We start from the raw sequence: 55,041 nt of genomic DNA, 5'->3' as shown, positions 1-55,041 counted from the left end.
TCGTGAAGTAATTGCCATGCGGTCCCCGCGTCTTCGATGCTGGAGTTCCTTGACCGGCACGATGGTGGCCCCGGAGGAAGGACATTCTCATGCGGTGGCGCGTGGAAGAAGACGACCCCCGGTACGAGACCCTCAGTCAGGGATTCAATCAACGGTGGGTCAGCAGGCCGCGGTACATCCAGCTGGTCCACGACGACGCGTCGGCGCTGGCGGCCGTGCGCGAGGCCGTCGCGGGCGGTCTGCGGCCCACCGTCCGCAGCGGTGGGCACTGCTACGAGGACTTCGTGGCCAATACCGGCGGAGTCGTTCTCGACATGAGCCTGATGAACGACGTCCGCAAAGGCACCGACAAACAGGGCCGGCCCGCTTACGTCGTCGAGGCCGGAGCCACCAACTGGGATGTGATCACCACCCTTTTCCGCAGCTTCGGCAAGGCGGTCCCGGGCGGTTCCTGCTATTCGGTCGGGTCGGGCGGGCATGTCGCGGGCGGCGGCTTCGGATTCCTCTCCCGGCGCCACGGGCTGGTGGTGGACCACCTGGTGCAGGTGGACGTCGTCACGGTGCGGGGCGGGCCCGACGAACCGCCGGTCATCGAGGTGACCCGTGCCCATCGCGAGGACGACGGCCCCGAGGGCGATCTCTTCTGGGCCCACACGGGCGGTGGGGGCGGGAATTTCGGCGTCGTCCTGCGCTATTACTTCGCGGACGACATTCCCGAACCCCCGGAGCGCGTCTGGCTCAGCAGCATCGCCTGGCCGTGGAAGGGCGGACTCCTGGACCACCCGGAGGACTTCGCCGCGCTGGTGGAGAACTTCGGCACGTTCTTCGCCGCCCACAGCTCGAAATACGAGGACGTCTACCAAGGGCTCTTCAGCATTCTCAAACTCACACACAAGGACAACGGGAACGTCGTCCTGCTGAGCCAGTGGGACCAGGAGGACTCGGGCCCGCTCGACGACTTCATCGACGCCATCGAGGCGGGCATGACGACGCCTTCGACGACGCAGTTGTTCAGCGTCGGCGGCATCGCCGTGCACCTACCGGAGAAGCGCCGCCAAATGCCCTGGTTCCAGGCCACCCAGACGCTGAACGGCTCCGGCGACAACCAGCGCGGCAAATACAAGTCCGCCTACCACCGGCACCCTTTCTCGCCGCAACAGATCGACACCCTCTACCACTGGCTCACCAAGGACGTCCCCGGCGCGGACATGTCCAAGACGCTCGTACAGGCGGACTCGTACGGCTGCCGGATCAACGTCCCCGGGCCGGGCGACACGGCCGTCCCCCAGCGGGACTCCGTCTTCAAGCTCCAGTTCCAGTCGTACTGGACCGACCGCGGCGAGGACGACCTGCACACCGACTACATGCGGCGCTGGTACGCCGACCTGTACCGGGAGACCGGCGGCGTCCCCGAGATCACCGACGAGCGCCACGACCGCGCCACGGACGGCGCGTACGTCAACTACCCCGACACCGACCTCGGCATCGCCACCGACCAGAGCCCGGCCTACCCCCGGCTCTACTACAAGGGCAACTACGGCCGCCTGCAGGACACCAAGCGCTACTGGGACCCGCGGGACGTCTTCCACCACAAGCAGTCCATCCGGCTCCCCTAGACCTCGGACCCGTTCGCCGCGCTCACCCGACCAGCGCCCCGCGAGCCACGACCGCTGGCAGGGCCTACGCGGGGCTGGTACTGCGTGTGTTTGAGACGTGTGCGGGCCAGCGCGGCGAGTTCGTCGATGCCGCATGGGGTGAGGTCGCCCAGGCTGTGCTTGAGGTGTGCTCACACATAGCGACGATCGCCGGTTCTCCAAACCGGCGAATGTGCGCCCGGACGGTCAGAGGCACAAGGCACCGGAGACGTTCGACACCAAGTCCGACGCCCAGGACTGGCTCAACCTCACCCGCGCCGACATCGAACGCCACCACTGGCGCGGCCCGGACGCCAGTGCGATCAACTCCGAGACGTACGCACGCCGTTGGATGGACGAGCGCGGGCAAGGAGGAGGCCGACGAACGCCCCACCGCCACCATCGAGCAGAGGTCTTCGACCGCGACGACACCATGGGCACACGCTGGCGCCTGATGGCCCTGCTCGGCGCCTTCGCCCCCCTCCGCCCGGAGGAGCTGGCCGAACTGCGCCGTCACAGTGTCGATCTCGACGAATGCTCCCTGCGGATCACGCTCGCCTCCCTTGAGCTGACCAACGACAGGCGCGCCACGGGCGACCCCAAGACCCGGGCGGGCAAACGCACCGTCCACCGACACATGGACTCGTGCTCATCGTCCTTCCATCCGCTCCAGATACCGACGCCGAGACGGCGAACACGGCCACGGTGACGAGAGCGACCACGGCGAAGCGACGGTGCCTGTGCGGACTCCAGGTCTCTGACCCGGGCAGATGCCCTCGTCCACCTTTACGGGCACGCCATGGGCACGCATCGCGGAGTAGGCGAGAAACGCGTCTGCTCGCCAGCCGCCCGCTCTGCCGCGGCTCAGACCCTGCCCAGCGGCCGTCACCCGCACGGCCCGGTTGCTTCAGCGGCCATGGCCAACCCCACCCTGCTCCGAGTCAAGGTGGCGGAGGCAGGAGACGACGACCACGAAGGGCCACAGGGACTGAAAGGACGTCACACAGCGTTCAGCGACACCGGGAGCGCCGTGACGATGCATCTCGATCACGAACCAGGCTGCTCCGGCGCCCATCACAGCGGTCGCCGCAAGGGAGGGCGCGGGCCGCAGTGCCCACGGTGCCGCTCCGCTGCGATCGGCGGCCAGAACGGGCCACACCGCCAAGAGCGCGAAACCGACCGCGGCGGCTGAACCGTGGGGCATGGAGCCCCCACTGCTCGGCGCCGGGAGCAGAGCCACCACCAACGCCGACACTCCACCGCAGCCCAGCGCCACACGCCCGGCGAGCGCGGCCACGCGCAGTCCCCAGGCGGTCAGCAAGTGGCAGATACCCAGGGCGAGCAGCGCTCCGGTCATCACCCAGAATCCGGCTGCCCCGTAGGCCGCCAGGATGCTGATCGTCTGAGTAGCAGAGTCGTAGGCAGGGCCCTCAAGGAGCGCCGCGATCGTCCAGCCTCCGATCAACAGGACAGGCGCGCACACCGACGAGAGCAAGGCCCACCTGGGCACAAGTCGCACCGGTTCACCGTAAGACGCTCCGGTACTCGCGCGGCGGCGCCGCGCCTACCGGGCGTGACCGCAGCGCGAGCCGGGCTCGGACGGCGGGGAACGTCAACAGCGGGTTCGTGCTGGTGCTCCAGGCCCTGGATGCTGTGCCCATGCCAAGATGGGTCCTACGGAGGCGCTGATGCCGAGCCCGCTCCGGAGGGGGAGTCCAGGTGGAGTGTCGGATCACGGTCGTGACACCGGACCGCGATGGGGGCGGACCGTCGGGATTGTTCCGCTGGCTCGCGCAGGACCCGGACGTGCGCTCGTCCGCACAACTGGCCCTGGTGCCCGCGTCGGAGCGGGCCGGGGACATGGGCGGCGCCTTCGAGATCATCAACGCGGTGGTCGCCAACAGCCTCGCGTTGAGCGGCGTCGCGATCGCGGCGGCCTCGTGGCGGGAGACGCGCGCACCGCGGCCGACCGTGCGGATCGAGTGCGCCGGAGTGGTCGTGGAGGTCGGCGACGACTCCCCGGAGACCATCGCGAGGATCACCCGCGTCCTGTCCGAAGCCGCCGGTGCGGGCGCTCAGGCCGAGCCGGGGCAGGGCGGGGGCACCGCGCCGGACGGCGCTGGTGCCGCTACTCCCGCCGACGCCGGGCAGCGCGCGGACGCCCGGTCGGACCAGCCGTGACCGTTGCCGGCCTGTCCGACCCGGCCGCCTCCCGTGCCGTCCTCATCGGCGCCCACGGATACCGGCACCTCCGTGGGTCAGGCCTCGTGGACGCGGAGTGAGCCGCAGACCACGAAACCGTCGTCCGAGCCGTCCGAGACGAGCAGCGTGGTGAATTTGGACCGATGTCTGGCCGGGATGGCCACGAACTCGTCGATGCCGGTGCTGACCGTGTCGGGGGCGGCGGAGACCCGGAGCTCGGAGTACTGGGACTTCAGCTTCATACCCAGGACGTTCAGAAACTCGATCTCCACCGTCCCGTCCACTCCGCCTCCCGGGCTTGCCCGCAGCACGAGGCGGCGATGGGACGCTTGGTAGGACCAGACCAGGAAGGGCCGCTCGAAGTGGAGAGGGAGCCCCCCCTCCTGGCCCACGACTCGCGGTTGCACAGCGTTCACCCTCCGAAAGGACTGGGGACGACGTCCCCATATTCGTCGTACCAGGTGACCCGGGCCTGGACGGAGGCCGGGGCGTTCTTGATCTGTGACAGTTCCCATGCGGTGTAGTCGCCGGCGCCCGGGGAGGCCACACCGTCCATGGAACGGGCGAGTCCTACCGGGTCGTCGATGCCTTCGAGGTTGAAGTGGATCTGCACGGTGCTTTTCGGATCGACGGCTTCCTTAACGACTGATGTCCAGTTTCCGTCGCCCCAGTCGTCGTACATCTTGGCCCCGGTCCGGTCGGCGAAGTCCGCGAGCGCCCAGTCGTTGTCGGCGGTCCTCGTGTACCCGAGCGCGATGGACGGGGGGCACTCGTTGTGCACCAGGACGGGCGCCGAGCCCGCCAGCACGTAGTACGTGTGCAGCCCGTCGACCGTGAGGTTGTACATAGCGGCCGAACCGGCCCGGTCGGTGACACCGACGACACGGGCGTGCCCGTCGGTCGCGGTGTTGAGCCGGTGTCCGGGACGGAGTTCCGCGGCCGCCGTCCAGGTCTGGAGTGTGTCGTTCCAGAAGGGGTGGTCGGCGGTGGTGCGCAGGACGGAAGTGCGACCCTCGGCGGTGCGCACGATCACGTCGACGAGGTCGTCGTCCTGGTGGGCGAAGCGGGCGGTGACGGTTTTGCCGCCCTTGCGCTTGCCCGTGCCGGGGTCGGCGGCCACGACCTCGTCGCCGGGCTTCACCTCGCTGATGGGCTTGGTCTTGCCGTTCTTGAGCAGGACCAAGGTGTCGGGGGAGAAACTGCACGCCGCCTTGAGGAGGGCGGCGGCAGCCGCTTCCACCTCCGTCGCGGCCGCGCGGGAGGCGCCGCGCGCCATGAGCGCCCGGCCGGTGGACCCGAAGGCGAGTGTGGCGATGGTGATGACGCCGGAGACGATCGCCTCGCCGCAGTCGCCTCGTCCGGTGAGGCAGTGGTAGGTCGCCTTGACACCCCACGGGTCGTTCGCGCTGCTTTGCGGGTCCCTCAGCAGTCCGGCGCGAGTGGCCGTGTCACAGAAGCCCTCGACGCCGTCCCTGATGTAGCACTTCGACTCCGCCCAGCGCGAGAGCATCTCGGCGTAACCGGCCGAGTCGGGGTAGCCCCCGCCGTAGCCCATCGCGAACAGCTCGTCCTTGGTCGGGATGATGATTCCGTCGACCACGGGTTTGGCGGTGCTGGCGGTGTTCGTGGTCGTGCTGGAGCCGTTACTGGTGGCCGTGCCGCCGTTTCCACTGGCGGAGGTGTGCGGATTGCCGCTCTCGTCGCAGCACTTCTCCGTGTTCGGGGCCCAGACGCTGTCGGGGTTGTCGATGCTGCAGCCGTCGCAGAACAGGCCGGTGGGGTCGCTGAAGGTGAGCGGGTTGTTGCCGGCGTAGCTGTAGCCGTTCAGGTTCTGCTGGTCGTTCGGGGCGAGGATCGGATCGAGGCTGATGAACTGGCCCGTCGACGGGTCGTACTCACGAGCGCCGATATGGGTCAGGCCGGTGGTGGCGTCCCTCGTCTTGCCGAGGAAGCCCTTGTCGTCGGGCCAGGGCCCGTACAGGGGATCGCCGCGGTCGGCACCGAACGGCGTCGTGTACCGCTTGGTGAAGGTCTGGCCGGAGTCCCGGTTGACCGCCAGCGAGGCGGTGCTGTGCTGGTCGCCGGCGAGGTAGCTGATCTTCTCGGTGCCGGTCTGGTTGGACCGCAGAGCGGCGTTGGTGCCCCCGGCGCCGTAATAACGCTGGGCCCACACCGTGCCGCCCGCACGCAGGTGCAGTTCGGTGGCGCCGATGTAGAGGACGCGTTCGCCGTCCTGCGTGTCGCGGATCAGCAGGGTGCCGTCGGCGGAGTACAGGTAGTCGGTCGTCACCCCGTTCTCGGTGAGCTTGCTGAGCCTGCCCTCGGCCGACCAGTCCAGCGTCTGGGTGCCCGACTTGCCGGGGCGGTGCCAGGAGTTGCCGGCCGAGTCGTACTCGTAGGTGCGCTCCGGGGCGGTGCAGTCGCCCTTGGTCGTGGTGCCGGTGAGGGTGTGCTTCTGGGTGGTGCTGGTGTAGCAGTACGTCGTCTCGGTGTCGCCGGTGGACTTGTGGACCGTCTCGCTGGTCCGCTGCCCGGCGTCGTTGTACGCGTACGTCGTCCAGTAGGGCGCCGGTCCCGACAGGCTCGACGCGCTCTTGGTGTCGGAGCACTTCTGCGAGGACGGCGTCCAGGCCTCGACCAGACGGCGGTGACCGTCGTAGGCGAAGCACTGGGCCTCGGCGGAACCGGCGCCGCCGAGCAGGGTCGGGTCGCTGATCGAGGTCAGATTGCCGGCCTGGTCGTAGGTGTAGTTGAGGTCCTGGAGCATGTAGCCGTGCGTCTGGTCCGTGACGAAGCTGCGGGTCAGACGGCCGGTGCCGGCCTCGTAGTCGTTGGCGACGTAGACGTTCTTGCTGTCGGTGCCGCCCGCGCCCAGCGTCAGCAGGTTCGGCTGGGCGAGAGCCGAGTAGTCGACGTCCAGCAGGTAGCCCGTCGAACCACCGATGGAGGTCAGGTTCCCGAGGGTGTCGTACCCGTAGTCCAGGCTCTCGGCCGGGAGTCCTCCGGCAGCCGGCTCCTTCGACTGCTTCAGACTGCCGTCGAGGTTGTAGTACGCCTCGTACTTCAGCGTCGAGGGCACGCCGGCCTTGACGAGCGGGTCGCTCTCCGGGAGCCGCAGTTCGGTGGCGGTGGCCCGCTCCAGGCTGTCATAGGCGGTGATGGCCTGGGTGTACGCGGCTCCGCTCTTGCCGTCCACGTAGCGTGTGGAGGACGTGGGCACACCCTTGAGGAGGGTGTCGTAGACGTAGCCGGTGAGCTGGTTGGCGTCCGTCTTGCTGTTCTTCCAGGTGCCGGTGGCGCGGCCGAGCACGTCGTACTCGGTCAGGACGGACTGGCCCCGGGAGTCCGTGGACTTGACGACCCGGTCGAGGGAGTCGAACTCGGTGAGCGTCGTCCCCTTGTCGGGGTCGCTGGTGCTGCCCTGGCGGCCGAACAGGTCATACACGTACGACCAGGTCGCGTTGGACGGCCCGGTGACCGTCTTCTCCTGGCCGTCCAGCTCGTAGGTGAACTTCGTGGAGGTGTACGAGGCACCGGCGCCGGAACCGTAGGCGGAGTCGGCAGGACTGGTGCTCGCGTACTCGCGGGTCTCGACGGTCTTGCCGCGGACGTCGGTGATGGTCCGCTGGGCCGAGCCGCCCTCGACGGCCGTGACGGCGGTCGAGTCACCTGTGTAGCTGGTGGTCGTGGACCACTTCTTGACGCCGTAGACATACAGGCTGGAGGTCGTCGCGCGACCCGCCCCGTCGAACACCGTCTCGGTCTGGCTGGGCGCCTCGCCGTACTCGGCGCGCGTGTAGGTGGTGTTGGGGGTGCTGGTGCTGTCGAAGATGTCGGCGTACGTCTCGTAGGCCAGGCCCCGCGTGTCGTAGCGGGTGTCCGTGAGCAGACGGCCGCCCTCGGGGGTCGGGGACTGGGTCTGCAGGGCGCGCAGCGACGAGTCGTACAGCGTGTAGCTGGTGGTGTAGGTCTCGCCGTCCTTCTTCAGCGTGGCGGAGGAGACCCAGGACGGCTTGGTGTCGTCCAGGTGGTAGGCGAACTTCTGGTTGGGGGACTGGCTGGCGCTGTCGCGGTTCGGCAGCCAGACCTGGGTGAGGCGGCCGAGGGCGTCGTAGGCCAGCTCGGTCTTCTTGAGGTTGGCGTCGTAGATGCGCAGAGGCTGACCACGCCTGGGATCGATGAAGCTCGTCGTCTTGTACGTCTTGGGGTCGGTGGTGATCGTCTTGGTCAGCGGGCCCGCGTCGGCCGGGGTGTAGGTGAGGGTGGTGGGCGGGTTCGTCGTCGCGTCGCCGACGCTCAGCGGGCGGCCGAGCGTGTCGTACGTCGTCGCGGAGATCCGCTGCCAGGCGGACGGCGGCCGGTCGCCGTCACCGTCGGCGGTGGCGGCGTATCCGGCGGCGCGGCCGGTCCAGGTGGCGAGGCCCTTGGTGGGCGTCTGGGACGCCGACCAGGTCGTGGCGCCCGTGTTGTCGAAGACGGTGCTCACATCGGCCAGCACGTCCCCGCGCGCGGGCTTGGCCGGGTTCATGGACGCCGGGAGGGTGAGCGAGGCGTCCTCGGTCGCGCAGGTGCGGGCGACCGTGCGGGTGCGGGAGACGAGGCTGGTGATGCCGAGATCGGCGTTGCGGGCGTACCAGGTACGGGTGCAGGTCTCGTCCGATCCCTTGCCGACCTGGCCGAAGTCGTCGACCGTGACGGGCATGCCGTAGCTGTCGAAGGTCGTGCTCGTCTGGCGCTCGCGCCAGGTCTGGGACGCCGTCAGGTATGTGTAACCGCGCACCTTCTCGGTGCGGACGAAGCGGGCGACGTGGTCGCCGGCGCCGGGCGGGCTCTGTCGGGCCGTCTCCTTGGACCAGGGGTCGTTCACGGTCGCCGAGATCGCCGTGGAGCCGTCGTAGGTGACCTGTTCGCGCAACTGGCCCGCGTACTCGTCCTTGTCGGTGATCGACGCCGCGCCGAGGGCGGGTGAGGAGAGCGGGGCGACCGTGACGGACTTGGTGGTGTCGTCCTTGTTCTTGTCCCCGTGCATGCCCTGCAGGAAGAGGGAGACGGTCTTGGAGCGGGTGGTGCTCGTCGCGCCGGTCCACGCCGTGACCTGCGCGTAGCCACGCCACTCGGACCAGGTCCGCTCGTCCTTCGGGGTGAAGGGCGAGTCGGCGTGGTGCCAGGCGGCGCCGCTGTAGGAGTAGGAGTGCTCGACGGCCTCGTTGTCGCCGGCCGGGTCGGAGACGGTGACGGCCAGCACCCGGTACTTCTGGAACCAGTCGACGGAGGCTTCCGTGGCGCCGTTGATGTTCCAGAACTGCGGGTAGCAGGAACGGGTGTTGGTGTCGGGGGCCGCGTCGATGACCTGGCCGCGCACGCACTCCTCACCCGACAGCGTCACCGTCGTGATCGCACCGGTCTCCGATGTGATCGTGGAGATACGGGGGCGGGTCAGCGGGAGGATGTCGTCGGTGGCGTCGACCCGGTTGGGCCGCATCTGATAGGTGAAGTCGACCGGGTTCATGGTGATGCCGGTGGTGCCCGCCCTGGCCGTCCGCTTGATCGACTTCAGGGTCAGCACCTGGTCGGAGCTGTCACCGATGTCCCCGCCGTCCAGGTACTGCCCGGTGAAGTCCCAGGAGTCCACCGCGTCGTAGTCGGCGCTCGTGGCGTTGTAGGAGAACGTGTCGATCCCGGTCAGACGCTTGCGTGAGAAGAACGTCGGGCCGGTCGCGTCGCACTCGTCGTCGTCCTTCGAGCAGATCGCGTCGAAGGGTACGTCCGGCCAGTTGTCCGAGGTGTCCTCGGTCAGGCTGGAGCAGTCCGAGGCCGTGCAGCGCTCCGCGTAGCCGAAGGTGACCTTCGCGTCCGCCTTGTCGGTGAACAGCGCGCCCTTGCGCAGGCCGTACTCGATCCGGTTCAGATAACCGCCGCGGGTGTAGCCCGCGTCGGCGGTCTCCGACTTGTTCTTCTTGTAGTGGTTCGACTCCTTGGTGTACCAGTACGTGGCCGCGTTGCCCCGCGTGTCCTCGACATAGTCGAGGTTCCACCGCCACGCCTGCGTCACCACGCGATCCGCGAAGGAGTCACCGGAGGAGTAGCCGGGCTCGCCCGAGTCGTCGCCGAACACCGGGACCGTGGCGACCGAGTCGGTGCGCTCGGTGTCCGCACCGTCCAGCTTGTTCAGGCCGAACACGTACTTGGTGCCGTCACCCGTGACGACCGTCCAGTACTCACCGTTGTTGTCACCGTTGTCGGCGTCCGTACCCCGCGTCACCTTCGACGCGTCGTCGTTCTCCAGCCGCCACTGACCGCTGTCGTCGTCCTTGACCAGCCGCGACGACTTGCCGTTCAGGACCAGACTCGCGTTGTCGTACTTCCAGCAGAAGTCGAAGATGTCGTCGTGGCCGTCGTCGTCACACGATCCGTACGAGCGCTCGATGTAGGAGTCGGTCAGCCCGAACCCCTCACCCACCGACGTGCCCTGGTTGTTGGACCTGGCGGTACGGCCGTCGACGCTGCCCGAGTCGTACGACAGCGCCAGCGGCGGCTGCGGGCCCGCCGCGGCCGGCGGCAGGGTGAAGGGGTACGACCAGGTGAAGGAGCCCGAGCTGCCGCCGGCCTCCCAGGACGAGGACTCCGACAGCGGGGTCGCCGAGTAGTTCCCGGAGCCGCTGGGCGACTCGCCGGCACCGGCCGCCGTGGCGGTGACCGCCAGGACGGTGACCGAGGCGGTCGCGCTGTCGGCGGCCCTCATGAGCTGGGTCGACGCGCCGTCCGAGGATTCCGCGACGCGCACCCGCGCCGAGACCGACTGCCGGTCGAGGTCGTTGTCCGACGCCAGCGGGCGTTGCGTACGGCACTCCGCCTTCTCCGGCGTCGTCAACACGCACGAGGGAAGCTGCACCAGGCGCAGCCGCTGGGCCCAGCCACCCCCCACGGCGGAGGCGAAATCGCTGTAGTCCACGCCGACTTCGGCGGAACCCGCCGTGTCCGCCTCGGCGGTCAGCAGCACGCCCGTGATGTCCGCCGCGCGGGCGGCCTTCTGGTCCAGCACGGTCACGCGGGCCCGGCCCGCCGCGGCCTTGCCGTCGGATGGAGGAGCCAGCGTGACCGGTACCCCGCCCGGGTCCGCCTTCCCCGTTCTGCCCCTGGCGAGGGTCAGCTTCGCCTCGCCGCCGCCGGGCCAGGAGGCCTTCTGCTCGGTCCGCGCCCGGTCGGCTCGCGCCTTGTCGGCCTTCTTCTCCCGGGCGACCCGTTCCCGTGCCTTCTTCGCGCCGGGGCCGTCGAACTCCTCGACCTTGCTCGCCCTGGACTCGGGCACGTCCGGGCGGCCCAGACCGCCGGAATCCGCGGCTTGCGCCACCTGCGCCACGCCCATCGGCACGACCAGTGCCAGGACCAGCGACTGCACCAGCAGCCGGGTCGGCCTGCGCCATCCGGTTCGTCCGGCACCTCTCCAGGGAGAGGTGCCCCTACTCATGGTCATCGTGTTGCCCCCGGTTGTCTTGACTGAAGGACGCGAAGAACTGGTCGCGAAGAGCCGAAAGAACGGGTTGGCCGAAGGAACGGGTCGGCCGAAGGAACGGTCGGCTGGAAGAACGGGTCGGCCGGAAGAACGGATCGGAAAGACCCGAAGAGCGGGTCGCGGGGAAGGCCGAAGGGGCAGGGGGCCGCGTGCCGCCCCGCCCCTTCGGTTCAGTCGCCGACGGTCTCGTCCACCTGATCCGAGCCGGCCATCGCACCCGCCCACAGCCGGACCTCGGCGACCCGCCCCGGCAGGTAGTACTGCCAGGCGCTGCTGTTGAAGCCCTTGCCGACGGCGAAATCACCCGAGCCGATCTTCGCGGTGAACGCCTTGTCGTCCCCGTTGCGCACGGCACCGACATACAGGCCGATCGTGCCGTCCTGGGCGTTGAAGACGCCGGTCATCCGGACCATGCCGTCCACCACCGCGGCCTCCTCCGAGGCCACCGCGCTGAACGTGCCGTCGGAGTTGAGCCGACCGAAGCGCCAGAAGCCCACCGGAACGGTCTTCTCCTCCAGCGTCTCCTCGTCCAGCACGGTCTCCTTGGCCGTCAGCTCGTACCAGAAGCCCCACGCGGAGCCGTCCGACGTACGCTGACCGACCACCTGGCCGATGTAACCGACGCTCTTGTCCTTGAGCGCGTCACCGTCCAGGCCTGCCAGGACGGTCACCGTGAACGATCCGGTGTCGTCCACGACCGGCCCGGCCACCGTCGCCGCGTCGTCCACACCGTCCAGCACGATCGCCTCACCGTCCAGCGCCGCACCGCCGGCCAGCGTCAGCGAGCGGCCGTAACCGGACGTGGTGTCCGCGACGGTGGTGCCGGAACCCCGGTCCGCCGACCAGTCCGCGACCAGTTCCACACCCGCGTACGTCTGCGACGTCAGCTGCCGCGCCTCGTCCGCGATCTCCTCCGCGGACAGGGCCCGCTGCCACACGGTGGGTTCGTCGATGCTGCCCTTGAAGTAGTCCACGTAGGTGTCGCCGTACAGCAGGCGACCGATCTGGAACGCGCCGTCGGCGTGCCAGGCGGTCCCGGCGTCGGTCGACGCCTGGAGCGTGCCGTTCACATACAGGTGGATCTTCTTGTCGACGGAGTCATGGACACCGGTGACGTACGTCCACACGCCCTTGGGCATCGCGTTCGGTACCGCCGCCTCGTGGACGGCACCGCTCTTGTCCAGGACCCGCATGCTCCACGTGCTGCCGTAGGAAAGGATGAACGGGCTGTACTTCTTGGCGAACGGGCTCGTCGTCGCCGGGGACTGGCTCAGCGCGGTGACGGTCTTCGTGGACGACTGGTCCACCCGCACCCAGGCGCCGATCGTGTACGACTGCGACGTGTCAAGGACGGTGCCGGCCGTGGCCGCGTACCCCGTGCTGCCGTCGAGCGCCAGTCCCTTGTCCGTGACCGGAGTCGCCAGCGGCTGGTCCTCCGCGTCCCGGGTGACCAGGCCCCGACGGCCGCGATCGTCCCGGGCCGCACCGCCGGTCAGGGTCGCGTTGTCCGAGCCGTCCCAGGTGGCGACATCCACCGCCGCGCCGTCGGCCTCGGCGAACTGCCACCGGCCGACCGGCTTCTCACCGTCGGCGACCAGGAAGTCGACGACGGACTGCGCGCCGTACCGGCCGATGCCGTCCTTGGCCCGCACGTACAGGCGGTACGTGGCCGCCTTCGTCGGCGTGATGGGCACCGACACCGAGGAGCCCTTCTGGTCGGCCGACCACGAGGCCGTCGACGACAGCTTGTACTGGTAGGCGACGTTGGTGTCACCGGTGGCGGGCGCGAACGTGAATGTGCCCTTCACCCCCGGCCCTCCGTGCGCGGTGCAGTCGTTGGTGGTGCACGCCGTGTACGGGGAGCCGACGGTGACCGTCGGTGCCTTGGGCGCGGTGGAGTCCACCTTGAAGTAGCACCAGCCGGTGGTGGAGGCGTTCGACGGACCGGCCAGCAGGCTGTCGCCGTCGTTGTAGTACGACCGGGTCCAGGCGCGGTACCGGTAGAGAGCGCCGTCCGTGAGGGTGGACCACGACAGGTTCACCTTGGTGTTGTCACCGACATAGCCGCTGGAGGGGCGCTCGTCGCCGTTGCCCGGCGTGACGTCTCCCCAACTGCTGCCGCTCTTGCGGTCGAGGTCGTAGGCGATGCGCAGCTGGGCGTCCTTCTCACCGCCGGCCATGGTCTGCGCGGTCGCGGTCAGGGTCGGGGTGGGGTCGGAGACGACCGCCGGGTCGCTCTCGTCGGTCTCGCAGACCGTGCCGGAACCGGTGACCAGACCGATCGCGCTCGGCTTGGCGGGCAGGCCCACGAACTTCACGGCGAGGACGGCGTCGTTCTTGAACCGCTTCCACGCCGCGGTGTCCGTCTCGTCGTGCGCCTTGATCTCCAGCGTCAGCCGGGAGAACTTGCCCGCCGCGAAGTTCGAGACGGTCGAGGTCAGGTTCTCGTTCGTCTCCTCCGGGTTGTCGTTGAACTCGATCGGCGCGTCCGGGGAGTCCGGGTCGCACAGCGAACCACGGCCCGCCGAGACATGCCGGTCCACCATCAGGTCCAGCTCCTTCGGGCGCGAGGACCAGGTCGTGGCGGAGGAGATGTTGTTCGTCCGGACCAGGTCCACCCAGCGCGGGTCACACTGGAACGCCCACGGCTCCGTCACCCGGAACGTCGCGTCCAGGACCTTCTTGCCCTTCAGGCTGGCGGGCGAGAACTCGAAGTACAGCTTCTGCACATACCCCGGACCGCAGTAGTAGCCGTTCCAGGTACCGCACTTGCCCGCGCCCCTGCCCTGGTCGTCGTCGCCGTTGCCCCAGCCGTACGACTCATAGCCGTCGCTGCGCAGCAGGGTGCGCTCCGACTCGCCCCAGGTCACCGTCGGGTCGATGAACAGCGGGAACGCGTCGGTGTCCGTCGTGGTGAGCATCGCCGTGTCGGGGACGATGGACAGCGTGTCCTCGGTGACCGCCACGTCCATCCGGACGACCTTGTCGCCCTGGCCCGGCTCCACGCCCGCAACGGCGGAGGCGACCTCGGCGGAGGCGGCGGTCGGCGCGTCCTCCGCGAGGGCCTGCGCCGTCATCAGCTGGGTCCGCGTACCGGAGTTCTCGTTACCGGAAGTCTCGTCGGCCTCCGTGGCCTCTGTGGCTTCTGTGGCGTCTGTGGCTTCTGATGCCTCTACGGACGCCTCGCCCGCCGAGTCCCACATCCGTGCCGGCGGCGCCCGGAACACCGTCCGACCACTCGCGTCAACGGCCGTCAGATTCCCGGCCGCGCCCTCGACGACCTCCAGCCCGCGGGCCTTCAGCCCGAAGGTCAGTTTCTTCAACTCCTCGTTCGCCGCCGCCTCAGGCGTCTTCACCACGAACACCGGCTGGAAACTCTCCGGCGTCGCCGTGACCTGAAGATCGACACCCGGCAGGACCTCCGCGTACACCGCACGCGTACCGTCCAGCTCCGGCTCCGGCAGATTCCCCGGCCACCGCAGCTCCAGCGACTTGCCCGCATCCTCTATCGACGCCAGCGGCGTGTTCTCACCACCCGGCGAGAACGCGATCTCCACCGCCGCGGCGCTGGGACCCACCGAACCGTCCGAACGCTTCACCAACGTCGCGTCCGGCGCCTGCCACCCACCACCCGGCTTCGGTACCCGCACCGGAACCACCGACTGCTCCAACGTGAACGTGAAGCCGTCGGGGTTCGCGAAGACCGTCGACCGGTCCGTGCGCTCCCCGACCACCTCCACACGCTCCCCCGATTCGGCAGCCTGCTCCAGCGCACGCTGCCCCTCGGTCAGAGCGACGGAATCCGACTCCGCGGACGACGCGGAAGCATGCTGAGCGGGTGGTACCAGGACCGCCAGCAGAGCGGCAGCCACAACTGACGCGGCCCTCTTCTTGCGGTGTGGATCATGGCCATGACAAGCGAATGCATGTCTGCCGGACAAGTTCAATCGCACCGAACCACGCCCCCGTCACGTGATCTTCAAGTTGTGTGCACATTCAAGCCCCGGCCTCATCCTCCGTCAAGCAATAATCACCACGCATCAGACGCCCCGGACGCTTCCAACTGGACCGACAACTCACCTACGGGGTAGGCGAGTTGTCCGTCCGGGCGATGGAGTGACGTGGCGGAACCCGGAGACCCCGCTCGACATCGACGCCAGCAGCGTGAAATGCATTCTTGTCGTGCGGGGCTCGGAGGCTTGGACGCCGTCATGCGGACGGGTTCTCGGCCGGCCGCTACCTGTATGCCCACACGTTGTCGGTGTTCACGCGTTCGAGGTCGATGCGTACGACCAGGCCGTGATGGTCCGAGGCGCCCGCGGGGGTGTCCAGGAGCCGGTAGTCGACGACCGTGTCGCGCAGCGGCGCCGACACCCACAGCTGGTCGATCCGGTCATCGGTCCCGGTCTTGCGCAGCAACTCCTTGTCGCCGCGCTCCTCGTACAGCTTCCACGCCGCGTCGACGAAGCCCGTGTACGCGAGCATCTCCGTCACCCGCCGGTCGGGCACCAGCTGCCCGCCGACCTCGGACGGCAGCCTGGTGCGGGCCGACTTGTTGTACGGCCGCATCGCCGCGTAGTCGGGGGAGGGGTTCGCCGGATCGGCGGGCGGATAGTTCAGGTCGCCGGCCACGATGCCGTACGGCCCGTACCGCAGCGCGCGGGTCGCGATGAGCTTCGCCTCGTCGCGCGCCTTGTCGGCGACGAACGGGTTCAGGTGCACGCCGGCGATGGCGAGCGGGGCGGGCAGCCCGACGTCGAACACCGCGACGCCGAAGCCGTGCAGCGTCTCCTGCGCGAAGTCGGTGTTCCAGTGGCTCCAGTAGCCGAGCGTCTCCTTGCGGTAGAGCACTGCCGGCGGGTAGCCGGAGCTGGACGGCGGGATCGGCAGCGTGTCCATGTCCAGGTCCCGCATGGCCCGTCCGAGCTGCCGGTGGCCGTACTTGTCCCAGTCGACCGCCTCCTGGACCAGCACCAGGTCCGGTTCCCCCGCGCCCAGAATCCGCTCCACCAGCTGCGGCCAGCGGTCCTCCGGGTCCCCGGAGCCGTTGCGCAGTCCTCCGTGCCCCAGGTTCTGGACCACGATCGTCAGCTCCATGTGCCGCCCTCCCCGTACCGTCGCGTATCCCTCACCGCAGCCACCCGACACCCTGCCCACCGACCTATCGCCCCAAGCGAGTTGCGGGAACGGAGGGAAGACACACCGAACACCGCGGGCCATGGGTTGGTCGCCATGGCGGGCCACACCCTGCCACTGTCGGGCCGGCGCTGTACGCGGGCGGTCTGGACAGAGAGCCGGAGGACGTGCAGAGCTCAGCGCGCCTCTTTGACGGGACGGCGCACCGGCGGGGCCGCGGCTTGCACGGCGGCCGCGCGGACTGTCGCCGAAAGGGAGTCGAGCACGGTGAGGTCGGGTCGGGCCCGCGCGAGTTGGGCGACGATGTCGCGTCGGCGCTCGTATTGAGGATGCGCGCCGACCACGAGCGTGGTCCCGCGTGCGGCATGGAAGCCGAGCTCGTACAGCACGACCGGCTGGACCGTCTCCGCGCAGAACCAGACGAGGATCACATCGGCCCGCTGCAGCGCGGCGTACTCCCAGCCGACCTGGTCGTCGTGCGCCCGGGGGTCGTCCTGCGGGAACGAGGACCGGCGCGGGTTGAGGACGGTCGCCTCGCAGCCGAGGTCCTCCAGTTGCCGGACCGCGTCGCGCTGCCAGTCGGGGCATCCCGTGATGCCACCGGCGAGGAACAGCGCGGTTCCTGAACTCTCGAACTCGCCCGGGGCTTCGACGTACTTCATGCCGTGGCCGTTCGGTGCGCGGGGCACGCGGCCGCGTCGAAGGTCGCACCCGGCGCGAGCCTCCGGTACGTCCAGCTGTCCGGGAGCCGTGGGACTCCGTCGGCGTCCAGTTCGACTGGCACGCTTGCGCACTTGGGAAGCGGGAAGCTCATGGCCGCAGCGTACGGAGTAGGTGATCGCGTGTGTAGCCCCCGCCGGTCAGTCAGCGCCGGCGCTTGAGGCGCCACGGGCAGCGGGACGTCGGCCGCCGAACCGCGCCGCGTCATCGAGTCGGTCGAGGGCGGACTCGTCGGCGGGGCCGAGGACGAGCCGGTCCGCCAGGACTTGGCGGATGATCGCTACGGCGTCGCCGAGGGGCTGATCGATGTTGAACTGCTTGCGCAGGAACTCCGGTGCCCGGCCGATGTCGTACGCCGGTGGCCGTCCTTGAACGCCACCGGCTTGCCCCGGCAGCCCGGCCCGGGTCGATGTCGTCCTCCTGGCCCGCTGACGCGGTCAACACCTCGTTGACGAATCGCCCCCTTCGGCCTGGCAGTGACGGGAAGAAGCCACCCGCCCGGGCGGCGAAGTAGGCTCCGACCCGGAACGCTCCGGCGCTCACCGGCCATCCCTTAACGTGACCGTCGTGATGGTGGGTACCGAAGAAACCCGGCTGGTCGTGGTCCGCGGCAACAGCGCCTCAGGGAAGTCGTCCGTTGCGGCCGGCCTGCGCGAGCGGTTCGGCCGCGGCCTGGCCCTGGTGGGCCAGGACAACCTCCGCCGTATCGTGCTCCGGGAGCGCGACCGGCCCGGCGCGGCGAACATCGGCCTGATCGACCTGACCGCCCGCTACGCCCTGGACGCGGGGTTCCACGTCGTGGTCGAAGGCATCCTCTACGCCGACCGCTACGGCGACATGCTCACACAGCTGCGCGCCGACCACCGGGGCCCGACCCATGGCTACTACCTGGACGTGCCGTTCGGCGAAACCCTCACCCGGCACGCCACCAAGCCGATCGCCGACGACGTCAACGAGACGCAGCTGCGCGACTGGTACCGGGAGCGCGATCTGCTGCCCGGCGGCATCGAGACCATCATCGGCGCCGACAGCGCCCTGCACGAGACCGTCGACCGCATCATGAACGACACCGGCCTGACCCACCTGCCCGCCGTGGACCGCTGACCCGGGCACTGCCGCGACAGATGGCGCGCCTACATGCCGTCACAGCCGCCCCGGCCCCGCCCCGACCACGAGTCCGACCACAGGTACGGCCGCGCCGCGCCCACCTCCGGCCACGGCTGGTCAGCACGCTACGTCTACCGAAACACACGTCCGCTCCGGTCCGCGTGGGTCGCGGGCTCGGGCAGGGGTTCGGTGTTGCGGCTGCTGAGGCCGTCGAGGGAGATGCGCAGGAGGCGGCGCCACTGGCCCGGGTGGCTGTCGCCGGTCGTCAGGACGGCCTGACTCAGGGTGCCGCTGAGCAGGACCAGATCAGCGGTGGTGACGTCGGGGCGCAGGAGGCCGGCACTCATGCAACGGGTGCGCAGTTCGTCGATGAAGGAGTGGCAACGCTGGGCGCATGAGCTGGTGGGGCCACCGGTGGTGGCGTAGCTCTCGACGACGGCGCGGTTGCGAGCCTGCGTGGTGAGTATCTGCTCGAAGAACCCGGTCAGGGCCTGCCAGGGGTCCTCGGTGGCTGTGGCCTGCTGGTGGGCGGCGGTGAGCCAGGAGGTGAACTGCTGTTCAAGGACGGTGGTGAGCAGGTCGTCCTTGGTCGGGAAGTGGCGGTAGAGCGTGCCCATGCCGACGCCGCTGCGCCGGGCGATCTCACGGACGTCGACGGTGCCGCCCTGCTCGGCGAAGACGGCGCCGGCCGCCTCGATGATCGCGGCGTGGTTGCGCTCGGCATCGGCACGGCGGCCGCGCTTGGCGGGCTGCCCGGGTGCGGGGGGCGGCTGGTCGGCGAGGGTCACGGCAATCAGGGTACAGCGCACTCCAGCATTGCGGAGCGCTTGCTCCGGTTGTGCTACGTTCAAGGGGAGCGCGTGCTCCGGTTTGGTGATGCGGGAGGCTCTGGCCTTCGCCCGCATGTTCCCGCCTGAGCCCTGCTCCCGGTCCAGAACCACCGGCGGACGGCGCGGTCCGCGAGATGAGGAGACCCCTTCCATGGCAACGCTTGGCTTCATCGGCAGCGGCAGCATCGGCACGAAGATCGCCCGGCTCGCGATCGCGGCGGGCGTGGATGTCGTCCTGTCCAACTCCCGTGGTCCCGAGACCCTGGCGGAGACGGTGGCGGACCTCGGCGAGCGAGCCCGCGCCGCGACACCCGAGGAGGCGGCCCGGGCGGGCGACTGGGTGGTGGTGAGCATTCCGCTGGCCGCCTACCGGGCGCTTCCCGTCGCCGCGCTGGCGGGCAAGGTCGTGCTCGACACGATCAACTACTACCCGTTCCGCGACGGGCACTTCGAGGTCCTCGACTCGGGCAAGGCCACCACCAGCGAACTCGTCCAGGAACACCTGGCCGGCGCGAAGCTCGTCAAGGCGTTCAACAACATCAGCGACTTCCACATCCCTGCACTGGCCCGCCCCGCAGGCGCCCCCGACCGCACCGCCCTGCCCATCGCCGGCGACGACCCTCAAGCCAAGGTGGCTGCCGCCGACCTGATCAGCCGACTGGGCTTCCACAGCGTCGACGCCGGCCCCCTGACCGAAAGCTGGCGCTTCGAACCGGAGACCGACCCCTACGTGGTGCCGTACTCGTCCGCCCCCGACGCTGTGAAGGCCTTCATGGCGCAGATGGGCGAAGACCTCCGCTCCGGGATTCCGCCGCAGACGCCGCCTCCGGTCGACCCGGGCACCCCGCTGTCCGCGGCACGACTGCGCACCCTCCTCGCCGAGACCTCCCGCAAGCTCACCGCCGACCGCGTGGTGGCCTGACCCCTCGATGAGCGCGGCCGGTCCGCCGCACTGGCGCTCGGGCCGAGCACGGGCCTGGTCTCACGGTGCGGCAGCTCTCGACCGCCGACAGCCAGGCCGTGCTGGACAACGATGCCAGCTCGATGGTCAATGAATCGAGCTACAGCATCTACCTCTACGACAAGCGCAACTGCTCCGGCGCACACGGCTATCGCGCGAGGCCCAAGAGTGAGGAATCGGACTTCACGGACAACGGCTGGGACAACAAGACAAGTTCCGTCAAGTCGTAATTCGCGGAGACTCGCAATGCGTTGAATTCGCACAGAACGGCGAGGGTGTGTGGTGGCCGTCTCGGCGGTCGGGTGTGCCACGTCGTTGTCGCAGTCGTCGTCGGCCGGGGCGGCCCGAACCTCGCGGCTGTGCCGCTGCCTGGTGCCGAGGCACGTGAGATCTCTCTCCCCTTTGACGCGTACAACATCTCGCCGGCCGAGGCGATGAGAATCGACAGCGCCGAGGACACCCTCGTCGGTGATTGCATGCGTGCCCGGGGCTTGAGTTGGACGGTGGTTCCGCGTCCCGACGAAGTCGATGTCGAACCGCCCAACCGCCGCCGCTACGGTTCGTGGAGCCCGCCATCGCCAAGCTCTTCGGCTATCACGTCCCGCGGGACAGACCTTCTGTGGCCCGCCGCGACGCAGAACTCGCCGCTCGACAGCGGACGCTCTCCCCCGAGGAACAGCGCACCGCGTACGGAGAGAACACGCAAGGAGGCCCCGGGGGGTGTCTGAAGAAGGCGCGAGCGCAGGTGATGGAGGGGGCGCCCGAAATCGATGTCGCTCTCTTCAACAGGCAGATCAAGGAAGCCTTCGACGCATCCCAGCAGAACGAAGAAGTGAGAAAAGCCTTCCGTTCCTGGAGCGACTGCATGACGGAATCGGGATTCCGTTTATAACGATCCCCTGGCTGCCGTCGGCGATGACCGGTGGGCGACGGGAAAGCCCTCCGCCGAGGAGTTCCGCGCGGCAGAAGCAGATGTGCGTTGCAAGAAGGAAACGGGTCTGGTGACGATCTGGATGGCGGCGGAGGATCACATCCAGAATGATGTGATCCGCAGTCACCCTCGGCAATTCCAGGCCCTGAAGGCACACAAGGACGTTCAGCTTGAGGCCGCCGCCCGCATTCTCGACCGAGGCTGACACACAACTCGGCGACGCCTCGAAGCGCGGCTCGTACTCAGCGCCGATCCACAGCGCGAGGTTCATCGTCGGCAAGCCTGCCGAGAAGAACCGTGCACCTGCCCCGTAACCAGAGAAACGCGACCAATGCCTTCGGCTTATGGCGCAGGCCTTGGGCAACTCAAGCCGCGTGCCGAGAGGCGGGAGTCGACCGCAGAACGGGGAACCGCCGGCGGTACGGCCGGGACCCCGCCACGATCAGCCGCGAGATACGCCGCAACCACGACCCGCGCACCGGCAAGTACCACCCCTTCCAGGCCCAGCGGCGAGCTGCCGTGCACCGCGCCCGCTCAAAGGAGGGGAAAGCCGAGCGCTTCGCGACCCTCTCACCCAAACCTTCGCCGACCTGCCCGCCGAACTCGCCCCCTCGCCGGCAGAATCCGCCCCGCCCGAACCGGTCCCACGGGCAGCGAACCAGGAGTGCTGTTCCGGGTTTCGGACGGCCGCGAGTCGATCACGTACGGCGGCCGGGCCCCCTTCACTCGTCTCGATGTCGTGGTGAGTGCAGGGAAGCCGGGGTGGGCGGGCCACCAGGTTCTTCCTGCCGCTCCAACGCGCCCTGCAGCACCTGGCGCAGGCTCCTGACCGCGCGTTCCAGGCGGGCGGCCGTGGTCCTCACCGTCGCGCGCGGCGCCTGTGCCTGGAGCTGTCCGGTCAGGTCGTGTGCCTGCGTCTCGGCGTCGGACAACAGGGTGGACAGCTGTGCCGGCAGATCGATCGCGGTCGTGGTGCGCAACGAGGCCGCCTGTTCGCGCAGTTGCACGTTCTGCTGGTGCAGCCTGACGAAGACGGACACCTTGGCGCGCAGCACCCAGGGATCGTACGGCCGCGACACATGGTCCACGGCACCGGCCGCATACCCTCGGAAGGTGGCATGGGGACCCATCGCGTACGCGCTGACGAAAATGATCGGGGTGTCGCGGGTCCGCAAACGGCTCTTGATGAGTGCGGCAGTCTCGAAGCCGTCCATTCCCGACATCTGGGTGGCGAGGAGAACGAGGGCGAATTCGTCGTTGATCAGCGCCTTGAGCGCTTGCTCCCCCGACGAGGCGCGGACGAGTGTCTGGTCGAGCGCGGACAGGTGGGCCTCCAGCGCCAGCAGGTTCTCCGGCTGGTCGTCGACCAGAAGGATCTTGTGCTTCGTGTCCGCCGCAGAGGACGGTGCGGGGGCCCTGGTGTCCGTCGGCTGCGCCACAGGTGGCTGTGGCCAGGCCCGTTCCCGGGATTCCGGGGGTCCCGGAGCCGGGGGAGGCCGGTCGGCGGGCCGGGCGTCGAGGTGCGTACCGACGCCGAGGCGTTTCAGCAGCCGCTCCTCCAGTTGGGCGAAGGACCGGTCGGGTGCGCCGACGGCGGCGGCGCCGGCCGGGTGCGCCACCCAGGCGGTGAAGCTCGGTGAGTGCCGGACACACGCTGCCAGGCGGTCGGCGATCAATCGTGTGGTGCGCAGCAACTCCCGGGCGGGGAGCGTGCCGAGGAGGATACGCCGTGCGTCGTCGGAGAAGTCGAAGAACTCCGGCTGCGGCAACCGGCCGGTGGTGTCCCCGGCGGAGTTCTGCATGAGGCCGCCGAGAAAGACCTCCACAAGGTGCCCGGTGTCCGTCGGCGGGCCCAGGGCCTCCTGCACCATGCGCATGACGGGCGGAGTGACGGGCGCCACGGCCGCGAGATGGGCGGCGAGCCGATACGCCTCCGGGCTGGCCGCGCCACGGAAGCGCAGGACGGCGTCGGCGTCCGGACCCTGCCGGGTCTCGGCGTGCCGGGGCTGGGTGACGGACCGCCCGATGTCCCACAGCGGCAGCACCGCGGCCGCGCTCGGTGAGGCGACCAGCCGGGCCCAGTCGCCGACGGCGGCCGGTGTGGGTTCGAGCACCGGGACGGGGACGGAGTCGAAGCCGACCAGATCCGCCGGCAGTCTCGGGTCGGTGACGTGCCAGGCGGTGGTGGGACCGCCCCTGCGGACACTGGTGACGTGCCACGGCCGAGTCGTGATGCCCGAGTTCGCCCAGAGCCGGGCGGGCAGCGCCTGCAGGATCGCCGTGGGTTGCCGTCGGGCCCACAGGGCCGCCGCCTCGCTCATCCGGCCGTCCCACCAGGCGTCGCCGACGCCATCGCTGACCACGAGGACAAGGGTGCCGCCGGTGGGGTCGCAGAGAGCGGCCGGCGGAAGGTAGGGACCTTGCTGCCGAAAGGGACGGTTGCTCAGCAACGGGGCATGGGGACCACGGGTGTTCAGTCCGAACACGCGGACGTCGCGGAAGGCCCCGGCCCGTTCCATCAGCGAGCGGACCTCGGAGGCCAGACGCTTCCACAGGACCATGGACACGCCGTCGTCGATCAGCAGGGCGAGGGAGAGCCAGCGACTACGGGCGGGACTCGTCACGGTCTCGGGCAGACCCGTCTCTGCCATGGCGTCCACCGTCCGTGCCACGTCCAGTTCCTGACGGCGCCGATCGGGGAGCCGCTGCCGCAGCGGCCGTAACGCCTTGCCGAGCGTGAGGTGACGGCTGGGCAGGACATGGGGGCCCGGGGCGCGTACGGCGTGCGCCCGGTGCGGAGCCGGCTCCGGACTGCCGCTTCCCTTCCCCCGCGGGGCCGCGTACAGGGGGAACAGACGGTGCGCGGCGGCGTCCGGCGACGGGTGCGCGCCGCGCCGCGCGGGATCGTCCGCGCCGGGGGCCTGGGGCTCACCCTGCTCGGCGGCCTGCCGTGAGGGGGCGGCCGGGGCCGGACGCCGCGCCAACGGGGCGACGTCGCCCGGCAGGTTCCTGGCCAGCCACAGGACGTCGAGGAGTTCCTCGTCAAAGAGGTCGACGCCGCTCCTGGCCAGGATCTCTCTCAGACGTCTGACCATGCCCTCATACCGCCCCGCCGAGCTGGTGCAGAACGGCGTCGAGCAGTCGGCCGGCGTCCAGATCGATGCCGCCCTTGCGCAGGAAGACCGCGTTGAGGAGCTGATCGGTCGCGAGTTCTCCGGGCGCGCGGCGGCCGAGGAACTCCTCCAGCAGGTCGTCGATGTCGTGGAGCGCATCGTGGCCGAGATGCGCGGCGACGATGTCCCGCAGCCGCTCCTCGTCGGGCTCGGGCAGGTCGAGACGGACGCACCGTCGGAGGAACGCGGGCGGGAACTCGCGTTCACCGTTGCTGGTGATGACCACGACGGGGAACTCACGGCAGCGGACGCGGCCGCGCACCACCGGGGCCGGCGCGTCCGCGTCGTCGGTCCGGACGTGGACCGTGGAGTGTTCCTCGGGCAGGCGGCTGAGCTCCGGAATCTCGAACTCGCCCTCCTCGAACACGGTGAGCAGGTCGTTGGGCAGATCGACATCCCCCTTGTCCAGCTCGTCGATGAGCAGGACCCTGGGCCGGTCCCGGGCCAGCAGCGCGTTGCCCAGGGGTCCGAGCCGGACGTACTGGCCGATGCCGGGTTCGGAGCCGTCCGTGTCCCGGCGGAGGTTCGCTTCCCGCAGTCGGCCGATCGCGTCGTAGTGGTAGAGGGCGTCCTGCAGAGTCGAACGGCTGTTCACCGGCCAGTGCAGGACGCGGCCGAGGGCGAGTTCGTGGGCGATCGCGTGAGCCAGGGAGGACTTCCCGGTACCGGGGTGCCCCGTGACCAGCAGAGGCCGGCGCAGATGGAGGGCGGCGTTGACGATGTCCGCGTCGTCGGGATCGATCAGATACGGGCGGGGGCATTCGGGCCGCGAACCGTCGGGCTCCTCCGGGTGGATGCGGCGCCATGGAGGGGCGGGCGGGAAGGCGACCGCGCGGGGTGCTCCATCGCCCCGGAAGAGCCGCCAGTCCCCGTCGCCGGACGGGGCGGGGCGGTCGGTGGCGGCGGACTCTGCGGCGGTCATGACGCGTGGGCTCCTTCTGGGGGGTCCTGCAGGGTCAGCGATTCGGGCCGCGGTCGCCGGCCGTGCTCCTCCCATACGAGCGCGGGGCGGGCCGGGAGCGTCTCCGGCTCGTCGAACGCCGTCCCGCGGAAGACGCGGACCCGCTCGGGCAGATCGCCGAGCGGGCCGGTGGGGTCCAGCTGCCGCAGCCCGTCCGCGTCCGTCGGACAGTCGGCCCGCCGGTCCCAGAGGACGACCGGGACGCCGAGCGCCAGGCAGAGTTCGAGCAGCGCGTCCCGCTGCTCCGGGGAACCGTGGAGCACGACCTGGGTGGCGTCACGGTGCGTGGTCTGCAGCAGCCGTCTGAGCCGTGGCCGGGTGACACGTTCGTCGTCGACCACCAAAGGGGCCGCGTGTCCGCTTTCCCAGCGCCGCCGGTGCTCGCGCTCTCTGCCGCGCACCAGGTCGCTCATCTCCGGGCAGCTCAGGGTGATGCAGAACTCGGCGCCGATCGGCTGGTCGGGCACGAACGCGTTGGGCGCCCCGGGATTCCACTCGTCGATGGGCAGATGGAGGCTGTCGCGGGTCACCAGGACCGTCGCGTGGGGCGCGGCCGTCGGGCCCAGCTCGTCCGCGACGACCTCGACGGCGTCGCGCACTCGCCGGGCCACTTCCTCGGGAGTCCTCGGCGCGCTCTCCGCTTCGTGGAGGGGGGTGTGCGTGCCGTCGGCGCGTGCGAGCAGGATGCGGCAGTAGTAGCCCTCGCGCGGTTCGGTCCGCGCGCGGGAGACTTCGACGACGACGCGGGAGAAGGGGGGCGACTGCCGGGCGGCCCAGCGGCCGGCGTCGGTGCGGCGCTCGGCGAGCGCCGCCGGATGGATGCCGGTCCGGGCGGCCACCCGATCGGACCAGCCGCGCAGCTCCGCGCCCGCCTCCCTGCCCAGGGCGGCGGCCACGCATTCGACCAGGCGGAGCAGGGCCGGTACGGGCGGTGTGCCGTCCGGTACGCGCTCACTGTCGGAGACGGACTCCAAGTGCTCGACGACGTGTTCGAGGTCGTCGGGGCAGAGATGCGTGCGGTTCAACGGGTCGGGCAGCCAGGCGTAGCGCAGGGCCTCGCGGGCGGCGCGCGGTATCAGCGTGGGCTGCTCCTTGCAGACGCCGCGGAGCAGTTCCAGTAAGTGCTCGCACTCGTCCAGGGACAGGAGCAGGCACAGTCCGCCGGCACGGGCGCGGCTGAGGACGTCCGTCAGGCGGGTGCGCTCGTCCTCGCCGGTGAGGGCCGGGGCCAGGGTGCTGCTCAGGGAGGGCAGGGCGCGGGGATGGGCCGCCACGAGTGCCGCGAGGTCGGGCATGGTCGGTTCATGGCTGTCGGGGACGGTGTATCCGAGTCGCCGTGCGAGGGCGCCTGCATGTGCCGCGTAGGTGATCCGGCCGCCGAGCACCGACCACAGGAGCCGCTCGGTCTCCTGCTCGGCCGGGCTGCGTTCCGCCGCGGGCCGGGCCGTCGGGAGGGCGGCGCCGATCTCGGTCAGGCGGGGTGGACCGTCGGCGTACAGCCCGAGGAGTGCACCGAAGCGGTCGTCCTGGACGAAGCGATGCGCCGGGAGGGCCCGCAGGCGGCGGTTGCCGTAGGACCGGTCGTCGCGAATCACCACGCCCACCAGGTGGTCCTCGCAGAACACCGCGGTTCCCGAGGCGCCTCCCCAGGCCTTGCGGCCGTCGTCGCGGAGGTCGGGTGCGGGCTCCTGGTCGAGCACGTAGAGGCCGCGAGCCCCGGAGGACAGCGGAGGCAGGATGCCTCGGAGGTGTTCGGCGCCACGACCGTCCTCCGCGGATGCCAGCGGAAAGCCCAGCCCCTCGTAGCGCAGCGGGGCCGTGCCCACCGGATGGCCCCAGCGAACCGACCCCGGTACGTCGATCTCGTCGTGGGTGAGCAGCAGGGCCACGTCCAGGTCCTGCGGATGGCTCCAGATCAGCTCCGCTCCGGTGCGTAGCGTCTCACCGCGGCCCGGGTGTCCCACCCTGACCTGGATCTCCTCCCAGTACGAGCCGCTTTCGCCGTCCCGGAGGATGTGTGCGGCGGTGAGCACCAGCCGGGGTGCGACGAGATAGCCGGAGCCGACGCGATGGCGCAGCCGCGTGGTCCCGCTGCGGATCAGCACCAGTCTGTGCGGGTCCATCATTCCTCGTCCCAGGACCCGGTTTCGGTGTCGCTGATCTCGGGACTGGAGCCGCCGCGGGCCCGGTCCCGGACCGACAGCCTCAGCGTCAGTCTGTGCGTGCGGACGGTCGAGTGCTCACCGCCCGCGCCGACGGCAGCCACACCGAAGCTGACCTTGCCGTCCCCCTTGCCGCTGTTGCGCAGCTCCAGCTGCAACTCCAGTTCGGCCTCCTCGATGCCGAACGCGAATTGCTGGTCCGCCCCCAGGTCCTGCGCCCGATAGAGCTCCTGCCGCAGTTCCTCGATCGCCGCGGCAAGACCGATCCCCGCCATCCGCACCCCCAACGCGCACTGTGCCTGTGGACTAGTCTGCCAAGGCTTTGGGGCCCGGCGCCCGGGCTTCGGGGGAACAGGCGCGTCGGAGTGCGAGTCCGGGGGGTGATCGGAGCGCGTTTCCGGCGGGTGAGAGGGGTGGCGAGGAAGCGGGTGGCGGCGATCAAGAACACGCGGCGTCGCCCCGAGGCAAACCGCCCTTGAGGCTCCAGCCATCATGAGTCCATGAACGCGGGGCGTGTCCCCTTCGCAGAAGTCGGCGGGTGGCGGCCTTCGCGTCCGCGATGGCCACCGGGCCGGGGAAGCCGACCGTGTGCTTGAACCCGTTACGGAGGCTCCGCCAACGCGGTCGCCCGCGACGACCGGGTGCCCTTCGGCGGCTTCCATCACAGAACCTGGGCGACGAGGTGAGCACCAAGTACCACTGGGACGCCGGCCACGGAGCGGACGACGACCCGGGCGAGTTCGTCGAGTGGGTCGCCCGGTGGCCGGTCACCGGAGCGTCATGAGGCAGGCGCAGCCGTGGCGGGCAGGGAGTGCGCCCGAGCGAAGCGCATTTCCCCACCTCATGGCCAGTGCGCCCGTCCATGAGGTGGCGTGGCGCCCAAGACGGCAAGGAGGTGCGGGTATGACGAGTGGGGGCACATGCCCGGTGGTAGGAGAGTAAACGATTACCCACCCTCTACCTGGAGATGCCCTCCAGGGCTCAGGCTGCGCGCGCAAAGTCCGTGTGTCCTCATGCCGGGTCCCGTGGACCAGGGTCGGGCCGGCCCTCATGCGCTCCATTTCCTCGACGACGATACGGCGACCCGCCCGCGCTGGTTGCCGTATCGCGCGCGCGGACGGCCGGAGACCATCTCCTCGGCGTGCCCCTCCCGGCCGACGAGCGCACCACGCGAGGTGCTGAGCAGCACACCGTCGCGGCGGACGAGCGCGAGCCGGCCATCTTGCGACAGTCGGAAAGCGGAGGATAGCGTGATGGATTGGATGGTAAACGTTTGCTACCCCGGGCTTCCCGCTTCCCCCTTCCCTGCTTCCCCGCACCTCTCCTTCCACTCCACGGCTGGAGCCGCACCATGTCCCTCACCTGTCTGCGCTGGGGAACCGACGAACTGTCGCTTCTCATATCCCTCGACCCGGACGCCTGTCCGAGACTGCTCGCCATGGGCGAGGCGGCCGGTCTGCCCGATCCCGAGCGCGAGCCTGATCTCTGCGGGCGGCTCGCGGGCCGGGCGCTGCCTCTGGTCGAGGTCCAGACCGCGGGTGGCGGACGCCTGGGCACGTCGGGCAAGCGACACGTGGACGGCGCGCTCTCCCGGGCCCTGCGCTGCGTCGGCCACGCCGAGGAGGGGGACGAGGACGACGGTGTCCGTACCTTGAGCGTCCGGATGGCCGACGCGACGACCGGGCTGTGCGTGACCGCCGTGTACCGGCTGCGCCCAGGAGTGCCCGTGCTGCACACCGAGGCGCACGTCGAGAACACCGGCGGGGCCCCTGCGACCCTGGAGTACGTCTCGTCCTTCGTGCTCTCCAACCTGGCCCGGTGTCTCCCGGCGGGCGAGCGCTGGGAGGACGCTCTGTCGCTGTGGCTGGCCGCGAACCCCTGGAGCGGGGAATTCCGCTGGTCGCGGGCCACGCTTGCCGAACGGGGTCTGTACGACGTCGGTATGGTCGCGTTCGGCCAGACAGGCTCGAAGAACCGCGTCGCCGTGACCAGTACCGGCTCCTGGTCGTCGTCGGAGTTCCTGCCGATGGGGTGTCTGGAGGAACCCGCGACCGGCCGTGCCCTGCTGTGGCAGATCGAGCACAACGGCTCCTGGCACGCCGAACTCGGCGACCGCTTCGACGACGTGTACCTCACCCTGTCCGGCCCCACCGACCGCGAACACCAGTGGCGCCGCCGCCTCGACCCCGGCGCCACCTTCCGCACGGTCCCGGCCGCGGTGGCCGCCGTGCCGCACGGCGGACTTCAGGCGGCGGTCGCCGCGCTGACCGCGCACCGGCGTGCCACCCGACGCCCGCATCCCGACCTCGACCGGCTGCCCGTCGTCTTCAACGACTTCATGAACAGCCTGATGGGCGAGCCCAGCACCGAGGCGCTGCTGCCCCTGGTCGACGCGGCCGCGAGGGCGGGCGCCGAGGTGTTCTGCGTCGACGCGGGCTGGTACGACGCCGAACCGCCCGGCGCGGTCGGCCCGGGCGGGGTGCCCGGGTGGTGGGACGCGGTGGGGGAGTGGGAGGAATCGCGGTCGCGCTTCCCCGGCGGGCTGCGTGAGGTGACCGACCGGATTCGCGCGGCGGGAATGGTACCGGGGCTGTGGCTGGAGCCGGAGGTCGTCGGAGTGCGCAGCGCGCTCGCCTCCGCACTGCCCGACGAGGCCTTCTTCCGCCGGGGCGGTGTCCGCCTCGCCGAGTGGGGCCGCAACCATCTCGACCTGCGGCACCCCGCCGCCCGCGCGCACCTCGACGGGGTCGTGGACCGGCTGGTGCGCGACTACGGCGTCGGCTACATCAAGCTGGACTACAACATCGACATCGGTGCGGGCACCGACGGGCCCGACGGCACCGACAGCCCCGGCGACGGCCTGCTCGGCCACAACCGCGCCTACCTCGACTGGCTCGACGGGGTCCTCGACCGCCACCCCGGCCTGGTCCTGGAGAGCTGCGCGGCCGGCGGCAGCCGCACCGACCACGCGATCCTCTCCCGGCTGCCCATCCACTCGGTCACCGACCAGCAGGACTTCCGGCTGATCCCCGCCGTCGCCGCCGCCGCGCCCACCGCGGTCACGCCCGAACAGGGCGCGATCTGGGCCTACCCGCAGCCGGAGCACACCGACGCCGAACTCGGCGTGGTGCTGGTGTCGGCCATGCTCGGGCGGGTCCATCTCAGTGGCCGCCCCGACCTGCTGAGCAGCGACCGGATGGCGCTGGTGTCCGAGGCGCTGGCCACGTACAAGACCTACCGCCACCTGCTGCCCACCGCCCGCCCGTCCTGGCCGTTGGGCCTGCCGGGCTGGCGTGACGGCCGGCTCGCCCTCGCGCTCACGGCCGAGGACGGTACGACCCTGCTGGCGGTGTGGCGCCGCGCGGGGGCGCCCGAGACGGTGACGGTCCCGTTCGTCGCCGACGGCCGGCCCCGGGTGCTGTTCGAGGCGGGGAAGCAGGGCACGAGCCTGGAGTGGGACGAGTGCGGTCGCGCGCTGCGGGTGGGCCTGCCGGCCGAGGGGTCCGCGGTCCTGATCGTTGCCGACCCCGAGGGCCGCTGACCGTTCTCGGCGTCGAGACACATGAAGGCCCCGCGGTCCCGGGCGGTACCCGGGGCCGCGGGGCCGTTCGCCGTATCCCCGCGGGCGATCAGCGCTTGCGCAGGACCACGGTGGTGCCCGGCTTCACACACACAGGTCGGTGTTCCCGCCGACCTTCGCGCCGGTCACCAGGTCCGTGGCGGCGCCGAAGCCCTTCGTGGAGAGGGTGTAGCTGCTGTTCGTGGTGGTGTTCATGGCGATCAGGTAGGGGCCGTACTCGCAACGGCAGAAGGAGGCGCGGCCGGCGTACGGGCTCTCGACCCCCGGGTCCCGCTCCGGCACGTCGTCCGGGGCCTTGGCCAGCGGCAGCACCTGGCCGGCGTAGGCCTGAGCCGACCAGCTGCCGGCGCAGCCCCTCGGCGGCGGTCCGGCGGACGTCCTCGGTGGTGAGGGGGTGCGGGCGGAGAGGCCGGTGCAGGGTATGTCCGCACGGGTCAGGGCAGCGGCCAGCGCCTCGTCCGTGAGGGGCATGACCTTCAGCTGGACGTCGTATCCCTCGATGTCGGTGGTCGGATCGGCTCGGGGTTCGTACGGTCGGTCAGGGGCTGCCGATGGGGGACCAGGTTTTTGGTGTGCCGGAGTATGCGTGGACGCTGGAGAGGTCCGCGCTGACGCTGTAGAGGCGGTCCTTGGTCGCGGCGATGGAGCTGATGGGATCACCGATGACGGTCCAGGTCCTCTTGGACCTGTCGTATTCCTGGAGTTTCCCGCTGGTGGGGTCGGTGGCGTAGAGGGTGGTGGGGCCGGTGAAGATCTGGTCGGTCGCGCCGCGCACCTGGTGCCAGATGTGTGGGGTGCCGCTGTACTCGAAGGTGCCCTGGTGGTCGGGGCCGATGCCGTAGAGGTGGCTGCCGGTCGCCGCGAAGTGGCTGCCGGGGCCTCCGATTTCCGTCCAGGTCTTCTTCGAGCGGTTGTACTCCTCGATGTTGCCGGTGCGGCTGTCGGTGGCGTAGAGGGTGGTGGGGCTGGTGAAGATCTGGTCGGTCGCGCCGCGTACCTGGTGCCAGACACCCGGCGTGCCGCTGTACTCCATAGTGCCCAGGGTGCCGATGCCGTAGAGGTGGGTGGCGGTCGCGGCGAAGTGGCTGCCGGGGCCTCCGATTTCCGTCCAGGTCTTCTTGGAGCGGTTGTACTCCTCGATGTTGCCGGTGCGGTTGTCGGTGGCGTAGAGGGTGGTGGGGCTGGTGAAGATCCGCTCGGTTCGTTTGCGGATGACGGTCCAGGAGCCGGCCTTGCCGGTGTATTCCTCGACCTGGGCGTCGGCGGTGATGCGGTAGAGGTGGCTGGAGGTCGCGACCACGATGCCGGCACCACTGGCTCGGGGCTGGGAATCCTTCGGCGCCGACGATGCCGGGGCGGATGACGGCGGGGGTGTGGGCCGGTCTTCCGCCGAGGCCGACGGGCCGGTGGGGGACGGGCTCGCCTCTCCAGGCGTCCAGCTCTGCCGGCCTTGCTCGGGAACATCCGGCGGGGCCGCGGTGTCAGGCCGGCCGTTCGAGTTCTGTATCTGGTTGGCGATGATGAGGACGGCGACCAGGGCCGCGAGTGCCGCCCACTGAGCCGGGGCTCTCCAGCGCTTCAGCCGGCCCGCGCGCGGAACAGAGACAGCCGGTGGGGCAACCTTCCCGGGGCCACCGCGCGGGCTTGAGTCCGATGGGGCCACTGGTGCTTCGTTCGGGGGAGTCCGCGTTGCCTCATCCGGGCGTTGCGATGTGGCGTCGTCCGAGGTCAGCGGTTTGTCCGCGAACATTCCGGGCCTGTCGTCGCGGCCGATCGCCGCGTGAGCCGAAGCCGGAGCCGAAGCTGAAGCCGAAGCCGAAGCCGAAGCCGAAGCCGGAGCCGAAGCCGAAGCCGGAGCCGGAGCCGGAGCCGGAGCCGGAGCCGGAGCCGGAGCGGCAGCTTGATCAGGGCCGGGAGCGGGGCCGCCCTGGGCGAGTTCCGAAGTGGGTGCGGGGCCTGCAGCCGGTGCGGGGCCCGGCGTGGGTGCGGGGCCCGGGGCGGAGGATGCCGCCATGGCGGCGGCGTGGAGGCGGCGTGCCTCCTGGAGTCTGGCGCTTCTGGTGCGGGCGTCGTGAGGGAAGCGGTCCTCGATGATCTGGTTGAGACGGGGCAGCGGAATGATCTTCAATCCGGAGCGGTACTCGCTCCACACGCTCCTGCTCAGCCGGTAACGCTCCTCCAGCCTGCTCACCGTGTCGTGCGCGGTCAGCTCCCGCAGGAACTGCGCGAGAGCGTTCGCCTCCGCGGTGCGGCCCTTCAAGGGCCCCGCAGGGCGCCCCGGCTTGCCCATAACTCCCCCTTTGTCCATCCGGCGTGTTCGCGGAAATTCCCCCAAATTCGCGGTTATCCGGTGTTCCCGCACCGCTGACCTGGACTGATCCCGCTACATCCCGACGAATAATCAGATCAGGTTCCAGCGTGGTGTTCCACCGCTTCCGCCAACCGGCACAGCGGAAACACCACAGCGAAGGGACCACCGTGTACCGAGCGTTCACCCGCCGGCCCAGGCGCCTCGCGGCAGTGACGGGACTGGCCATAGCCGTCGGCCTGGCCGTCGTACCCGCCCAGGCCGACACCAAGCCCGACAGCCAACACCCCTCCACAACCGGGACACTCGCCCGGAACGCCACCCCGGGCGGCCCGGTCACCCGTGAGCTGGTCATCGCCCGCGCCAGGCAGTGGGTCGAACAGGCCGTCCCCTACAGCCAGTCACTCGCGTGGAAGGACGACGCGACCGGCGAGCACTACCGGCAGGACTGCTCCGGGTTCGTCTCCATGGCCTGGCAGCTCAAGGACAGCCTCACGACCCGGACGCTGCCCGACGTCGCGAACAAGCTCCCCGGCTTCTCCCATCTGGAGGCCGGCGACGCCCTCAACTACCCGGCGGCCCACGCCATTTTGTTCGGCGGCTGGACCGACCGGGCCAAGGGCGACTTCGTCTACTACAGCGAGAGCCGCAGCGGCCGGCCGGCCCGCAAGGAGAGCGCCAACATCCACGACAGCCGCATCGCCGGCCACCCCCGCACGCTGTACGTGCCGCTGCGGTACAAGAAGCTCGTCACCCCGCCGGCACCCTCCGCTCCGGCCCCCACCACCCCGGCTCCACCCACCACCCCGGCTCCTGCCCCGACGCCCAGCAAGAGCGCCGCTCCGTCCTCCCCTGCTGTCCCCACCGCACCGGCTCCGGTCTCCCTCACCAAGTCCTCGGCCAAGGGAACCGGAACGAGCTTCGCCGCCACCGCCGGCCGCCTGTACGCCATCTCCCCCGACCGCTCCGCCGTCTACGAGTACACCGGCAAGGGCGACAGGTGGGTGAAGGTCCGTGGCCGCACCGGCCGTATCTACACCAGCGGCAGCACTCTCTACGCCACGGGCCCCCGAGGCGACATCCACCGGTACGACCGCGCCGGTAAGAAGTGGACCCGTATCGGCGGCCCCGGCGCCGAATTCGCCGCCACGAACGGGCGCCTGTACGGGATCAGCCCGGACCGCTCCGCCGTCTACGAGTACTCGGGCAAGGCCGGCAGGTGGCACAAGGTCGGCGGACCCGCCGGCCACCTCTACACCGGCGGCAGCACCCTCTACGCCACGCATCCCCGTAGCGGCGACATCCACCAGTACGACCGCGCCCGCAGGACATGGACCCGCATCGGCGGGCCGGGCGCCGACTTCGCCGCCACCCGCGACCGGCTCTACGGCGCCAGCCCCGACCACAGCGGGGTCTACGCCTACACCGGCACACCGGGCTCCTGGTTCCGCATCGGCGGCCCGCTCGCTCCCTGACCCGCCGCCACTGAGCCCTCGTACGAAACATCCCGGAAAGGAAAGGAACTGACATGAACCCCATCGAGCCCATACCCGCCCCACGGGCACCCAGGCGGGCTGCCGCCCTGTGGCGCCGATTCCACGGCGTGTTCCGCATGCTGTGCCTGCTGACCGTCGGAGTCCTGGCCCTGGGCGCCACGGCGAACGCCGCCCCCTCGAACCAGCCGGGCGCGATCTACGACTCGGTGGCGCCGCTCGAACTGGAACAGATCGTCGCCACGAGCAAGGGTGTCTACGGCCTGTCCGTCGACCACCGGGGCGTCTACGAATGGTCGCCCGGCCAGGACGGCTGGAAGCGGGTGTTCGGGGGCACCGCCAAGCTCTACGGGGGTGGTGACACCGTCTACGCGACCGATCCGTCCACCGGCAGCATCTGGAAGTACAACGGCGACGGATGGGACCGCATCGGCAACCCCGGCCTCACCTTCGCCGCCGCCAACGAGAAGCTGTACGGCATCAGCCCCGACGGCGGCGGAGTCTGGGAGTACAGCGGGAAGAAAGACGTCTGGAACAAGATCGGCGGCCCGGCCAAGGACATCTACATCGGCCCCGCCAAGAAGGTGATACCCGGCTTCGGTTCCGACAAGACCCGGTACGGTCTCGACAACGTCCTGTACGCCACCAACCGGGACACCGGCGACCTCTACAAGTACGGCGACAAGCCCTACAAGTGGACCAAGGCCGGCGACCCCGGCACCACGTTCGCCGTGACCGACAACAACGTCTACGGGCTGAACTCGGACGGCTCCGTCTTCGAGCGCGACCCGAAGAAGGGCGACTGGAAGACCGTCGGCGAACGCGCCGAGCACATCGTCGCCAGCAACACCCTCTACGCCGTCAACCGGGACACCCACAACCTCTACCAGTACGCCGGCACGCCCCACCAGTGGAACCGCATCAGCGGACCCGCCGCCGCCTTCGCCACCAGCGGCGACGACCTCTACCGGCTCGCCCCCGACCGGCGCTCCGTCCAGAAGTACGACGGCGACGGCAAGAACGACCAGTGGCTCGACCTGCGGGGGCCGGCCGTCCCGGCCGGCCGCGAGGAGAAGATCGCCCGTCTCAACAGCCTCATCCAACTCGGCCCCGAAGCCAAGAGCGCATACCAAGAGGCACTCGACGCGCACCGCGCGGGCAAGCCCGACCCGTACGAGTTCAGGTGGACGACCAACAAGTGCAATTCCCCCGCCCCGAACTCGTTCGGCGGCTACGACTTCACCCCCGCCTGTGTCCGGCACGACTTCGGATACCGGAACTATCGGGACCTGTTCGGGGAGGACAACTTCCGCACCAAGCCGAACGGAAGGGCTCTCATCGACGAGATCTTCCTCCAGGACATGAACGCGATCTGCGACGCCCAGGGACAGCCCAGTCCCTACGTGCCCGTCCCCGACATCTCGGCCGCCGCCGGATGCAAAGCAGCCGCCCAGACCTATTACAGGGTCGTCGCCGGCACGGCGCTCGCGGAAAAGTGGTGGGACAAGCTCTTCGGCTGAGTGACAACTGCCACCTGAAAGACCGGTGAAACTCGCTCATCCCGCACAGCGGACCTGAAACGCGTTCGCCAAAATGGAACAGTGACAAGGCAGGGCCCGTCCCGGTCGGCGGTGGTGATCCACTCACCACCGCCGACCGCTCGTGGTGGCGATCGATTGTGGGACGTCGCGCGATTCCCCAGTTCAGAAGTTCCTGGCCGTCCCCACGGGGACGGCCAGGCGGAGGGCGGTCCTCTCGGGCCGCCCGGCAACCAGCCGATCCTTCAGATCCGAGGCAGACGTTCAAGGATGAGTGCAGCTCATCGCGGTAGCGACGCCGAAGGCGTCCGTGACGGCCTGCCTCAGACCCGGAATTGCCTGACCGTCGACACGGCTGCGGCTGGCTGGGCCGCCGTCAGCGGATTCAAGGTTTGGCCAGGTTTCCGCAAGCCCGGTCATGCAGGGTGGTTTCACCACCGAAGAGCGGACCACAGGCCGGCTCTGGTCCTCTTTTGCCGTTCGGCCCGCCTCATCTGGACGGAACCGCCCGGCAACAGCCGAAACCGCGCCCCGGCCGGGCGCGGCCCACAAGGGGAGGGAACCCGACATGCGCATCCGACGCGCCCTCGCCGGCGCGGCCGTAGCGGCCGCACCCGCCGGCGGCCTCGCCGCAAGCCCTGCGGCGACCGGCACGTCCTGGGCCGGCGATGCCCAGGTGGCTCCTGCGGCACCTGCCGCTGCGGACACAACAGCCATCACCGGTTACATCTACTCCGGGAACGCCTCCTGGGACCAACCGGCCGCCTGAGAATGAACCGCCGCGCCCCGCCACGGAAACAATCCGTGGCGGGGCGTTGAGGTCCGCCCGGAGCACCCACTGGGTCCAGCAACCGTCATGGCCTCATGGCGACGAAGAACCAGGCGACAGGCTGCGAAGTATCGCCCATCCCACCGCCTGCGCCTCAGTCGCGCGGCTCCACGGCACCTGGCCTCCGCAAGCCGCATCGAACTAGCCGCACCCAGCAAACCCTGCCGGCCCACTCGCCCGTGCACATGAAGGGAATGGCCAACCGAAAGCTGACTTGGCTGGGCCAGGGGCGCCTGCCCGTCGGCGCGACCACGGAGCCGGACGCATGACGTACGAGCCCCTCATTGGCGCGGGGGTGTCGATGCCGAGGGCGGTCAACTCCGCGGCGGCGTGTATGAACCCCACGGACCTGGTGCCGGCTCACGGCCTTGGGCAGCATCGGCGGAAGCGCATGCCGGGTCAGCTCAGCTCTTCGAGCTGCCGCCGTACGTCCGCCGTCAGCGGGTCGTCCGGGCCCAACGCCCGTTCGCACCGCGCCAGCGTGTCCCGAAGCAGTTCCAGGGCGTCACCCTTGCGCCTGCGGGACGACGCGTAGAGCTGGGCCAGTCCGCGCATGGCCGCCAGCGTTTCCGGGGCATCGGGACCGTGTACGCGTTCCCGGGCCGACGCCGCCGCCCGAACCTCGTCCGGCTTGCCACGGTACTCCGCGTACTCGCAGGCCCTGATCAGCTCCTCTCGTACATGACGGGTGTCGGGGTGATCGGTACCGAGCGCCCGCTCGGACCGGTGCAGCGTCCTTTGCAGCACGTCGAGTGCCTGTACCACGGAGTTGAGCAGCAGCGCCGAGCTCAGGGCGCACGCCGTCCGCAGGGCCTTCGGGTGGTCCGGCCCCAGGGTGCGTTCCAGCTCGGCCAGTTCTGCCGCGAGCGCTCTGGCTTCGTCGCGGGACAGCAAGCCCAGCTGGCTGCGCGCGTTGGTCATGTCGTCGCGCGCACGGCGGACGTCCGGGTGGGTGGGGCCCAGCACGCGGCCGAGATGGGCATGGGTCTGGGTGAGCAGCGCCAGCGCCGCCACCGGCTGTCCGACCGCCAGGTACGCCTCCGCCACGCGCTGGCGCAACTGGAGCGTCGCGGTGTCGTCGGCGGGCAGCGTCGCCTCGTGCGCGGCGAGAACCTCCTCGTACACCGGCAGAGCACGGTCGGGGAAGTCGAACTCCCAGTAGTCCTCGGCCTCCTGGTAGCGCTCGCCGCGCAGTTCGGGATGGTCAGCCAATTGAGACGGCGGTGGTTCGGGCCAGGATTTCGCGGCTTCCTCCTGCCCGGCCTTCGCCTGCGCCATGAGTGCGGCGGTCTTCTTGTCCAGGCCGTACGGGTTGTCGGCGCTCTTGGGGAACCGGCGTCCGATGTAACGCGAGCCGGTCAGGGATCTGTTGAGGGTGATGATGCGGTAACGGCCCAGTGGCCAGAGGGGTATCCACAGGACGCAGAAATACTCCCGTCTGATGACAGAGCCGCATCGTGGGCAGGGGTCGGCCGCGCCGTAGAACATGGTGCCGATTCCGTTGACGGTCTCCGTGTCCGGCGCATGCCACGCGATGGTCTCGTCCGTGCACGGTCCGCAGAACGGATGAACGCCTTGCCGGGCGCCCTGGCTGGCCCGCTCCATCTCGCACTCCCGTCGCTCGCTGCTCGGCTCGCCGGCGCGGATCAATCCGGCACACCGCTCGCGGGCCCTGAAAGGGAGCCGCTGCACCGGACGGCCCGCAATAAGGGCTTCGGGGCGCCACACGCCGTGCCCCAAACCTATTCACACCGCCGGGGAGGGGTCCCGGCGTCCACAGACTGCTGCTCGCCGCCGCGAGCACCGCGCTCCTGCTGTGCGTTGGACCCGGCCCGAGCCGCAGTGTCCCAGGCTGTCCTCCACGATGCCCGCTGGTCGACGGTGGGCGAGCCCGGCCGTGGACGGGCGGCAACATTCCCAGAATCGAACGGCCGACCGCACAAGACTCCAACCGCACAAGAATCCATGGGGCAGCGGTAAGAGGCGGCAGGACGGGACAGTTCACGGTCACCCACGACGTCAACCGCGGGACGACACACGGATGCCGCCCCTCACCCTGATTTCCGGATGCCTTCATTTCCGGGCGAAGTTCTAGAACTTGACCAGGTCAGACGCCTCGTCCCGAGCAAGGCTCGACCCCGCACCGGCCCACGCCGAAGGAGACCACCATGTACACGCCCAACCCGTCGCACCATCCACCCGCGCTGATCGAGACTCTTGCCTGGCAGCCGGAACCGGCCTCGGCCACCTGTCCCTCCGGACCAGGAGGCCGGGGCGCGACGGCACCTGGCGCACTGTCTTGAAAGACGTGCGGATCGGTGACGGTGCTCCTGCGCTCTGGCCATCAGCCGCCGACGGGCGCACCCTTGCGATCAGCCCCGACGGGCGACGCACCCTTGCGATCAGCCCCGACGGCACGACCGTCTGCCTGCTCGACTTGACGCGCCTCACTCCGGGCGTCGCACGGCTCAAGCCGCTGGGGACACGCGGCGATTCCGTCCGTGGCATCGCCTTCGACCCCGACGGACACACACCCTGGCCAGCACTGGCGCCGGCAATCAGGTCAGGCTATGGGACATGGTGCGCCGAAAGCCTGCCTGGGCCCCGCTCGTCGACTTGCCCCGAACGGGTCATCGGCCTGGCCTACAACCGCCGGGGCACCCTGCTCGCCACCATCGGCCTCGACGACGTCGTCCGCCTCTGGAACACGCATCCCTGGCAGTTGCACGCAGCCCTCACGGGGCCATCAGCGGGACCGGGAGAGATCGACTGGTTCCTGTAGGGCGCCTCAGCTCCGGCACTTATCGGCACCGCTGAAACGGGGCCCCGTCATACCGGGAGGGGTACTCGACCACTTCGTCGGCGGGCTTGCGGCAGAGCACGCTATTGCTGTCGCCCCTTCTGGCCCAGACCCAGACCCAGACCCAGACCTAGACCCGGGCCAGGGCCGAGGCGACCGATTGACGATCACAGCGGGCCCTTCTTCACTCGTTTCTGCGCGCCGTTTCCTCTACGCTCGCGGAGGTCATCAACTACCGCATGACATCTGCCCGGTGACGGAGTCGGCGTGGGGTGCGCGTCCCCGCTCCACGCCACCACTGGACGGCTTCAGGCGCAGCCACGGGTCGGCACATCCGGACGCCGACGACCCCGTGTGGCGCGTCCCGCCGGGTGGCCGATAGGGGTGCTTCGTGTCTTCGGCTTCGGTGAACTACCGTATGTTGCTGCGTACTTCGGGTGCTGTGGCGTTTTTTCTTTCCGCTGCGGTCGGGCGTCTTGGCATCGCTATGACGGGTATCGGCATGGTCTGGCTGGTGCACGCGCGTACCGGGTCGTTTGCTGCCGCAGGTCTTGTCGCTGGCGGGTTCGGGGTCGCGGACGCCGTTGCCGGGCCGCAGATCGGGCGTTTTGTCGATCGGTTCGGGCAGGCGCGGGTGCTTCCCGGCGTGCTGGGCGTACATGCCGGGGCCGTGATGCTGTTGCTCACCGGTGGCGTTCCGGACCTTGTTGCCGGAGTGCTCGTCGGGGCAACGCTGCCCCAGCTCGCGGCTCTGTCCGCGGCCCGCTGGTCCGTCCTGCTGTCCGGCGAACGGGTTGCCGCGCTGCCCACTGCCTTCGCCTTGGAGGCTCTCGCCAACGGCGTGTCCTATCTGGCCGGCCCGGCTCTGGTGAGCGTCCTGGGGGCGGCAGGCCACCCGGGCGCCGGGGTGCTGCTCGCGGCCGCGCTCGTCGTCGGCGGCGGGCTCGCCCTGGCTGCCCAGCGCCGCACCATGCCGCCCCTCGCCAGCCGCGCCGAACGCCTGCACGCCGGACGTGCTCTGCTGCGTTCCGCGTTCTTGCGGCAGGCCGTGCTCGGTCTCGCGCTTGGGGTGTTCTTCGGCGCGATGCAGGTGTCCGTCGCCGCGTACGCTGTCGGTCGAGGCACGCCGGACGCGGCAGCAGTGCTCTATTTTGCCTTCAACTGCACCAGTCTGGCCGGTGGTTGGGCCTGCGGAGCGTGGCGCTCCGGGGGCTCACCCCGGCGCCACCAGGCCGCAGCCGCCGCCTGCCTCACTCTCGCGAGCCTCCCGCTGACCTTCCTGGATGGCCCCGTCGCGGTCGGTATCACTCTTGCCCTGACCGGACTTGCCGTTCCTGTCCTGCTGATCCTGACTTCCGTCCTCACTGAGGCGTCGGTCCCGCGTGCCGTCCTCACTCAGGCGTTCACCTGGGGCAACTCCGCGAGCGCCGCGGGAATAGCGGGCGCTGCGGCACTCGCGGGACGAGCGGTCGACGCGGGCGGTGCACACGGCGGCTTCGGCGTGGCGGCGGGGGCCGGGGTGGCGATGACGGCCCTGGCGCTCGGCGGCCTGCGGGACTTGTCAGCAGCCGAGGATGCGCGACCTTGACACGGGCCGGGGAGGGTCATGATCGGGACGCCGGGGAGGGGGCGGGACGTCGTGGACGGTCGGTGTCGACCATCCAGTCTCGACTGTGTACTGCTCTCCTGCTGGCTTGCGAGTACCAGGGTGGCCCGAACACGGGGAACGGCCACGGGCTGACGGGGTGTTTGTCGGTCAGGGCGGGCTGGGGCTGTCCAGGTGTTGCGTCGGCCCGCCGAAGGGCAGGACGAGGGTGCGTGTGGCCAGGAGCCAGGTGCCGTCGATTTTGCGGAAGGTGTCCTGGTAGTGGCCGATGTTCGCCGGCAGCCGGGGCGCTATCAGTGCGTCTTCGGTGTATCCGTCGACTCGGTAGGTCGCGAAGTAGGTGGTTGCTGCGGCAGTGTCCGGTGAGTCGAGGGTGACCAGGATGTTCGTGCACATTCGGCGGGACAGCCGATCCACCGGTCGAGAGCCGAAGTACTCGCGCAGAGCCTCCCGGCCTTCGATCCGCCGCTGGCCGTACGGCCATTGCCAGACGCCGTCGGGGGTGAAGAGGTCGCAGACGGTGCTGGGCTCACCGAGGTCGAGCCGACGGACGAGTTCCAAGATCAAACGTTCACAGGCGCGTTCGGCGAGGAGGCGCTCCATCGGGTCAAGATCGCTGGTGGTCATCTCCACTTCCTACCAGCCCTACGTGCGCGTCCACGATTTCTTTGCCTGGCACCTCCCTGAATGAATGCCGCATTCGCCGGACTCGGGATCGCGTCAGGGTGGAGTGCCTGCGGGTGCAGCCGAGGACGAGCGATTTTGACATGTTCCGAAGGCTGGCCGCCATCACGGCATCAGTCAGCGGTGCCGGCCCTTTCCGGTGTTGTCCGTTCTCATCGGTGTTTGCGGGCTGTCGGTCACTGAGTGCTGCCCAGGACCGTCGGGAGTCGTTGCTCGCTCTCGCCTGCGAAACCCCATGCGCCTTGGCGGAGTGCCAAGGCAGTGCCGCCACGCCGAAGCGCTTGCGGAGGGCAGGGGCGATCTCGATGGCGGCGGGTGCGACGGTGGCGTCGAGGCGGCTGGGGAGCTGTGCGGGTCTGGTGGTTGTGGGGACGGCGGTGCGACTGGCTCCGGGCAGGGGCTTCATTGGCTGGGCGAGTTCGTGCACGGTCATCTCAGGAACGGGTGTGGCGGCCGCGGTCAGTGATCGCAGAAGGCTGTTTCGGCGGGCGGTGCGGCAGTGCACGCTGGACGCCATCCGTGCCGCCTCAGCCTTCGCTTCCCCCCTCTGTGGCGTTGTGCGGTCCTGGGCAGCTCCGCCGCACCGGGGGTCTTCGCCATGATCAAGCCCGGCAGGTGTTCATGACGCTGGTGGCTGATGCGATGCGCCTGGACGGATGTGGAGATCGGGCGGTACGGCGGTCGGCGCGCGGTGCTCGCGCCGCGTGCCGGGCCAGGAGCCAGGAGCCAGAAGCCAGAGACCAGAAATCAGGGGGCAGGGGGTTAGGTGATGTTCTTTTCCAGTGCCGCGAGGTAGCTGTGCATGAAGTGGTCGCGGACACCGTCGCTGGCGGGTGCCAGTGGGTCGGCCAGCAGGCCGGCTGCCCGGTCGGTGAGTCCTGCGATGAGGGGCATCGCTTCGCGGATCTTGCCGTGGGAGTCGATGTAGCGCAGTGCCTCGACGTGGGTGTAGGGGGGTGCGGGCGGCAGTTGGGGGACGATGTCGTTGTTGTTCACGAACCGGTACATGCGGTCTTTGAAGCCCTTGTTGTAGGCCTTGGCCAGGGTGGTGTCGCAGGTGCGGGGCTGGCCGTAGGTGTAGACGCCGTCGGCGGTCAGGCGCGGCTCTTCCAGGTGCATGCGGGCGCCGGCGAGCATGGCGAGCGCTCCGCCCAGGCTGTGTCCGGTGAACCAGACGGTCTGGCCGTTGGTGCGCAGTTCGGCGTGGGTGTTCTTCACGTCGGGCCAGATCGACTGGAGTGCCTGGGCGAAGCCGTCGTGGACGTGTCCGGTGCCGGCCGGGCCTTTGCGGGGCGGGGTCGTGGCGTCGGAGAGCCAGTCCTTGATCTGCTGCGGTTCGGTGCCGCGGAACGCGGTGACGATCGTGTCGTCGCTGGCCATGGTGTAGGCCTGGGTGTCCTGCAGCGGGAACGGCGGGGTGAACCGCGTTTCGTGATGCCGGACGGTGTCGAACCCCCACTGCCCGGCCTGCGCCTCGATGGCGGTTTCGTCCTTGTAGGCGAGGGCCGAGGCCAGGGCGAGCCAGTAGGCGCGTTCGGGGTTGTAGCCGGTGGAACGGTGATCGATCTTCACGGGAACAGCCACAGCAGTATCCTCCTTGCCCCGGACCGGAATTCGGCGGGCCGGCCGCTCACACCCGAAGGCCGCCCCGTTCGTCATATGCCTCCGCCGCCGGCCGCCCTAGCGCCGCACACCTACTTCCACCCGTACAGTCCAGCGCGCCGTCCGACCACCCGGTCCAGTGACACGGGCCGCACGCTGTCCGCCCACGGCAGCACGGAGGTCCCGGTGTGGCGTAGCTGTTGCGCCTGCTTATTGATCTTGTTTGTGGCCTGCTGTTGCTCAGTTGTACTGAGCGGTATGCCTGTTCCGTGGGTGGGGTTTACGCGGAGTCGAGTGTCCGGCGACGGGTGTCACGTTGGCTGAGCTGGCTGTTTGTGCTGCGCAGTGATGCTGGGTGTGGTGGGGGTTTTGCGCAGGGTAGTTGGCGCGCCTATAGGTGCCGGTGTTGTCGGCCGGTCTTGTGCGGGCTGGGCAGCGAGGGGCGTGGTTGGTTCAGCGGGTGGCGAGGCGTTTCCGGAGCAGGTTGTGGTCGGCGGGTGCGAGGCGGGGCAGTTGGAGGCGGCGCGCGAGGTGGTGGAGGAAGGCGGTCTGCTGGGTGCGGGTCAGGGGGTGCGGGGGCAGGCGGTCAAGGGCTGCGGCCAGGGTGAGGGTCTCCGGGTAGGTGATCAGTTCCCGGCAGGTCAGGGCTGGGGAGGCCGGGCTCGAGGGGATGCGGGGGTTGGCGGCGATGAGCTGGTGCAGGCGCATCCGCCAGCGCTGGTGGAGATGTTGGTGGTGGTCGTACCAGCGTGTCGTGATCGTCGATGCCCAGCTAAGGGAGACCGGTGTCGCCGGGCGGCGCGCGCGAAGGTGGGCTTGGGTGAGTTCGGGGACAGCTTGGATGCCGAGGGGCGCGGGGTGCCGGGGGTCGCTTGAGGCCTGCTGGTGGCGGGTGCAGATCATGATCCGGGGCAGGCCTGGCGGCGGATGGATCCACGCGGAGGCTGCTGCGTGCGGGCTGCGGCGGATGGTGCAGGCGGTACACGCCGGCAGTGGCTGCAGGGCGGTCTCGAGGGTGTGCCAGCGGGCGGGGCGTGTTCGGTGCCGGTGGCGGTGATTCCGAGTCCGTCGAGGAGCTGGGCGGGGCTGAGGCGGTAGGTGGCGGCGAGGCGGGTGAGGTAGGAGGCGGTGGCCTCGCCGGACAGCGGCCGTACGCGCAGCGGGCCGGGCACGGATGGCCACATGGTGGCGGCCCTCACTGGGGGCGATGGCCTGGTTGCGGCCGGGGAGGTCACCGGCCGCTGGTGCGGGTATGGCGGCGGGCGGGGTTGCGGGGCCGGTAGTGCTCTTCGGCGAGGTGGTCGAGCGCGATGCCGTCCAAGAGTGTCTTGGTGATGCGTTCGCTGCTGTCGAGGATGGCTTCGATGGCGGCTTGGCGGATCAGGCGGGAGAGGCTGCCGATCCGTCCGGCGGTCCGTTCGTGCAGGTACGGTGCCGGCTTCGGCAGGCTGCCCGCGCGGTGGGCGTGCAGGTCGAGGGCCTGCTCCAGGGCGGCGATCAGCTCCCTGAATGGCTCCCGCTCGCCGGCTCGGGCGGGCAGTGCCCCGCAGTCGATCAGAGAGGCGCGCCCGGCCAGCTGCGCCCCGCGCACTCCGGTGAACACGGCGCTGTCGGTGACGTCGATGCCCGCGTAGACGAACGTGGCGCCGATGCGTTCGGTGAGGTCCTTGAGCCAGTCGGCGGCCTCGGAGCCGCTGGAGGTACGCGGGTTGAGCCGGTGGATCTCGTCGGTCAGCACGAGCTTGACCCCGGCGGCGGTGTAGGTGTGGCAGACAGCGGTGGTGATCTGCGTGGTGGTCATACGCGTGGCGACGGGGATGCCGAGGTAGCGGGCGAACTCCCCGGCCAGTGTCTTGGCGGTGGCGCCGGGCGGCACCAGCACGTAGCCGACGGGCACGCTGTCGTCGCCGGGCGCGGCGCGGCGGGTGTGGGCCAGGTGGCAGGTGCGGCCCACTTCGAGCAGCGCGGTCGTCTTGCCGGTCGTGGCTGGGCCGGTGACGATCAGGGACGGGCGTGCGGTGACGTTCTGGTGGTGGCCGAGGATCATCAGGGTGCGCACATTGCGCGAGAGGGTTTCGATGGCCGGGGTGCGCACGGTGACGAACTGTTAGTGGTAGGCCAGGCGTTCCAGGTAGTCGGCGCCGGTCAGCGGCAGCGGCACGTACCCGGACGCGCCCAGCAGCGCGCCCCACATCTCGCTCGGGGTGAGGGCCTTCTTCGGCAGGAGCGGATGGCGCAGTCCTTCGTGGGGGCGGTGCTGCCAGCGGGCGGTGATCCACTCATCGAGCAGTTCCTGCAACTGGGCCACGATGAACCGCGCTTCGTCTTCCGCCGCCTTGCCGCGCTCAAGGACGTGGGAGCCGGTGTAGCCGGCGATGTGCTGGGCGACGAGCGTGTTGATACTGCCGAAGGTCCGCTCGACGGCGCCTTTGGCGGCCGGCGAGCGGGGCGGCGTCGGCTGCACGCTCACTCCCAGGGTTTCGCAGGCGGCGAGGAAAGCGGCGGAGACGAAGATGGCCCCGCGGTCGATGACGATCGTCTCGGGCACCACCACCGGCCGCGCCGCCGCCTGTTTCAGCCGCGCGTCGAGGGCGAGCAGCCGGTCGTAGGGGACGGCTGCGTGGGCCAGGCGCAGATGGCCGGGCCAGCCGGGCCGTGCGGGATGGGGCACGGCCATCTCCGCCAGCAGCAGGGCGGCGTCCACGGCCTTGGTGCCCTCCTCGCGCAGCACGGCCGCCACCACCGAGCGGGTTGCTACATCGAGAGCGATCGTCAGTTCCGGGCGCACTGGCTTTCCGTCCTCGCCGATGGCCATCACGTCGAGGCGGGTGGTGTCGACCTGCACCAGCTCGCCCGGCCGCAGTGCCACCGTCGGCGTGTAGGGCCGTACCGGTGTGGTGGTGGCGGTGCGGGCCGGCCGTCCGGGATGCTCCAGAGGATCGGCGAGCACGCGCACCAGCCGGTTGAACACCGAACCGCCGGTCGTCTCGCTGACCGGCTGTGCGCCCGCGCCGCGGAGCGCAAGGACGCCGCCGGTGCGGCGCCGGACCATCTCGTCGAACGGGCGCAGGGTGTGCTCGCCCTGCGCCCACCCGATCGCGTGGAGCAGGCCGTCTGGCAGCCGGACGAAGACCTGCCGCGGGTCGTGGGGATGGTGGTGGACCTCCCACCGCTGGCCGCGGCCGCGGTGTTCGTCCAGACACGCATCGTCGTAGAGGCGCCCGCCCAGCCGGATCCCGGAATCGGTGAGGGCGCACCGGCGCGCCGGCAGCAGTTCGCCGTAGTGCTGCCCGGCCAGCGGCAGCGGCACCATCCCGGCCGCGCCCAGCAGCACCTCCCACATCTCCTTGGGGGCGAGCCCCGCCCGGGGCAGCAGCGGATGGCGCAGCTGCTCCTGGGGGCGCTGGTGCCACCTGACGGTGATCCATTCGTCCAGCAGGTCCTGCAGCTGCGGCATGCTCCAGTACGCCCCGACCGCCTCTCCCGCTGCGCATGCCTCTTCCGCCGTGGTGGCGTGCCGCGCGAACAGGCCTGCGAGGACCTCCAGCGTGCGCACGGCGCCGCGCTTTGCGCCCGCCGTCCGCAGCGGGGCCGGCTCCAGGCTGATGCCCAGGCCCTCGCACACGGCCAGGACAGCGGAGGTGACGGCGGCTGTGGACTGGTCGACGACGAGCGTCTCGGGCAGGGCCGCCGGACGCGCTGCCGTGGCCTCGATCCGTGCGGGCAGTGACACCAGCCGCCGGGCAGGCCCGCCCGCATGGGCCTGCTCCAGCAGGGCCGGCCAGCCCGGGCGCTGCGGCCTGGGCACGGCCATCTCGGCCAGCAGCACCGACAACTGAACCGGCCCGTCCTGGGGCGGGTGCAGCACGGCGGCCGGCACGCAGCCGCTCGCCGCGTCCAGTGCCGCCGTCACCGCCACCGGCACCACACCCCCGTCCTCGCCCACTGCCCGCAGACCCAGGCGGGCGGTGGCGATGTGGACCCGCTCGGCGGGCCGCAGCGCAGGCGGCGGGCCGCCCGAGCGGGCCGTGCCGGTGGCGGTGCGTGCCGCACTGCCCGGCGGCTCGGCCGGATCCGCCAGCGCCTTCACCAGCCGGTACAGCGACGAGCGGCCGGGCAGCTTCACCCGGGCTGGCCCGTAGGTGTCCGCCACGATCTGCTCGGCCAGCTCGATGACCTGCAAGGTGGTGGTCTTCGACCGGCCCCGGCGCCGGCGCAAGGCCTCCAGCACGGCGGCCACCACCCGCTCGTCGGTACGCCCGGTCGCCGATCCGGTGCGCAGGTGGCGCTTGTCGACCGGCCCCCACAGCCCCTGCCGCTGGTAGACCAGCCGCATCCGCTGCACCGTGGTCCGGCTGGTCCTGGCCCAGCCCAGCGCGGCCAGTTCACGCGCCTTGACCTCTTCCCGCTCGGCGAGGGTGAAGCGCTGCGGGTCGTATTCAGGCCGGGGCACGCCCCCGCTTGCCGGGCCGCCGGGCAGCCCGGTCTCGACCTCGCGGATGTGCCGCAGCCAGGCCAGGGCCCGCTCCTGCGCGGCCAGCGGCACCGTCTCCCACAGCGCCGGGGCCGGCGGCTTAGCGGCCGCGGGACCGGTCACCGAGAAGCCGGGCGCGGACACCAGATGGGCGGCCAGCACACACCCGGTGGCCCCGCCCTCGGCGACCAGGTGCACCCGCCCGTCGACCAGGCCGGTCACCTGCCAGGTGCGGCCCTCGAACGTGACCTGAGAACCCACCTCAACACACCGCCCACCAGGGGCGGTCACCACGCGCTTGCTCAACTCTCCTGCTGCTCCCGCCGTTTCCCGTCGCCTGCGGCCGGGCCGGGCGCAACCAGCGTGGGCTCGCCCAGCGGCCGTGTCAGGTCCGCGGCCAGCCGACCGCTCCACAGCGCGTGGTAGAGCACCGGCAGCGCGGTGAGGACCTCGCCCGCAGCCGCGGCCCCGGCCATCAGCGGCCTGGGGGTGGTGAACGCCTGAATCACCGCCTGCTCAAGTCCGTCGGCGTCGCGGTGGCGCAGGTGGCGGTAGCCGGCCAGCCACCGCACATTCGCTGCCACCACCTTGTCCGGCGGCACAAGGCGCCGGTAGGTGAACCCCACCGCCGCACACGCCGCTTCAAGCGCCGCGGCGGCGCGCTCGGCCCGGCCGGCGGCGGGAGCCGTCGTGGCGGGGCAGTCGGCGAGCAGCGCGCGGCCGTCGGCGTAGCGGGCGAACAGTTGCGGCACCCACGTCAGCGTCCGCCGGCTGTCCGGATCCCGCCAGATCAGCCGCACCGGCCGCGCCGACAGCGACACCACTTGCGGATCGCGGTCCAGGATCATCAGCTGCATGCACATCGCCTGCGAACCGTGTATCACATGCCGCCCGGTCGTGGCCGACCACCATCAGCCCGGCCCCCACCGCCACCCCGGCACCACCGGGAACGCCGCCACCGGCGCCAGCTGCTCGAACCTGACCGCCACGGCCGCCTCCACCCAGCGGCGCTGCACCAGCGTGCCGTCCGCCCCGGCGAACTCCGCCTCCACCGGGCCCGGTTCCGGAACCCGGCAGGTATTGCCCGCGACGGCGGGTAAGCCGTCCTGCGTGCCGTCCTGGCTGCTGTCGGTGATCACGAATTCCACATAACGTCATGCCTGTCCTGCCGCGCAGGCGAACCGGCCGGTAACCCCAACTGTGGTGCGCAGTGCGCCCGTTGGGGTGCGCACGGGGTCAAGATGCCACCCGGACACACTGGTGTCAGTGCGATCTCCTGCACTTTCCGGCTGCCTGGCCGCCCTCTTTCGGCACCACCCGCCTGTCCCCAGAGCGGACGGTGGTGCCGGGGCCGTTGCCCGGCCGCCGCCGGGTGCGTCAGTCTTCGCTACGGCCCGCGGCGAGTATCTGTAACAGCTCTTCGGCGGGCAGGCGGGACCACTGGGCTACCTCCTCCAGCGCCACCCCGGCCGCGACGGCCGCGGCGGCGGTATGCAGCACGGCCCGGTCGATCAGATCGGCACTCTGGCTGAAGTGCTCCAGCAGCGTGCGGGCCACCTCTGCGGTGGTGCCGCTCTGAGCGCCGCGCAACTGCACCAGCTCCTCGCGGGCCTCGTCGAGCAACTGCGTGATGTGGAAGCGGTGTTCGGCGGAAACGGTGGCGCGCCAACGGGTGCCCGAGCCGCCCGCCTGTGCCTCCGCCGACCATGACACGCAGCTGGCCGGCCATCGTTGCGGGCTGCTGCTCCCGCTTCAGGTGCCACGGATCGTCCCGCCATCCCGGCGGTCCGCCGCCACGGCGGGCGCCCGCGATCGCACCCCTCCAGCCGCTCAGCGGGCCGCCGTAGTCGGCCGCGATCAGAGGCCCCAGCCAGTACCGGTCCACCCGCTCGCCCAGCCGGCACAACGGGTCGTCCCCGCCCCGTACCCGAGGCCGCGTCCCGCCGCTTGCGCGCCACGCCAGCTCGGCTTTCGCCGCCACCACCGCTGGAGGTGGCTTGAGGCGCCGGTACGCCCAGCCCACGCGTGCGCACGCCGCCTCCAGGACCCCCCGCGCCCGTTGCGCGCTGTCTCCACCGGCGGTCGGGCTTGAGGGGCAGTCGGCGAGCAGGCCGGTGCCGTCCGCGTGCCGGGCGAAGAGTTGGGGCACCCACGAGCGCACCCGCCCGTCGGACGTGTGATGCCGAGGGCGGCCAAGAGGTCCTGCTGGCCGGGGTGGAGATGCTCCCAGGACTCCTGCTGGACACGGATCCAGCGGCAAAGGTCTCGGGGGAGGCTCGTCGCCGGTACACCGGCGGCACCCGTAACTGATGTGCGGAGGCGGTGGTAGGCCTGCTGCCACTGCAGGGGCCAGGGCGGATTCCACCACGGATCGATCATGGTCAGGGCTTCGGTCCGGGTGGGGGAGAGGCGGCCCTGTCGGGCGCGTTGTCGTTGCCAGGCCAGCCACTTCCCCAGCGGGAACCCGTCGAGGACGGTGCTGACGGGCGCGGCGATATGGCCGTACTCGGCCGCGTAGGCGTGAGCTTGTGCGAGCGAGGTGTCCAGGAGACCAGGCTCGGTGCGGGGAGCCGGTGGTAGGGCGGCTCGGGCTGTTTCGGCGGTGATACCGATCTTGGCCAGGAGGCGGTGCTGTTCGGGGTGGAGTGTGGCGTAGCCGGTGCACTGACGCCTCAGCCAGCCGGCCAGCTCCTTCTCAAGGCCCGTCATGCCCGTACTGCCCCCGTCGTCGTCGGCTGCGGACGCGGACCGCTCACGTACGCGACTCCAATTGCGTTGCCATTCCAAGGACCAGGGCGGGTTCCACCAGGGGTCGAGTGCTGCGAGGAGCGTGCTGAGCGGCCATGTCCCGCCTGCACTGCGGTGGTGCTTCTGCGCCTGGTGGCGCTGTTCGCTCAGCCACCGGCCCAGCGCAAACCCCTCCGGGCAAGCTGTTTGGGGCGTGGCGAGGTGGCCGTGTGTGGCGGCGTACGTGCGCGCGTGAGCCAGCCCGGGGCCTGTACCGCAGAGCTGGGCGATGACCTCGTGGGGGCGAGTGGGTTGATAGGGATCTTTGAATGTCCCCACCCCTTGATCTCTGGTGGGCCAAACCTGCTCAGTTGATCTCCCCACCATCGTGTGATCAGGCTTGGCCAGTTGGTGTGATCACAACCGGCGTGTCGGAATGAGGAATAGCGTCTGCGGAGAGCCTGCGTGTGCTTCGAATTCGGCCTGTTCGGGGGCCTGAATGCTCACGCTGGAGGAAGACGTGGACGCTCACGCGCTGCGTCGCCAGGGATGGACCATCTCGGCGATCGCACGCCACTTGGGCCGCGATCGCAAGACGATTCGGGCCTACCTGAATGGCGAACGGGTCGCGGGGAGTCATCAGTTGGCTCCCGATGCATTGGTCCCGTTCCTCGAATACTGTCGGCAGCGTCTTCGCGATGACCCGCATCTTTGGGCGTCGACGCTCTATGACGAAGTCAAAGAACTTGGCTATACAGGCGCCTATTCAACATTCACCCGCGCTCTTCGGCGTCATCAGGTGCGGCCGCACTGCGAACCCTGCAAGACCGCATCGGGCCGCGATGTCGCCGTGATCTCGCACCCTCCGGGTGAGGAGATTCAGTTCGACTGGCTTGAGCTGCCCGAAGCACCGAGCGAATGGGGCGTCGGCGAGCACGCCCACCTCCTGGTCGGCGCTCTGGCCCATTCCGGACGATGGCGGGCGGTCCTGGCAGAGTCCGAAGACTTTCCACATCTGGTGCAGGGGCTCGATCAGATCGTCCGCAAGTTGGGTGGAACCGCTCGGCGTTGGCGTTTCGACCGTATGGCAACGGTCTGCTATCCCTCGACTGGACGAGTTCTTCCGGCCTTCACCGCAGTCGCCAAGTATTACGGCGTCGGAGTTGATGTCTGCCCATCAAGGCGCGGGAACAGAAAAGGCATGGTGGAGAAGGTCAACCACTCGGCTGCGCAACGCTGGTGGCGCACTGTCCCCGACGGGCTGAGCATCCAGCAAGCTCAGTCCGGGGTCGACAAGCTGGCTGTGCGGATGGATGAGCGGCGCCGCAAGGTCGACGGCATTGCCACCACAGTCGCTGAACTCGCCGACTCGGAAAGCCTACTGGAGCTTCCCACGCGTCCATTCCCTGCCGAGTTGGAAGTCCAACGGACGGTCAGCCCGCAAAGCTTGGTGTCCTACGGCGGGAATTTCTATTCCGTCCCTCCCGGACTCTCAGGTGTCCAAGTCGGTGTTCTCTGCAGACTTGGCGAGGACACAATCCGCATCGTCACCGCCGGCCGTGCAGTTGTCGCCTGCCATCGTCAAGCTCCACGCGGATCGGGCCAGACAATTCGCGACACGGGCCACGTCATTGCGCTGGAACAGGCAGTGCTGGCCAATTTCACCGATCGGGCTCCCTGCAAGGAAAAGGTCCGCCGACCACCGTCGTCAGAGGCCCTTGCCGAGGCAGGACGCCTGCGTGAGCAGCAGGCCGGCGTGTCCTCGGCCGAACGAGTCGTCATCGACCTGTCCCACTATGCCGCCGTCGCTGACCAGCTGCGGCACCTGCCAGCACAGAAAGAGGAGAGTCAGGATTGAGCACTCCCATGCAGATGAGTGAAGCACGTCGCTATCAGCAGCTGCGAGCCCACCTGTCCTATCTCAAACTCAACGACGCGGCGGAAGCACTGAACAGAGTCCTGGACCAGTCCCGCGCCGAACGCATGTCGCTGACAGCGGCATTGGAGCGGCTGCTGGAAATCGAAGTCGAGGCCACTGAGACACGCAAACGAGTTGCACGAGAACGATTCGCCTGTCTGCCCGAGCCTTGGACCCTGCAGGACTTCGACTTCGCCGCCCAGCCGGGTGTCGACGAAAAACTCATCCGTGACCTCGCGACCCTCCGGTTCCTGGACGACGCATCGAATGTACTGTTCGTCGGTCCACCCGGAGTCGGGAAAACAATGCTGTCCGTTGCACTGGGACGGGCCGCTGTCGACGCCGGTCACCGTGTCTACTTCACCACCGCCGCAGAACTGGCTGCAAAATGCCACAAGGCCGCACTCGAAGGACGCTGGAAAACCTGCATGCGATTCTTCGCAGGGCCAAAACTCCTCATCATCGACGAGTTGGGCTATCTCCCGCTGCCTGAGGACGGCGCATCCGCGCTGTTCCAGGTGATCAACCAGAGGTATCTCAAGTCAAGCACCATCCTCACGACCAATGTCGGAATCGCCGACTGGGCTGGCGCATTCGGCGATGCGACGGTGGCTGCTGCAATGCTCGACAGGCTGCTACATCGAGCCGCGGTCGCGGGAATCGACGGTCCTTCATACCGGCTTCGCGGCCACCAAAGTCAGGCCGATGCCCTCCGGGCGGGGGTGAACGCCCGTGTCTCCTGAAACAGAACCGACTGACACCGGGAAGCGCAACTGCCTCACCTGCGGCGAAGAATTCAGCCATGAACCCGGCAGCCGGCAGCAGTACTGCGCCCGGGCATGCCGACCGAGCGCCCAAAGGGACGAAGTGAAACTCCACGTCAAACCCTGCCCCGTCTGCGGGAACGACTTCACGTCGCACCCGTCCGTCCGGCAGAAGTACTGCTCACCGATCTGCCGGCGGGACGCAGAAAATCAGCGAGAACGAGACCGTGACGAGGCACGAGCCGCCCGCCTCGGTGAGCCCACACCCCCTCTACGCGCAGTGAAAAAACGCCACTACCACGTCGGGAATCAACTCCGGATCTGCCGCCGACGGCAACCAGGAACTGCCCGCACTGCGATCAACCCGTCACAATCGTCGCTCTTTTGGCTACGCCAGAGGCTGCCAGACCGACAATCCCGTCCACGTCTCTGAACGAAATCACTCCTATTCGACGAGCCTGACACCCTCGGCCAATGGAGGACCCGCCGACCTGACGGTCGGCGGGTCCTCCAGCGCGCTCGACGATCCCCACTTTCCCCACTTCGTCCCCTCTTGAAGCAACTGAGGAATCAGAGCGAGCTTGGGGAAAATCGCAGATCCTCATCACGGTTTCGGCGGTGATGCCGATCTGCGCCAGCAGATGCTGCTGCAGCGGATGCAACTGCTGGTAGCCGGTGCACTGTAGGGACAGCCACGTGGCCCAGCCCTCACTGCCGTCCGGCCAGCCACCTTCTGCAGCCCTTGGCGCCGGTTTCGGGCATGAGCGCGGATGCGGTACCAGGTTCGCTGCCACGCCAAGGGCCACGCCGGGTTCCACCAGCCGTCGATCGCGTCGAGCACCTGAAGGTGCGCTGGTTCGCCCTGGCGGCGGGTGAGGCAACGGTGGGAAATGAGCCACTTCCCGAGCAAAAACCCCTGGTACGAGATGTTTTTGGTGGCCAGGGCCAGACATCCGTGTTCGGCGACGAAGGCGCGCGCACAGGCAACAGCCTTATCGATGCCCGCTGTCCGGCTCGTTCGGCGCGGGCGTGCGCTGCTGGCGGCCTGGGCCGTGAGGCCGATGTCGGCCAGCAGACGGCGCTGTTCGGGGTGGAGTGCGCTGTAGCCGGTGCACTGCAGGTACAGCCACTCCCCAGTCAGCACCTGGGTGTCGGGGAAGCCGTCGGCGGGGTTGAGGGGGCCATGACGCCTGACGTGATCGCGGGCGCGGTAGTAGGAGCGCTGCCACTTCACCGACCAGGGGATGTTCCACCATGGATCCAGCTCCTTCAGGGCGGCGGCCTTTTCTTCGGGCAGGGCCAGGGCGTGGGCCTGCTGGTTGTGCACCCATTTCCCCTGTCGATCTTCTATGTAGTTACGACGTGAGAGCGCTGCTGACCTGCTGTGC

35 protein-coding genes and 6 pseudogenes are annotated in these 55,041 nt (G+C 69.8%); 16 read left to right on the top strand and 25 right to left on the bottom strand.

Annotated features, from left to right (window positions below; genetic code table 11):
• The first annotated feature begins 89 nt into the window (after positions 1-89).
• Positions 90-1,616, top strand: a complete 1,527-nt coding sequence (locus tag ACWD4G_RS42370; protein WP_451303475.1) for an FAD-binding oxidoreductase — start codon at positions 90-92, stop codon at positions 1,614-1,616.
• Positions 1,617-1,827: 211 nt separating this feature from the next.
• A pseudogene (locus ACWD4G_RS42365) lies at positions 1,828-2,265 on the top strand (tyrosine-type recombinase/integrase); the annotation flags it as partial.
• Between the two features lie 276 nt (positions 2,266-2,541).
• Here the strand turns inward: ACWD4G_RS42365 and ACWD4G_RS42360 are convergent.
• Positions 2,542-3,153, bottom strand: a complete 612-nt coding sequence (locus ACWD4G_RS42360) for a DUF998 domain-containing protein (protein WP_451303473.1) — start codon at positions 3,151-3,153, stop codon at positions 2,542-2,544.
• 200 nt (positions 3,154-3,353) lie between these two features.
• Here ACWD4G_RS42360 and ACWD4G_RS42355 point away from each other — a divergent pair, with 200 nt between their 5' ends.
• Complete coding sequence (locus ACWD4G_RS42355; protein WP_451303471.1) at positions 3,354-3,815, top strand: effector-associated constant component EACC1; 462 nt, start codon at positions 3,354-3,356, stop codon at positions 3,813-3,815.
• Between the two features lie 77 nt (positions 3,816-3,892).
• Here the strand turns inward: ACWD4G_RS42355 and ACWD4G_RS42350 are convergent, their stop codons facing one another.
• The 5 genes from ACWD4G_RS42350 to ACWD4G_RS42330 all read right to left on the bottom strand — a co-directional run bounded on the left by ACWD4G_RS42350 (position 3,893) and on the right by ACWD4G_RS42330 (position 17,147).
• The gene (locus tag ACWD4G_RS42350) at positions 3,893-4,120 is read right to left on the bottom strand and encodes a hypothetical protein (protein WP_451303469.1); all 228 of its coding nucleotides are present in this window, start codon (positions 4,118-4,120) and stop codon (positions 3,893-3,895) included.
• Between the two features lie 128 nt (positions 4,121-4,248).
• Positions 4,249-11,202: an RHS repeat-associated core domain-containing protein gene (locus tag ACWD4G_RS42345; protein ID WP_451303481.1), complete on the bottom strand. Its 6,954-nt coding sequence runs from the start codon at positions 11,200-11,202 to the stop codon at positions 4,249-4,251.
• A 317-nt stretch (positions 11,203-11,519) separates the two neighbouring features.
• A complete protein-coding gene (locus ACWD4G_RS42340) occupies positions 11,520-15,221 on the bottom strand; it encodes a LamG-like jellyroll fold domain-containing protein (RefSeq protein WP_451303467.1) in 3,702 nt (1,233 codons plus the stop codon).
• A gap of 364 nt (positions 15,222-15,585) precedes the next feature.
• The gene (locus ACWD4G_RS42335; RefSeq protein WP_451303465.1) at positions 15,586-16,446 is read right to left on the bottom strand and encodes an endonuclease/exonuclease/phosphatase family protein; all 861 of its coding nucleotides are present in this window, start codon (positions 16,444-16,446) and stop codon (positions 15,586-15,588) included.
• Positions 16,447-16,661: 215 nt separating this feature from the next.
• Positions 16,662-17,147 (bottom strand): nucleoside 2-deoxyribosyltransferase domain-containing protein, encoded by a 486-nt coding sequence (locus ACWD4G_RS42330; protein WP_451303463.1) that lies wholly within the window; start codon positions 17,145-17,147, stop codon positions 16,662-16,664.
• Between the two features lie 628 nt (positions 17,148-17,775).
• On the opposite strand from ACWD4G_RS42330, the gene ACWD4G_RS42325 reads away from it, so the two are divergent.
• Entirely contained in the window at positions 17,776-18,309 is a 534-nt protein-coding gene (locus ACWD4G_RS42325) for a kinase (RefSeq protein WP_451303479.1), read from the top strand.
• 134 nt (positions 18,310-18,443) lie between these two features.
• Here ACWD4G_RS42325 and ACWD4G_RS42320 read toward each other — a convergent pair whose 3' ends face one another.
• Positions 18,444-19,100 (bottom strand): TetR/AcrR family transcriptional regulator, encoded by a 657-nt coding sequence (locus ACWD4G_RS42320; RefSeq protein WP_451303461.1) that lies wholly within the window; start codon positions 19,098-19,100, stop codon positions 18,444-18,446.
• Positions 19,101-19,293: 193 nt separating this feature from the next.
• On the opposite strand from ACWD4G_RS42320, the gene ACWD4G_RS42315 reads away from it, so the two are divergent.
• The 4 genes from ACWD4G_RS42315 to ACWD4G_RS42300 all read left to right on the top strand — a co-directional run bounded on the left by ACWD4G_RS42315 (position 19,294) and on the right by ACWD4G_RS42300 (position 21,239).
• Positions 19,294-20,064 (top strand): NADPH-dependent F420 reductase, encoded by a 771-nt coding sequence (locus tag ACWD4G_RS42315; protein ID WP_451303459.1) that lies wholly within the window; start codon positions 19,294-19,296, stop codon positions 20,062-20,064.
• Between the two features lie 65 nt (positions 20,065-20,129).
• Positions 20,130-20,333 (top strand): peptidase inhibitor family I36 protein, encoded by a 204-nt coding sequence (locus ACWD4G_RS42310; RefSeq protein WP_451303457.1) that lies wholly within the window; start codon positions 20,130-20,132, stop codon positions 20,331-20,333.
• 332 nt (positions 20,334-20,665) lie between these two features.
• On the top strand, positions 20,666-20,995 hold the full coding sequence (locus ACWD4G_RS42305; protein ID WP_451303455.1) for a hypothetical protein: 330 nt from the start codon (positions 20,666-20,668) through the stop codon (positions 20,993-20,995).
• Between the two features lie 109 nt (positions 20,996-21,104).
• Positions 21,105-21,239, top strand: coding sequence for a hypothetical protein (locus tag ACWD4G_RS42300; protein WP_451303453.1), 135 nt, complete (start codon positions 21,105-21,107; stop codon positions 21,237-21,239).
• Between the two features lie 517 nt (positions 21,240-21,756).
• Here the strand turns inward: ACWD4G_RS42300 and ACWD4G_RS42295 are convergent.
• The 5 genes and pseudogenes from ACWD4G_RS42295 to ACWD4G_RS42275 all read right to left on the bottom strand — a co-directional run bounded on the left by ACWD4G_RS42295 (position 21,757) and on the right by ACWD4G_RS42275 (position 27,605).
• On the bottom strand, positions 21,757-22,473 hold the full coding sequence (locus ACWD4G_RS42295) for a response regulator (protein ID WP_451303477.1): 717 nt from the start codon (positions 22,471-22,473) through the stop codon (positions 21,757-21,759).
• A gap of 225 nt (positions 22,474-22,698) precedes the next feature.
• Positions 22,699-24,129, bottom strand: a pseudogene (locus ACWD4G_RS42290) (SAV_2336 N-terminal domain-related protein); the annotation flags it as partial.
• Positions 24,130-24,133: 4 nt separating this feature from the next.
• Positions 24,134-25,129, bottom strand: a complete 996-nt coding sequence (locus ACWD4G_RS42285) for an AAA family ATPase (RefSeq protein ID WP_451303451.1) — start codon at positions 25,127-25,129, stop codon at positions 24,134-24,136.
• Positions 25,126-27,291: a VMAP-C domain-containing protein gene (locus ACWD4G_RS42280; protein ID WP_451303449.1), complete on the bottom strand. Its 2,166-nt coding sequence runs from the start codon at positions 27,289-27,291 to the stop codon at positions 25,126-25,128. Before ACWD4G_RS42280 ends, ACWD4G_RS42285 begins: the two co-directional genes overlap by 4 nt.
• Positions 27,291-27,605, bottom strand: coding sequence for a trypco2 family protein (locus tag ACWD4G_RS42275; protein ID WP_451303447.1), 315 nt, complete (start codon positions 27,603-27,605; stop codon positions 27,291-27,293). Before ACWD4G_RS42275 ends, ACWD4G_RS42280 begins: the two co-directional genes overlap by 1 nt.
• A gap of 1,076 nt (positions 27,606-28,681) precedes the next feature.
• On the opposite strand from ACWD4G_RS42275, the gene ACWD4G_RS42270 reads away from it, so the two are divergent.
• Complete coding sequence (locus ACWD4G_RS42270; RefSeq protein ID WP_451303445.1) at positions 28,682-30,871, top strand: glycoside hydrolase family 36 protein; 2,190 nt, start codon at positions 28,682-28,684, stop codon at positions 30,869-30,871.
• Between the two features lie 123 nt (positions 30,872-30,994).
• Here ACWD4G_RS42270 and ACWD4G_RS42265 read toward each other — a convergent pair whose 3' ends face one another.
• Complete coding sequence (locus tag ACWD4G_RS42265; RefSeq protein WP_451303443.1) at positions 30,995-31,381, bottom strand: hypothetical protein; 387 nt, start codon at positions 31,379-31,381, stop codon at positions 30,995-30,997.
• A 67-nt stretch (positions 31,382-31,448) separates the two neighbouring features.
• Positions 31,449-32,210 carry a hypothetical protein gene (locus ACWD4G_RS42260; protein WP_451303441.1) on the bottom strand — a complete coding sequence of 254 codons (762 nt, stop codon included), beginning with the start codon at positions 32,208-32,210 and terminating at the stop codon, positions 31,449-31,451.
• Between the two features lie 1,178 nt (positions 32,211-33,388).
• On the opposite strand from ACWD4G_RS42260, the gene ACWD4G_RS42255 reads away from it, so the two are divergent.
• The 3 genes from ACWD4G_RS42255 to ACWD4G_RS42245 all read left to right on the top strand — a co-directional run bounded on the left by ACWD4G_RS42255 (position 33,389) and on the right by ACWD4G_RS42245 (position 37,018).
• Complete coding sequence (locus tag ACWD4G_RS42255; RefSeq protein WP_451303439.1) at positions 33,389-34,693, top strand: hypothetical protein; 1,305 nt, start codon at positions 33,389-33,391, stop codon at positions 34,691-34,693.
• Positions 34,694-34,746: 53 nt separating this feature from the next.
• The gene (locus ACWD4G_RS42250; RefSeq protein ID WP_451303437.1) at positions 34,747-36,231 is read left to right on the top strand and encodes a phospholipase A2; all 1,485 of its coding nucleotides are present in this window, start codon (positions 34,747-34,749) and stop codon (positions 36,229-36,231) included.
• A 586-nt stretch (positions 36,232-36,817) separates the two neighbouring features.
• Positions 36,818-37,018, top strand: a complete 201-nt coding sequence (locus tag ACWD4G_RS42245) for a hypothetical protein (protein WP_451303436.1) — start codon at positions 36,818-36,820, stop codon at positions 37,016-37,018.
• Positions 37,019-37,477: 459 nt separating this feature from the next.
• On the opposite strand, the gene ACWD4G_RS42240 is transcribed toward ACWD4G_RS42245, so the two are convergent.
• Entirely contained in the window at positions 37,478-38,683 is a 1,206-nt protein-coding gene (locus ACWD4G_RS42240) for a tetratricopeptide repeat protein (RefSeq protein ID WP_451303434.1), read from the bottom strand.
• 694 nt (positions 38,684-39,377) lie between these two features.
• Between ACWD4G_RS42240 and ACWD4G_RS42235 the strand changes: the two genes are divergently transcribed.
• Both ACWD4G_RS42235 and ACWD4G_RS42230 read left to right on the top strand, forming a co-directional pair.
• Entirely contained in the window at positions 39,378-39,860 is a 483-nt protein-coding gene (locus ACWD4G_RS42235; protein WP_451303432.1) for a WD40 repeat domain-containing protein, read from the top strand.
• Between the two features lie 409 nt (positions 39,861-40,269).
• The gene (locus ACWD4G_RS42230) at positions 40,270-41,466 is read left to right on the top strand and encodes an MFS transporter (RefSeq protein WP_451303430.1); all 1,197 of its coding nucleotides are present in this window, start codon (positions 40,270-40,272) and stop codon (positions 41,464-41,466) included.
• 168 nt (positions 41,467-41,634) lie between these two features.
• Here ACWD4G_RS42230 and ACWD4G_RS42225 read toward each other — a convergent pair whose 3' ends face one another.
• The 9 genes and pseudogenes from ACWD4G_RS42225 to ACWD4G_RS42185 all read right to left on the bottom strand — a co-directional run bounded on the left by ACWD4G_RS42225 (position 41,635) and on the right by ACWD4G_RS42185 (position 51,358).
• Positions 41,635-42,111 (bottom strand): nuclear transport factor 2 family protein, encoded by a 477-nt coding sequence (locus tag ACWD4G_RS42225; protein WP_451303428.1) that lies wholly within the window; start codon positions 42,109-42,111, stop codon positions 41,635-41,637.
• Positions 42,112-42,930: 819 nt separating this feature from the next.
• Positions 42,931-43,752 (bottom strand): lipase family protein, encoded by an 822-nt coding sequence (locus ACWD4G_RS42220; RefSeq protein ID WP_451303426.1) that lies wholly within the window; start codon positions 43,750-43,752, stop codon positions 42,931-42,933.
• Positions 43,753-44,223: 471 nt separating this feature from the next.
• A complete protein-coding gene (locus tag ACWD4G_RS42215; protein WP_451303424.1) occupies positions 44,224-44,673 on the bottom strand; it encodes a hypothetical protein in 450 nt (149 codons plus the stop codon).
• A gap of 328 nt (positions 44,674-45,001) precedes the next feature.
• Positions 45,002-45,898 (bottom strand): annotated as a pseudogene (locus tag ACWD4G_RS42210) (TniB family NTP-binding protein); the annotation flags it as partial.
• A pseudogene (locus ACWD4G_RS42205) lies at positions 45,890-46,819 on the bottom strand (transposase); the annotation flags it as partial. The pseudogenes ACWD4G_RS42210 and ACWD4G_RS42205, both read right to left, overlap by 9 nt.
• Positions 46,820-48,546: 1,727 nt before the next feature.
• Positions 48,547-49,143, bottom strand: a pseudogene (locus ACWD4G_RS42200) (TnsA-like heteromeric transposase endonuclease subunit); the annotation flags it as partial.
• A 12-nt stretch (positions 49,144-49,155) separates the two neighbouring features.
• Entirely contained in the window at positions 49,156-49,383 is a 228-nt protein-coding gene (locus ACWD4G_RS42195; RefSeq protein ID WP_451303422.1) for a hypothetical protein, read from the bottom strand.
• 238 nt (positions 49,384-49,621) lie between these two features.
• Entirely contained in the window at positions 49,622-49,957 is a 336-nt protein-coding gene (locus ACWD4G_RS42190) for a hypothetical protein (RefSeq protein ID WP_451303420.1), read from the bottom strand.
• A gap of 144 nt (positions 49,958-50,101) precedes the next feature.
• On the bottom strand, positions 50,102-51,358 hold the full coding sequence (locus ACWD4G_RS42185) for a helicase associated domain-containing protein (RefSeq protein WP_451303418.1): 1,257 nt from the start codon (positions 51,356-51,358) through the stop codon (positions 50,102-50,104).
• Between the two features lie 112 nt (positions 51,359-51,470).
• On the opposite strand from ACWD4G_RS42185, the gene ACWD4G_RS42180 reads away from it, so the two are divergent.
• Together ACWD4G_RS42180 and istB are read left to right on the top strand one after the other, a co-directional pair.
• On the top strand, positions 51,471-52,829 hold the full coding sequence (locus ACWD4G_RS42180) for a Mu transposase domain-containing protein (protein ID WP_451303416.1): 1,359 nt from the start codon (positions 51,471-51,473) through the stop codon (positions 52,827-52,829).
• Positions 52,826-53,632, top strand: coding sequence for an IS21-like element helper ATPase IstB (istB, locus tag ACWD4G_RS42175; RefSeq protein WP_451303414.1), 807 nt, complete (start codon positions 52,826-52,828; stop codon positions 53,630-53,632). Before ACWD4G_RS42180 ends, istB begins: the two co-directional genes overlap by 4 nt.
• Positions 53,633-54,257: 625 nt before the next feature.
• Here the strand turns inward: istB and ACWD4G_RS42170 are convergent.
• Positions 54,258-55,041 (bottom strand): annotated as a pseudogene (locus tag ACWD4G_RS42170) (hypothetical protein); the annotation flags it as partial.

The organism is Streptomyces sp. NPDC002643, from assembly GCF_053592555.1.
The sequence above is the reverse complement of the archived record's forward strand: the minus strand, read 5'-3'. Positions and strand labels throughout refer to the sequence as shown.

Coding starts and splice junctions, on each gene's coding strand:
- ACWD4G_RS42370 (WP_451303475.1), top strand. CDS start 90: ATGCGGTGGCGCGTGGAAGAAGACGACCCCCGGTACGAGACCCTCAGT.
- ACWD4G_RS42345 (WP_451303481.1), bottom strand. CDS start 11,202: ATGGGCGTGGCGCAGGTGGCGCAAGCCGCGGATTCCGGCGGTCTGGGC.
- ACWD4G_RS42335 (WP_451303465.1), bottom strand. CDS start 16,446: ATGGAGCTGACGATCGTGGTCCAGAACCTGGGGCACGGAGGACTGCGC.
- ACWD4G_RS42330 (WP_451303463.1), bottom strand. CDS start 17,147: ATGAAGTACGTCGAAGCCCCGGGCGAGTTCGAGAGTTCAGGAACCGCG.
- ACWD4G_RS42325 (WP_451303479.1), top strand. CDS start 17,776: ATGGTGGGTACCGAAGAAACCCGGCTGGTCGTGGTCCGCGGCAACAGC.
- ACWD4G_RS42315 (WP_451303459.1), top strand. CDS start 19,294: ATGGCAACGCTTGGCTTCATCGGCAGCGGCAGCATCGGCACGAAGATC.
- ACWD4G_RS42285 (WP_451303451.1), bottom strand. CDS start 25,129: ATGACCGCCGCAGAGTCCGCCGCCACCGACCGCCCCGCCCCGTCCGGC.
- ACWD4G_RS42280 (WP_451303449.1), bottom strand. CDS start 27,291: ATGGACCCGCACAGACTGGTGCTGATCCGCAGCGGGACCACGCGGCTG.
- ACWD4G_RS42275 (WP_451303447.1), bottom strand. CDS start 27,605: ATGGCGGGGATCGGTCTTGCCGCGGCGATCGAGGAACTGCGGCAGGAG.
- ACWD4G_RS42270 (WP_451303445.1), top strand. CDS start 28,682: ATGTCCCTCACCTGTCTGCGCTGGGGAACCGACGAACTGTCGCTTCTC.
- ACWD4G_RS42265 (WP_451303443.1), bottom strand. CDS start 31,381: ATGCCCCTCACGGACGAGGCGCTGGCCGCTGCCCTGACCCGTGCGGAC.
- ACWD4G_RS42250 (WP_451303437.1), top strand. CDS start 34,747: ATGAACCCCATCGAGCCCATACCCGCCCCACGGGCACCCAGGCGGGCT.
- ACWD4G_RS42245 (WP_451303436.1), top strand. CDS start 36,818: ATGCGCATCCGACGCGCCCTCGCCGGCGCGGCCGTAGCGGCCGCACCC.
- ACWD4G_RS42240 (WP_451303434.1), bottom strand. CDS start 38,683: ATGGAGCGGGCCAGCCAGGGCGCCCGGCAAGGCGTTCATCCGTTCTGC.
- ACWD4G_RS42225 (WP_451303428.1), bottom strand. CDS start 42,111: ATGACCACCAGCGATCTTGACCCGATGGAGCGCCTCCTCGCCGAACGC.
- ACWD4G_RS42215 (WP_451303424.1), bottom strand. CDS start 44,673: ATGATCTGCACCCGCCACCAGCAGGCCTCAAGCGACCCCCGGCACCCC.
- ACWD4G_RS42185 (WP_451303418.1), bottom strand. CDS start 51,358: ATGGTGGGGAGATCAACTGAGCAGGTTTGGCCCACCAGAGATCAAGGG.
- ACWD4G_RS42180 (WP_451303416.1), top strand. CDS start 51,471: ATGCTCACGCTGGAGGAAGACGTGGACGCTCACGCGCTGCGTCGCCAG.